61 protein-coding genes, 3 pseudogenes, 1 riboswitch and 1 other annotated feature (1 of these 66 only partly in view) are annotated in these 57,671 nt (G+C 34.8%); of the genes and pseudogenes, 9 read left to right on the forward strand and 55 right to left on the reverse strand.

Annotated features, from left to right (window positions below):
- A riboswitch (cobalamin riboswitch) is annotated at nucleotides 1-40 on the reverse strand (it extends 148 nt beyond the left edge of the window).
- Nucleotides 41-150: 110 nt separating this feature from the next.
- The 26 genes from ACIQ7T_RS16725 to ACIQ7T_RS16850 form a co-directional block, all read right to left on the reverse strand.
- A complete protein-coding gene (locus ACIQ7T_RS16725) occupies nucleotides 151-834 on the reverse strand; it encodes a hypothetical protein (protein WP_370078576.1) in 684 nt (227 codons plus the stop codon).
- Entirely contained in the window at nucleotides 831-1,325 is a 495-nt protein-coding gene (locus ACIQ7T_RS16730) for an ECF transporter S component (RefSeq protein ID WP_402871795.1), read from the reverse strand. Before ACIQ7T_RS16730 ends, ACIQ7T_RS16725 begins: the two co-directional genes overlap by 4 nt.
- A gap of 238 nt (nucleotides 1,326-1,563) precedes the next feature.
- A complete protein-coding gene (locus tag ACIQ7T_RS16735) occupies nucleotides 1,564-1,956 on the reverse strand; it encodes a bifunctional adenosylcobinamide kinase/adenosylcobinamide-phosphate guanylyltransferase (protein ID WP_402871798.1) in 393 nt (130 codons plus the stop codon).
- Entirely contained in the window at nucleotides 1,905-2,504 is a 600-nt protein-coding gene (locus ACIQ7T_RS16740) for a histidine phosphatase family protein (protein ID WP_402871801.1), read from the reverse strand. Before ACIQ7T_RS16740 ends, ACIQ7T_RS16735 begins: the two co-directional genes overlap by 52 nt.
- Nucleotides 2,477-3,286, reverse strand: a complete 810-nt coding sequence (gene cobS, locus ACIQ7T_RS16745) for an adenosylcobinamide-GDP ribazoletransferase (RefSeq protein WP_402871804.1) — start codon at nucleotides 3,284-3,286, stop codon at nucleotides 2,477-2,479. The genes ACIQ7T_RS16740 and cobS overlap by 28 nt, the downstream gene beginning before the upstream one ends.
- The gene (locus ACIQ7T_RS16750) at nucleotides 3,277-3,852 is read right to left on the reverse strand and encodes a bifunctional adenosylcobinamide kinase/adenosylcobinamide-phosphate guanylyltransferase (RefSeq protein ID WP_370078566.1); all 576 of its coding nucleotides are present in this window, start codon (nucleotides 3,850-3,852) and stop codon (nucleotides 3,277-3,279) included. Before ACIQ7T_RS16750 ends, cobS begins: the two co-directional genes overlap by 10 nt.
- Nucleotides 3,853-3,863: 11 nt before the next feature.
- Complete coding sequence (locus ACIQ7T_RS16755) at nucleotides 3,864-4,472, reverse strand: histidine phosphatase family protein (RefSeq protein WP_402871808.1); 609 nt, start codon at nucleotides 4,470-4,472, stop codon at nucleotides 3,864-3,866.
- Between the two features lie 11 nt (nucleotides 4,473-4,483).
- On the reverse strand, nucleotides 4,484-5,563 hold the full coding sequence (locus tag ACIQ7T_RS16760; protein WP_402871811.1) for a pyridoxal phosphate-dependent aminotransferase: 1,080 nt from the start codon (nucleotides 5,561-5,563) through the stop codon (nucleotides 4,484-4,486).
- Nucleotides 5,550-6,506, reverse strand: coding sequence for an adenosylcobinamide-phosphate synthase CbiB (gene cbiB / locus ACIQ7T_RS16765; protein ID WP_370078560.1), 957 nt, complete (start codon nucleotides 6,504-6,506; stop codon nucleotides 5,550-5,552). Before cbiB ends, ACIQ7T_RS16760 begins: the two co-directional genes overlap by 14 nt.
- Nucleotides 6,503-7,186 carry an adenosylcobinamide amidohydrolase gene (locus tag ACIQ7T_RS16770; protein WP_370078558.1) on the reverse strand — a complete coding sequence of 228 codons (684 nt, stop codon included), beginning with the start codon at nucleotides 7,184-7,186 and terminating at the stop codon, nucleotides 6,503-6,505. Before ACIQ7T_RS16770 ends, cbiB begins: the two co-directional genes overlap by 4 nt.
- Before the next feature lie 206 nt (nucleotides 7,187-7,392).
- A complete protein-coding gene (locus ACIQ7T_RS16775) occupies nucleotides 7,393-7,575 on the reverse strand; it encodes a hypothetical protein (RefSeq protein ID WP_132358490.1) in 183 nt (60 codons plus the stop codon).
- A gap of 282 nt (nucleotides 7,576-7,857) precedes the next feature.
- Nucleotides 7,858-9,216 carry an aspartate kinase gene (locus tag ACIQ7T_RS16780; RefSeq protein ID WP_370078556.1) on the reverse strand — a complete coding sequence of 453 codons (1,359 nt, stop codon included), beginning with the start codon at nucleotides 9,214-9,216 and terminating at the stop codon, nucleotides 7,858-7,860.
- An 893-nt stretch (nucleotides 9,217-10,109) separates the two neighbouring features.
- On the reverse strand, nucleotides 10,110-10,328 hold the full coding sequence (locus ACIQ7T_RS16785; protein WP_370078554.1) for a hypothetical protein: 219 nt from the start codon (nucleotides 10,326-10,328) through the stop codon (nucleotides 10,110-10,112).
- Between the two features lie 110 nt (nucleotides 10,329-10,438).
- The gene (locus ACIQ7T_RS16790) at nucleotides 10,439-11,776 is read right to left on the reverse strand and encodes a sodium-dependent transporter (protein WP_402871817.1); all 1,338 of its coding nucleotides are present in this window, start codon (nucleotides 11,774-11,776) and stop codon (nucleotides 10,439-10,441) included.
- Nucleotides 11,777-12,098: 322 nt separating this feature from the next.
- Nucleotides 12,099-12,322: a binding site (T-box leader), on the reverse strand.
- 208 nt (nucleotides 12,323-12,530) lie between these two features.
- On the reverse strand, nucleotides 12,531-13,067 hold the full coding sequence (locus ACIQ7T_RS16795; protein WP_402871820.1) for an SMI1/KNR4 family protein: 537 nt from the start codon (nucleotides 13,065-13,067) through the stop codon (nucleotides 12,531-12,533).
- Nucleotides 13,068-13,138: 71 nt separating this feature from the next.
- Complete coding sequence (locus ACIQ7T_RS16800; protein ID WP_402871823.1) at nucleotides 13,139-13,642, reverse strand: DUF6630 family protein; 504 nt, start codon at nucleotides 13,640-13,642, stop codon at nucleotides 13,139-13,141.
- 28 nt (nucleotides 13,643-13,670) lie between these two features.
- On the reverse strand, nucleotides 13,671-14,525 hold the full coding sequence (locus ACIQ7T_RS16805; protein WP_402871826.1) for a hypothetical protein: 855 nt from the start codon (nucleotides 14,523-14,525) through the stop codon (nucleotides 13,671-13,673).
- A 27-nt stretch (nucleotides 14,526-14,552) separates the two neighbouring features.
- Nucleotides 14,553-15,203: a hypothetical protein gene (locus tag ACIQ7T_RS16810; RefSeq protein WP_402871829.1), complete on the reverse strand. Its 651-nt coding sequence runs from the start codon at nucleotides 15,201-15,203 to the stop codon at nucleotides 14,553-14,555.
- 511 nt (nucleotides 15,204-15,714) lie between these two features.
- Nucleotides 15,715-16,101, reverse strand: coding sequence for a hypothetical protein (locus tag ACIQ7T_RS16815; RefSeq protein ID WP_402871832.1), 387 nt, complete (start codon nucleotides 16,099-16,101; stop codon nucleotides 15,715-15,717).
- 128 nt (nucleotides 16,102-16,229) lie between these two features.
- Nucleotides 16,230-17,039 (reverse strand): hypothetical protein, encoded by an 810-nt coding sequence (locus ACIQ7T_RS16820; protein WP_402871835.1) that lies wholly within the window; start codon nucleotides 17,037-17,039, stop codon nucleotides 16,230-16,232.
- A 158-nt stretch (nucleotides 17,040-17,197) separates the two neighbouring features.
- The gene (locus ACIQ7T_RS16825; RefSeq protein ID WP_370078536.1) at nucleotides 17,198-17,533 is read right to left on the reverse strand and encodes a DUF7716 domain-containing protein; all 336 of its coding nucleotides are present in this window, start codon (nucleotides 17,531-17,533) and stop codon (nucleotides 17,198-17,200) included.
- A gap of 276 nt (nucleotides 17,534-17,809) precedes the next feature.
- Nucleotides 17,810-18,043, reverse strand: a complete 234-nt coding sequence (locus tag ACIQ7T_RS16830; RefSeq protein WP_402871838.1) for a hypothetical protein — start codon at nucleotides 18,041-18,043, stop codon at nucleotides 17,810-17,812.
- A 156-nt stretch (nucleotides 18,044-18,199) separates the two neighbouring features.
- On the reverse strand, nucleotides 18,200-18,667 hold the full coding sequence (locus ACIQ7T_RS16835) for an SMI1/KNR4 family protein (protein ID WP_370078532.1): 468 nt from the start codon (nucleotides 18,665-18,667) through the stop codon (nucleotides 18,200-18,202).
- Between the two features lie 102 nt (nucleotides 18,668-18,769).
- Nucleotides 18,770-19,075 (reverse strand): hypothetical protein, encoded by a 306-nt coding sequence (locus ACIQ7T_RS16840; RefSeq protein WP_370078530.1) that lies wholly within the window; start codon nucleotides 19,073-19,075, stop codon nucleotides 18,770-18,772.
- Between the two features lie 66 nt (nucleotides 19,076-19,141).
- Complete coding sequence (locus ACIQ7T_RS16845; protein ID WP_402871842.1) at nucleotides 19,142-19,795, reverse strand: hypothetical protein; 654 nt, start codon at nucleotides 19,793-19,795, stop codon at nucleotides 19,142-19,144.
- 711 nt (nucleotides 19,796-20,506) lie between these two features.
- Nucleotides 20,507-21,331: a DNA alkylation repair protein gene (locus tag ACIQ7T_RS16850; RefSeq protein WP_370078526.1), complete on the reverse strand. Its 825-nt coding sequence runs from the start codon at nucleotides 21,329-21,331 to the stop codon at nucleotides 20,507-20,509.
- 239 nt (nucleotides 21,332-21,570) lie between these two features.
- Between ACIQ7T_RS16850 and ACIQ7T_RS16855 the strand changes: the two genes are divergently transcribed.
- Nucleotides 21,571-22,524, forward strand: a complete 954-nt coding sequence (locus ACIQ7T_RS16855; RefSeq protein WP_370078524.1) for a TRM11 family SAM-dependent methyltransferase — start codon at nucleotides 21,571-21,573, stop codon at nucleotides 22,522-22,524.
- Nucleotides 22,525-23,006: 482 nt separating this feature from the next.
- On the opposite strand, the gene ACIQ7T_RS16860 is transcribed toward ACIQ7T_RS16855, so the two are convergent.
- Nucleotides 23,007-23,366: a winged helix-turn-helix transcriptional regulator gene (locus tag ACIQ7T_RS16860; protein ID WP_402871845.1), complete on the reverse strand. Its 360-nt coding sequence runs from the start codon at nucleotides 23,364-23,366 to the stop codon at nucleotides 23,007-23,009.
- Nucleotides 23,367-23,504: 138 nt separating this feature from the next.
- Between ACIQ7T_RS16860 and ACIQ7T_RS16865 the strand changes: the two genes are divergently transcribed.
- Nucleotides 23,505-24,374 (forward strand): SDR family oxidoreductase, encoded by an 870-nt coding sequence (locus ACIQ7T_RS16865; RefSeq protein WP_402871848.1) that lies wholly within the window; start codon nucleotides 23,505-23,507, stop codon nucleotides 24,372-24,374.
- Between the two features lie 399 nt (nucleotides 24,375-24,773).
- On the opposite strand, the gene ACIQ7T_RS16870 is transcribed toward ACIQ7T_RS16865, so the two are convergent.
- The 15 genes and pseudogenes from ACIQ7T_RS16870 to ACIQ7T_RS16940 all read right to left on the reverse strand — a co-directional run bounded on the left by ACIQ7T_RS16870 (nucleotide 24,774) and on the right by ACIQ7T_RS16940 (nucleotide 37,981).
- Nucleotides 24,774-25,400, reverse strand: coding sequence for a DUF7010 family protein (locus tag ACIQ7T_RS16870; RefSeq protein WP_402871851.1), 627 nt, complete (start codon nucleotides 25,398-25,400; stop codon nucleotides 24,774-24,776).
- A 505-nt stretch (nucleotides 25,401-25,905) separates the two neighbouring features.
- Nucleotides 25,906-26,430: a GNAT family N-acetyltransferase gene (locus tag ACIQ7T_RS16875; protein ID WP_402871854.1), complete on the reverse strand. Its 525-nt coding sequence runs from the start codon at nucleotides 26,428-26,430 to the stop codon at nucleotides 25,906-25,908.
- Nucleotides 26,431-26,752: 322 nt separating this feature from the next.
- A complete protein-coding gene (locus ACIQ7T_RS16880) occupies nucleotides 26,753-27,769 on the reverse strand; it encodes an aminoglycoside phosphotransferase family protein (RefSeq protein ID WP_402871857.1) in 1,017 nt (338 codons plus the stop codon).
- Nucleotides 27,766-28,833, reverse strand: a complete 1,068-nt coding sequence (gene rsgA, locus ACIQ7T_RS16885) for a ribosome small subunit-dependent GTPase A (protein WP_402871860.1) — start codon at nucleotides 28,831-28,833, stop codon at nucleotides 27,766-27,768. Before rsgA ends, ACIQ7T_RS16880 begins: the two co-directional genes overlap by 4 nt.
- 926 nt (nucleotides 28,834-29,759) lie before the next feature.
- Nucleotides 29,760-30,464 (reverse strand): annotated as a pseudogene (locus tag ACIQ7T_RS16890) (SAM-dependent methyltransferase).
- Nucleotides 30,465-30,632: 168 nt separating this feature from the next.
- Nucleotides 30,633-31,064, reverse strand: coding sequence for an SMI1/KNR4 family protein (locus tag ACIQ7T_RS16895; RefSeq protein ID WP_370078512.1), 432 nt, complete (start codon nucleotides 31,062-31,064; stop codon nucleotides 30,633-30,635).
- 195 nt (nucleotides 31,065-31,259) lie between these two features.
- Nucleotides 31,260-31,697 carry a VOC family protein gene (locus tag ACIQ7T_RS16900; RefSeq protein WP_370078510.1) on the reverse strand — a complete coding sequence of 146 codons (438 nt, stop codon included), beginning with the start codon at nucleotides 31,695-31,697 and terminating at the stop codon, nucleotides 31,260-31,262.
- Between the two features lie 522 nt (nucleotides 31,698-32,219).
- The gene (locus ACIQ7T_RS16905) at nucleotides 32,220-32,393 is read right to left on the reverse strand and encodes a hypothetical protein (RefSeq protein WP_370078508.1); all 174 of its coding nucleotides are present in this window, start codon (nucleotides 32,391-32,393) and stop codon (nucleotides 32,220-32,222) included.
- Between the two features lie 451 nt (nucleotides 32,394-32,844).
- Nucleotides 32,845-33,501 carry a hypothetical protein gene (locus tag ACIQ7T_RS16910; protein WP_370078506.1) on the reverse strand — a complete coding sequence of 219 codons (657 nt, stop codon included), beginning with the start codon at nucleotides 33,499-33,501 and terminating at the stop codon, nucleotides 32,845-32,847.
- Nucleotides 33,502-33,514: 13 nt separating this feature from the next.
- The gene (locus tag ACIQ7T_RS16915) at nucleotides 33,515-33,979 is read right to left on the reverse strand and encodes a hypothetical protein (protein ID WP_370078504.1); all 465 of its coding nucleotides are present in this window, start codon (nucleotides 33,977-33,979) and stop codon (nucleotides 33,515-33,517) included.
- Nucleotides 33,980-34,851: 872 nt separating this feature from the next.
- Complete coding sequence (locus ACIQ7T_RS16920) at nucleotides 34,852-35,340, reverse strand: magnesium transporter (protein WP_370078502.1); 489 nt, start codon at nucleotides 35,338-35,340, stop codon at nucleotides 34,852-34,854.
- Between the two features lie 173 nt (nucleotides 35,341-35,513).
- Nucleotides 35,514-36,155, reverse strand: coding sequence for a DUF3885 domain-containing protein (locus tag ACIQ7T_RS16925; protein ID WP_370078500.1), 642 nt, complete (start codon nucleotides 36,153-36,155; stop codon nucleotides 35,514-35,516).
- A 746-nt stretch (nucleotides 36,156-36,901) separates the two neighbouring features.
- Entirely contained in the window at nucleotides 36,902-37,024 is a 123-nt protein-coding gene (locus ACIQ7T_RS16930) for a putative holin-like toxin (protein WP_370078498.1), read from the reverse strand.
- Nucleotides 37,025-37,302: 278 nt separating this feature from the next.
- Nucleotides 37,303-37,680 (reverse strand): SET domain-containing protein, encoded by a 378-nt coding sequence (locus ACIQ7T_RS16935; RefSeq protein ID WP_370083255.1) that lies wholly within the window; start codon nucleotides 37,678-37,680, stop codon nucleotides 37,303-37,305.
- A gap of 91 nt (nucleotides 37,681-37,771) precedes the next feature.
- Nucleotides 37,772-37,981 (reverse strand): hypothetical protein, encoded by a 210-nt coding sequence (locus ACIQ7T_RS16940; RefSeq protein ID WP_370083253.1) that lies wholly within the window; start codon nucleotides 37,979-37,981, stop codon nucleotides 37,772-37,774.
- 370 nt (nucleotides 37,982-38,351) lie between these two features.
- Here ACIQ7T_RS16940 and ACIQ7T_RS16945 point away from each other — a divergent pair, with 370 nt between their 5' ends.
- Nucleotides 38,352-38,696: a hypothetical protein gene (locus ACIQ7T_RS16945; RefSeq protein ID WP_370083251.1), complete on the forward strand. Its 345-nt coding sequence runs from the start codon at nucleotides 38,352-38,354 to the stop codon at nucleotides 38,694-38,696.
- A 153-nt stretch (nucleotides 38,697-38,849) separates the two neighbouring features.
- On the opposite strand, the gene ACIQ7T_RS16950 is transcribed toward ACIQ7T_RS16945, so the two are convergent.
- The 8 genes and pseudogenes from ACIQ7T_RS16950 to ACIQ7T_RS16985 all read right to left on the reverse strand — a co-directional run bounded on the left by ACIQ7T_RS16950 (nucleotide 38,850) and on the right by ACIQ7T_RS16985 (nucleotide 45,798).
- The gene (locus ACIQ7T_RS16950) at nucleotides 38,850-39,164 is read right to left on the reverse strand and encodes a thioredoxin family protein (RefSeq protein ID WP_370083249.1); all 315 of its coding nucleotides are present in this window, start codon (nucleotides 39,162-39,164) and stop codon (nucleotides 38,850-38,852) included.
- Between the two features lie 130 nt (nucleotides 39,165-39,294).
- Nucleotides 39,295-39,708: pseudogene (locus tag ACIQ7T_RS16955) on the reverse strand (FAD-dependent oxidoreductase); the annotation flags it as partial.
- Nucleotides 39,709-40,100: 392 nt separating this feature from the next.
- Nucleotides 40,101-40,457 carry a hypothetical protein gene (locus ACIQ7T_RS16960; protein WP_370083247.1) on the reverse strand — a complete coding sequence of 119 codons (357 nt, stop codon included), beginning with the start codon at nucleotides 40,455-40,457 and terminating at the stop codon, nucleotides 40,101-40,103.
- Between the two features lie 251 nt (nucleotides 40,458-40,708).
- Nucleotides 40,709-41,551, reverse strand: a complete 843-nt coding sequence (locus tag ACIQ7T_RS16965; protein ID WP_370083245.1) for a CPBP family intramembrane glutamic endopeptidase — start codon at nucleotides 41,549-41,551, stop codon at nucleotides 40,709-40,711.
- A gap of 175 nt (nucleotides 41,552-41,726) precedes the next feature.
- Entirely contained in the window at nucleotides 41,727-42,329 is a 603-nt protein-coding gene (locus ACIQ7T_RS16970; RefSeq protein WP_370083263.1) for an NDxxF motif lipoprotein, read from the reverse strand.
- A 311-nt stretch (nucleotides 42,330-42,640) separates the two neighbouring features.
- The gene (locus ACIQ7T_RS16975) at nucleotides 42,641-43,435 is read right to left on the reverse strand and encodes a MerR family transcriptional regulator (RefSeq protein WP_370083243.1); all 795 of its coding nucleotides are present in this window, start codon (nucleotides 43,433-43,435) and stop codon (nucleotides 42,641-42,643) included.
- A 222-nt stretch (nucleotides 43,436-43,657) separates the two neighbouring features.
- Complete coding sequence (locus tag ACIQ7T_RS16980) at nucleotides 43,658-44,395, reverse strand: GNAT family N-acetyltransferase (RefSeq protein ID WP_370083241.1); 738 nt, start codon at nucleotides 44,393-44,395, stop codon at nucleotides 43,658-43,660.
- A 527-nt stretch (nucleotides 44,396-44,922) separates the two neighbouring features.
- Nucleotides 44,923-45,798 (reverse strand): helix-turn-helix transcriptional regulator, encoded by an 876-nt coding sequence (locus ACIQ7T_RS16985; protein ID WP_370083239.1) that lies wholly within the window; start codon nucleotides 45,796-45,798, stop codon nucleotides 44,923-44,925.
- A 283-nt stretch (nucleotides 45,799-46,081) separates the two neighbouring features.
- Between ACIQ7T_RS16985 and ACIQ7T_RS16990 the strand changes: the two are divergent.
- A pseudogene (locus ACIQ7T_RS16990) lies at nucleotides 46,082-47,283 on the forward strand (macrolide family glycosyltransferase).
- Between the two features lie 172 nt (nucleotides 47,284-47,455).
- Here ACIQ7T_RS16990 and ACIQ7T_RS16995 read toward each other — a convergent pair.
- Nucleotides 47,456-47,905 (reverse strand): VOC family protein, encoded by a 450-nt coding sequence (locus tag ACIQ7T_RS16995; RefSeq protein ID WP_402871872.1) that lies wholly within the window; start codon nucleotides 47,903-47,905, stop codon nucleotides 47,456-47,458.
- Nucleotides 47,906-48,190: 285 nt separating this feature from the next.
- Between ACIQ7T_RS16995 and ACIQ7T_RS17000 the strand changes: the two genes are divergently transcribed.
- The gene (locus ACIQ7T_RS17000) at nucleotides 48,191-49,129 is read left to right on the forward strand and encodes a helix-turn-helix transcriptional regulator (protein ID WP_402871874.1); all 939 of its coding nucleotides are present in this window, start codon (nucleotides 48,191-48,193) and stop codon (nucleotides 49,127-49,129) included.
- A gap of 226 nt (nucleotides 49,130-49,355) precedes the next feature.
- Here ACIQ7T_RS17000 and ACIQ7T_RS17005 read toward each other — a convergent pair whose 3' ends face one another.
- Nucleotides 49,356-50,240 (reverse strand): GNAT family N-acetyltransferase, encoded by an 885-nt coding sequence (locus ACIQ7T_RS17005; protein ID WP_370083233.1) that lies wholly within the window; start codon nucleotides 50,238-50,240, stop codon nucleotides 49,356-49,358.
- Between the two features lie 818 nt (nucleotides 50,241-51,058).
- Between ACIQ7T_RS17005 and ACIQ7T_RS17010 the strand changes: the two genes are divergently transcribed.
- From ACIQ7T_RS17010 to catA, 3 genes are all read left to right on the forward strand, one after another.
- Complete coding sequence (locus ACIQ7T_RS17010) at nucleotides 51,059-51,778, forward strand: AraC family transcriptional regulator (RefSeq protein ID WP_402871877.1); 720 nt, start codon at nucleotides 51,059-51,061, stop codon at nucleotides 51,776-51,778.
- Nucleotides 51,779-51,988: 210 nt separating this feature from the next.
- A complete protein-coding gene (locus ACIQ7T_RS17015; protein WP_370083231.1) occupies nucleotides 51,989-52,510 on the forward strand; it encodes a GrpB family protein in 522 nt (173 codons plus the stop codon).
- 189 nt (nucleotides 52,511-52,699) lie between these two features.
- Complete coding sequence (catA, locus tag ACIQ7T_RS17020) at nucleotides 52,700-53,353, forward strand: type A chloramphenicol O-acetyltransferase (protein WP_402871880.1); 654 nt, start codon at nucleotides 52,700-52,702, stop codon at nucleotides 53,351-53,353.
- Between the two features lie 112 nt (nucleotides 53,354-53,465).
- Here catA and ACIQ7T_RS17025 read toward each other — a convergent pair whose 3' ends face one another.
- On the reverse strand, nucleotides 53,466-54,560 hold the full coding sequence (locus tag ACIQ7T_RS17025; RefSeq protein ID WP_402871882.1) for a DUF418 domain-containing protein: 1,095 nt from the start codon (nucleotides 54,558-54,560) through the stop codon (nucleotides 53,466-53,468).
- A 409-nt stretch (nucleotides 54,561-54,969) separates the two neighbouring features.
- Between ACIQ7T_RS17025 and ACIQ7T_RS17030 the strand changes: the two genes are divergently transcribed.
- Nucleotides 54,970-55,707 (forward strand): helix-turn-helix domain-containing protein, encoded by a 738-nt coding sequence (locus ACIQ7T_RS17030; protein ID WP_370083225.1) that lies wholly within the window; start codon nucleotides 54,970-54,972, stop codon nucleotides 55,705-55,707.
- A gap of 383 nt (nucleotides 55,708-56,090) precedes the next feature.
- On the opposite strand, the gene ACIQ7T_RS17035 is transcribed toward ACIQ7T_RS17030, so the two are convergent.
- Entirely contained in the window at nucleotides 56,091-56,813 is a 723-nt protein-coding gene (locus ACIQ7T_RS17035; protein WP_370083223.1) for an SDR family NAD(P)-dependent oxidoreductase, read from the reverse strand.
- A 121-nt stretch (nucleotides 56,814-56,934) separates the two neighbouring features.
- On the reverse strand, nucleotides 56,935-57,663 hold the full coding sequence (locus ACIQ7T_RS17040; RefSeq protein WP_402871887.1) for a DUF2087 domain-containing protein: 729 nt from the start codon (nucleotides 57,661-57,663) through the stop codon (nucleotides 56,935-56,937).
- Between the last annotated feature and the right edge of the window lie 8 nt (nucleotides 57,664-57,671).

Here is a 57,671-nt window from a genome sequence, read left to right on the forward strand (position 1 = left end):
CCTTTTAAACCATATTGGTACCGTTCGTCCAAAATACTATATATTGTGTTTTAACTCCTAAACAAATCTAACATATTGTGTTTATTGTTGCAATAGGCGATTTGCCCCTTGCAAGTTATAAAGTGCTACATTTTCTCGAAGCAAGCCCAATTACAATGCAGTTTTACGTAGTTTTTCAAAATTTCTAGGAAATTTTTTTTGTGCTAGCTGCTCTTTTTCAGGCTGTATTCCTAGCAAAACTACTGCACATGGACCAGCCGATTTCTCAACATCTAACGAACTTTTGACCTGTTGCTCGCTAAAAAGGCGGGTAAATTCTGCTTGTAGACCTTTTGATCCAACTGGCCATACTTGCTGCACAATCCCCTCTTTCCACGCCTGAAAAATAGGTTGGAGCTGTGCGACATCTTCAGGCTGAGCAAGGATTTCATTGCCTACAAGCGGTAATCCATAGGTGTACCAACTAAGCTGTTCATACTTAGTTGCTGTGTGTTTTTGCTGTTCACCTAGCATCGTTATAGATAATCCTGATTGTAGAGTCGGCATATTGGACTCTGTACTACCGTCTATCGGTGGACAATTAAGCCCCGCCTCATCAAAAACCTGCTGAATGCCTGCAACATAACGAGACCATGCAGCATCTCCTGAAAAATTAGCGAGTAAAATATGGTTTGGTAAAGCATTTGCAGCAAGCTGCTCTAAAAAAGTAACACGCGCCGTGAAGTATGCCGTTAGTTTGTCTGGAGCAGACACAACATCTTGTGGTTTTTCGCCAATGGCTGCGGCATTATCTGTTGTAGCAAACAGCTCACCTATTTTTATTGCATTTCTCAATGTACTCGACCTTCCTTACGCACAAACACCTTTGACAGAATTGGCATCACAATTGCAACGATCACCAGATTTACGAGTGTTGCCAATGGAAGACTAGTCAGTGACGCCCAGTAAAATGCCGGACTAATGATAAAGTAAAATGGTAAAGGTGCCACAACACCATTTAAAATAAGTGCCACGGGCCATTTCCAGAAATGCATTCCTTTTTTATGCATGACCCCAAAGACCCATACAACAATAAACATTTCTACTGCGATAATAATATGTAGTGGCCCTAGAGGGAAGCCAGTAGTTAAGGCTGAGATAAAATGCCCAATGACTCCCGAAACCCCAGCTAATACTGGAGATAAAAAGACAACGCTCAACAATGCAGGTGCAGAGTCAAGCGCTGCAGTTGAAATAAATGTTGGAATTTTAATGACTGCACCCACTGCACAAATTGCCGCAACCATGGCAGTGAGCGTCAATTTCATCAATCTTTGTCGATCCATCCCATTTCCTCTTTTCTTTAAATTTTTTATAATAGCGTGGGGTTGATTTCCGTTCCGGTTGGGCGCTTTCCTGGGGGCGTCCGATGAGCCGCTTCGCTGCGCTGCAGGGTCTCATCTGTGACGCTAATCCCCAAGGAGTCGCCCAACCTCCACTCCAATCAACTTATTTACAAAGCATACGTCCTTGGAAATCTTATCCCCAAAATGAAAAGCCTAATAAAATTTTTTTAAAACTATATCATTTGATTTGTTCGCCTATACCGTACCAAATGCGTACGACTTGTTCAGCTTCAGCGAATAATGCCTGGTACAAACGCCCACATGTATCACGCAACAATCGTGCCTGTTTTTCCATTGGCACAACCCCACGACCCATATCGGTCACTATTATATAGACCGCACAATTTTCTTCAAGAGTCTTTAGTCTTGTCAAAATGGTTTTGACAAGGGGTTCATCCTCCTCAAGATCTTGTGTCACGAGCCATTTCTCTATGTTTTTAATAACTAGTACATCACAGGCTGGGCTGTCATTAGGTAGATTGCCATCTACTAGCTCCACTTTTTGACCTTCGAACAAGTTCATGACATAGTCGGTTTTTCCACTATGGGCGCCTCCGATAAAGACATGCATCGCGCTCCCTCCTCCCAAGCCTTTCTTGTAAACGTTAAAGAAAATATTTTATCATGCGGTGATTGATACGACCAAAAAGTTTGCTCAGTCGGTGCAAATTCTACAAGAAGCGCTCGAATAACTCCACCATGGACAACGAGATGATAAACATCTTCGTCTTTTGGTAATGCCGTGAACCCTTCAATGACACGCGCACAAAAGGCATCAAAGCCTTCCCCCTTTGGAGGTGGTGACTGTACGGGATCATCTAACCATGCACAATAACGACTATCTGATTTTAAGTCATCATATGTGAGCCCTTCAAATTCACCGAAGTTCGACTCTCGAAATCTCCTATCAGACACATATGTTGCATTCGGAAAATAATGGGCTGCTGTTTCCCTACAGCGCAGCAAGTCACTACCATACACCTTAGTGGCATCTGAATCTACTATAGTCAGCAAAGATGCATCGGCTAATGAAGAATCTGTCCAACCGATATAACGCTTCTCCAAATTTTCCTTTGTTGGAGCATGTCTCATTAAGTGCACAATAACAACGTCACCCATAATACAACCTCCATTCCTTCAATTGATGCACCGAGTAAATCTCCAGAAACGCCACCAAAGTTGCGCACTGTAAATTGACGAAAGACTAAAAAGGCAATCGCTAATACAGCCATCAACACTAATGGAACAATGGAGAAACCTATGACAAACAACAAGCTACTATACGCCACAACTAATGTGATAAGCATAAAGCAGATAAGTGATCTCGGCTTAATATGTGTTTTAAAAAAGTAGGCAAGCCCCTTTTCCTTTGAGCATTTGAGCGACATAAAATAAAAGCTCATGCCTACTCGTGTTAATAACGGAATAAACACAGGCATCCATAGTGCAAACTTATGCTGCACGAATAACTCATGCAGTATCACAAATTTGCCAAGCACTAGAAATAACACGGACAGCACTCCAAATGCGCCAACACGTGGATCATCTAAAATTTCAAGCCGCTTCTCACGATCTCGATACGAAAAATAAGCATCTCCCATATCAATAAAACCATCTAAATGTAAACCACCTGTAAATAAGGCAAATAATCCGACAATCACAAAAGTAAGCAAAACCTCACTGCTTGCCGTCCATTCTGTTAAACTATAGATCACCGCCGCCACTGCGGTGCCCATAAGAGCCCCTATCCATGGTAAAAAGGCGAACATCCCGGTAATCGTTGCCTTCGTTAAAGGAATTTCTTTATGTACTGGCAAAACTGTAAAAAATTGAAACGCAAGTTGTATGCTATGCCAGAAATTTTTCATCGTCTTGCCACCTTCTTCATTTATTATTTCCACTTCTTTACGACACCATAATTTATTTCATATGCCTCATCCGCAATAGAAACGAACCATTGATGTAATTTTCCAAGCATTTGTCGATATAATTCTACTTCCTCGCTAGAATAAGGTGGCTCATCAAATAATTCGTTTGAGACGATAAAAAACGTCACCCTTTTCTCAAGTAACGTCTTTACCGCCTTTTTTAAAACATCAAGCTTTTGTTCTAAACAGCCAGGTTTTTCCACACAGGGAGTTCCCGTGTCAAAACCCTCGTAAAAAGCATTTGTCAGCCATGTCGTAACACAGTCCCATAACACAACATCTCCATCAGTCAGTTTACGTAATGTATTTGCAATGTCATAAGGTGCTTCTATCGTCAGCCATTCAATATTTTGTGCTCGTCTATCTGCCTGATGACGCACTATTCGCTTCTCCATCTCATGGTCCAACGCTACTCCAGAAGCAATATAAATAAGTCGTCGCGCTTGGTTAAACGCTGTTTGATAGTGAGAAACAGCCGCTTTTTCAGCAAAGTGGGATTTACCACTGCGTACTCCCCCTGTAATGAAAATCAGTGGCATAGTTACGCCTCCTATTGTAAATGTTGAATGTTCCCGATATCTTTCACGAGCCATTGTTGCTCGACTTTCTCAATAATCGTGATACTTGTACCATGAATAAATGGTTCTGCCCACAGCTGATTGATGCTTCGCCCTAAAATGGCATTAATGATACATTTAATCGTTACAGCATGGGACACAATTAAAACATTATTCTCGGGATATTTTTCTGCAATTTTCTTTAACGTAAACATCGCTCGCTCTGTTACCGTACCAAAGCTTTCCGTATGGGTTGCGACGAATTGTCCAGGATAATCGGTATATAATTCATAATCAAGGCAGTGCGTAGTCATAATGTCCTCGATTGTTTTTCCTTGCCAATCTCCTAAAAAAATCTCCCGTAAATTATCCTCATAATAGATTGGAAGCTGCCGATTACCTAGAAGAATATGCATCGTTTCCTTAGCACGGCCACTTGAACTGCTATATGCCGCTGTAAAGGAGATATTTTTCAAATGATCTCGAAGTTTTTCTGCATGTAAAATGCCCTTTTCCGATAACGGCGAATCTAACCATCCCTGGAGCCGCTGCTCTTTATTCCACATCGTTTCACCATGTCTTATTAAATAAAAAGTCGTCACCTTTGTCACCCCTAATTTGCGTTAAACCAAGCTTGCAAACAATTCTGTAAATACGTCATAGCCACAATATCTTTAATTCCTATACGGAACCATTCACCATTTAAGCCCATAAAGTTTTTTGTATGGCGTAGCACGACGCCCTTTGATAAACAGTATGTAAAAAATGTATCTGGTTGCTGATTTTTCGGTAATGCAAAACATACATAATTCGTTACACTATTCGTCACCTGACAACCATTTTCTTGTAAATAGCTCTGCAGCGCTTCCCGTTGATTTTTAGCATAGGCAATAGCTTGCTCACAATATACATGTTCATCTAAACAGCCTGTACCTATAACAAGGGCAAAGGCATTCAAGTTCCAATGCGGTAGGATATTCTTTAGCTCAGTAACAACTACCGGACTTGCTACTAAATAGCCTAGGCGTAATCCTGGGATCGCATACATTTTTGTCATCGAACGAACAACGATCAAATGAGGATTTTCTGCCACATATTGGATCAAAGAACAGGCTTCATCTACCCAGTCAATAAATGCCTCATCAATGACAAGCTCACAATTGACCTTTGCACCGTGGGAGATTAATTCGAGAAGCTCTTCTTTCTTTGGAAGCACCCCCGTCGGATTGTTCGGTGTACAAATATATAATGCATCTGCGTTCGCCATTTCGCTCTTCAGATGCTCCATCGTCAATGTGTAGTGGACAAAATCCTCGACAATTATCGGCACAATTTCAGCGCCTGCCGCTGTTAATGTTCGTTCATATTCTGAAAAAGTTGGATGTACGATAATAACACGCTTATTGGCGTAGCGTCTCACTAGAACACTAAAAAGCTCGGATGCACCATTGCCTAATAATATAGAATCTTTCTGAACTTCATGAAAAGCTGCCACCTTTGATAAAAACGGCTCACCGTCCGGATCTGGATAACGTTGAATAAGCGGATAAAATGTCCGCCAACGCGCTTCAACAAACGGGGGTGGCCCTGCCGAATTAACATTTTCACTAAAATCATACACCTTTTCGGGCATATTAAGTCCTAGCTGATGATAAACATTTTGCGGATTTGCTCCGTGATTAGGTAATTGCAAAAATTAACACCTCCACTGCTAACATAACAAGCGTAAAGAGCAAAGTCGCAATGCGCATATGAATTACAGACGTTGCAATATGCTCTTTTGTTAATGGAACTAATTTCTCGCCCATTATTGCTCGATAAGAAACGACACCCTGATATGTATTTTTTCCACCAAGCTGTACTCCTAATTGAACAGCTGTTGCTGCTTCTAAATAACCACTATTTGGACTTGGATGCTTTTTCGCATCCTGTGCCCAACGTTTTAAGCGGTTACCTAGAGATACGTTTGTTTCATTTTTCGTCCCAAGCACCATCAGTAGACCTGTTAATCGACTTGGAATAAAATTCAGTACATCATCTAGCTTTGCAGCAAACATACCAAAATCTTTATATTTTTCGTTTTTATAGCCAATCATAGAGTCTAACGTATTGACGGCCTTATAGCCCCACAACCCTATTGCGCCAAATAAAAAGGCATAAAATAATGGAGCGGTTACCCCATCACTCGTATTTTCAGAGACTGTTTCCACAACACCACGAACAATCTCATCCTCGTCAAGTTTCTCCGTATCACGGCCGACAATCCAAGAAAGCTTCACACGAGCTTCAGCAAAATCACCTTTAACAAGCGGTTCATAGACAGCCATCGCCGCTTCCTTCAAGCTACGTTGTGCTAGTCCAATCCCAATTAATAAGCCCTCAACCAAGATGCCAAATAGTGGGCTAACTTGATAGCTTAGTAGCATAATGGCTGTCACAACAAACATTGTTGTTCCTACTACAGCTAGTGCCATCACCATGCCACGGAATTTTCTCATTCTTCCTTTATTCCATAATTCAGTTTGAGATTGAATGAGCTTCCCAATCCAGCGTACTGGATGAGGCATTTTAGGAGGATCACCCACGATTAAATCAAAAACAAGCCCAATGATACAGGCAATTACCAGTGCCATCATAAAGGATTCTCCTCTTTGTCTTTTTTATATTTTTGAATGGCCTCACGCATCGTTTCATAAACTCCATGGCCAATGACTTTTCCTAGCATCGTAATCGGTCCAGCATATTGATGGTAGTCGCCTTCCTCTGTTGAAGCAATTAACAAACTATCCGTTGAAGTACCTGTAGCTAGTGTACCCGTTGTAGGATCTGTAATCCCCTCATCAATAAGTGCTTTGACCTTAGCCTCTGTCGTAGAAATCATTGCTTGAAATAAAGCTTCATCCGACAATCTTCCATTGATCAGTACCCACGTATTAATAGTCCCCGCATGATACTGCTCCTGACGATGAAAGGCACGCGTAATATCGACGGCATTACCAAGACCTGCCGTAATCATTATGACAAGATGAATTCCTTCATATGTAAACTCACGAATTGTTGCATATCGGGCATAGACGGCCGTCATCATCGCAACTGTATTGTCAATCGGAAAACCCTCAGACTGTAAAAACCGTTGTAATTCTAACTGTGGTTTGCGTTCATCATACGTATAAGGCACTGAACGATTCATCAAATGTGTATAAAAGCCAAAGCCTGGATTATGTACTGCCGACGATACGACCTTCATTGGTGAATCTGTTTGTATGGCAACATAATGGTCGGAAATATGAATATCTTCCTTACGTAGTACTGGCATTATCTCGCCTCCTATTCAAAGAAAAAAAAACAAATTCTTACAAAGAAGAATTTGTACTGTTTAGTCTTTAATTAATAACCTATCCCAAATATAAACCTTTTGAATTTGCGTACAGCATCACAACTTCATCATACTCAAATTATTTATTTTTTTGAAATTGTATCACAAATTCACGTTTTATCACAATTCAATTTTGAGACATTCCGTTATTGCCTTTGTTTTAAGGTTTTAAAACGAATAATAGATCCCGCAATGATAAACACCCAGCCAATACCGATATAAACAATTTTCATCGTTTTTGTCGAGGATGGTAAAATATCCATGATCGTTAAACAAACAAATAGTATGCCAATCATTGATAGCAACATACCAATCGATAATTTTTTCAACAGAAATACCTCCAATCAATGTACGCCCTTGATTTTACCGTATTCCCGCCAAAAAGAAAACACCAATCCAGTTTAAGGATTAGCGTTTACACCACATTAACGGGCAGCAATTGATCTGTACCGTAAGTGAAACGTCAGGTACACAAATCTGTACCGTAAGCGTAGCGGCAGGTACAAGACTCCCACCTAAAAATTTAGCGAAAGCAAAAAAGTTAGGGAGAACATTAGCTGCCCTTACAGTGGGGATGAAGACCCCCACTGATTAAGTTACACTTTATTCCTTTATACTCTCACATGTGCAAAAAATTCCCCATATAGTGCTTGTAAAATTTGATTTTCATATTCTTGTAGCACACCGAATACTAGACTAACTTCAGATGAGCCTTGATTAATCATCTCTATATTTGCACCTGTTTTTGAAATCGCAGTTGCAGCACGTGCCGCTAGACCCGTGTTATTACGCATGCCTTCGCCTACTATAACAATCATAGAGAAGCCATGACGCATTTGCACATCATCTGCATTCAACTCATTTTTCACACGAGCTAGAATTCTCTCTTCATTATCAAGTGTTATTTGATTTGAACGCATAATGACAGAAATATCGTCTAAACCAGAGGGTGTGTGTTCATATGAAATATTTTCATCTTCTAAAATTTGTAGAAGCTTACGGCCAAAGCCTACTTCCCTATTCATCAAATATTTTGACACATATAAAGTTGAAAAGCCACTATCTGCCGAGATACCTGTAACCGGACGTCCTGTTACAGAGCGTCTTGGTACAATACGAGTACCCGGGGCTGATGGATTATTTGTATTTTTTATGTTAACTGGCACCCCAATCTTGTAAACAGGCATTAACGCTTCATCATGGAAAACTGAAAAGCCTGCATAGGATAATTCGCGCATTTCGCGATACGTAATTTCTTTAATTTCTACTGGATCATTCACGACTTTCGGATTCGCGGAGAACACACAGTCCACATCCGTAAAGTTTTCATAAAGCTCTGCTTCAACAGCAGCTGCTAAAATCGAGCCTGTAATATCAGAGCCACCGCGGTCAAATGTACGCAGTATGCCCGCTTTAGTGTAACCGAAGAAACCCGGGAATACAATAATTTCCTTGGTATATTTTAGGGAGGCTAAATTTGCATAAGCCTCTGGTAAAGCATACGTGCGTTCAGGTAAATCATTGACGACCAAACCATCTTTAGGACTTACGTAACGTGCCGGCATACCGATTGAATTAAAATAAGCAGCGATTAGCTTCGCGTTATTGTCTTCCCCTGCCGCTTTGATGCTATCGATAAATAATTCCTCATTGGATTTATCACCTTGTACGCGTTCACGTAAATCTTCAGCGATCACGTCACAAATTGTATGATCTAATTCCAAACCATCCGCAATCGCCATAAAGCGATTGACAACGATTTGCAGTTCATCTTCAATCTCTTCATTTTTTAATGCTGCCATTGCTAAGTTAATTAATAAATCAGTTACCTTTATATCGTCACCAGAACGCTTCCCAGGTGCAGAAACGGCTACGATTTTACGTGCCGGATTAGATTTTACAATGTTTGCTACTTTTTGAATTTGCTCTGCGCTTGCTACAGATGTTCCACCAAATTTACATACGATCATAACCATCAAATCCTAACTTTTTAAATTAAATGTATTCCTCCAAAAAACAATTGAATGTACACAGTGTACAAATTATCGTTCCTCACGTCAATACAATTTAAAAAATTCACGCAATTAATCGATAGAAAATGGACAATTTTCACACTGTTTGATTTATTATACGGATTTCGTAGGAAATAGTTAAGGTTTTTGCAAATTTTTTTCGTAAAATTCCTATAATCGTACAAATATTCGTCTGAACTAGCTGAAATCATCAAATTTACAGAATTTTTCGATGCTCGATCTGACATGACAAGCCAAATCGTCTTTTCGAAAATAAATATGGATGTCAATATAAACAATTTTGCTTGTATAAAGATAAGATGTATCAATTCAACAGCAAAATGTGGGTCATTATTACAACATCTACAGCCGAAGCTCTTCGGACATGACTATCACAAGATAATTAGCCAACCAAAGTTTCATGCCCTTCTCACTTAGTGTCGTAATAAACCAAGTTACGAAATGTGCCTCATGTAAGTGTTTTTCAGCAAACTTGATTAAGTTGTAGTGCCTTTCTTCTATATTAATTGAAGAAAACGCTTTCCCCATTATGATATGCAGAAAAACTTGTGATGTTTGTGCTATTTCGAATGATGTCAAGCTATTCTTTTTTTTGATTTTTTATCTGTTTTAGGCGGGTATTGCTTTGATTTGCGTTGGTTTCCGCTTTTATTCTGTGGAGGGCTGAATTCGTAGGGACCTGAGCAGTTCTTTGAGGGACCCGATTACTTTCTTCTTGGACCGGAGCAGTTTTTTGAGGAACCCGATCGCTTTCCTCTTGGACCTGAGCAGTTCTTTGAGGGACCCGATCACTTTCTTCTTGGACCGGAGCAGTTTTTTGAGGAACCCGATCACTTTCCTTTTGAACCAGAGCAGTTTTTGAGGGACCCGATCACTTTCTTCTTGGACCGGAGCAGTTTTTTGAGGAACCCGATCACTTTCCTCTTGGACCTGAGCAGTTTTTTGGGGGACCCGATCACTTTCCTCTTGAACCTGAGCAGTTTTTTGGGGGACCCGATCACTTTCCTCTTGAACCTGAGCAGTTTTTTGGGGGAGAGTGAAGAATACAAAAAAATAACTCCAACATCAACTTTAATTTATATTTTGGAGTTGCTTTCAGATCATTTTATAACAAAAAAGACCTAACATAATGTTATGCTAGGGCCTTTTGCATTGTATTTTAAATCAATCCAATTACATTTAAAAATACGATAATAATTGCAATTGGTGCTATATAGCGAAGTAAGAATAACCATAAAACAAATAATTTATAGCCTTTATTTTTACTTACACCCAGTTCTTGCATTAATACTTCTTTCTTCATTTTAAACGGTACGAAGATCGCAACTAATAATACACCGAGTGGCATAAGAATATTACTTACTGTAAAGTCTGCTAAATCAAAGATTGTTTTTCCAAACAATTGCACATCGCTCAATACGCCATATGATAGCGCCGATGGAATCCCTACAACAAAGATTAGTAATCCGACCATCAATGCCATATTTTCGCGTTTCCCTTTACCTTTTTTCGTTAAAGAGGCCACGCTAATTTCCAACATGGAAATGGCTGATGTTATTGTTGCAAAGAAAAATAGTAACAAGAAAATAATGAAGAACAATTTCCCGAATGCCATTTTACTGAAAATTGCTGGCAAGACAATAAATAATAGACCAGGTCCTTGAGATGGTTCCATTCCAAATGCGAATACTACCGGGAAAATAGCAAGCCCTGCAAGTAATGTAATCACAAGCGTTAAACCGACGATAGAAAATGCGGAACGTGGTAAACTTTCTTCTTTCGGTAAGTATGAGCTATACGTAACCATTACGCCTACACCGACAGATAACGAGAAGAACGACTGCCCCATCGCATATAAAATAATTTCAGATGTAACATTTGAGAAATCAGGTTGCAAGAAGAAGCGAACCCCTTCTCCTGCCCCATCTAATGTAAGAGCACGAATAATTAATACAAAGAATAAAATAAATAATGCTGGCATGAAATACTTATTTACTTTTTCAACACCGTTTTGTACACCTTTACTTACGATAAAAATAGTCATAAGAATAAATAATAGCTGTGATCCAACCGCTAATAATGGATTAGAAATAATTTCACCCAAGGTTGCTTCGTAAGAGCCATTTCCTTCCCACAGTCTACCTGTAATTGCGTTCCATAAATATAATAAAATCCATCCTCCTACAACACTGTAGAATGAAAGCAAGATGAAACATGTGACGATCCCTAATTTACCGACCCACGGCCATAGCGTATTAGGAGCAATATTTCTATAGGCATCAACAGCCTCTTTTTGCGTACTTCTTCCAACTACAAATTCTGCCAATAATAACGGTAAACCAATTAATAAAGTAAAACCGATGAAAATAAGGAAGAACGCACCGCCACCTCCAATACCGGCCATATACGGGAACTTCCAAATCGCGCCAAGACCGATTGCCGAGCCTGCTGCTGCTAAAATGAAACCTAATTTCGATGTCCATTGCTGTGATTCCATCTCTTTATCTCCTCTCTTTTTCTGTTTATTACAATTCGGTCTTTATTCATATTGGTCTATCGTAAGTCCTTTCAAATAAAAATCGCCTCAACGAAACGTAGGGAAAATAAAAATATCACAATAAAAAACGTCCCTACGCAAATACGTAGGGACGATTATATATCGCGGTACCACCCTAGTTATGAAGATACAACAAGCGTAAAACTTTAATAAAAAACGCCCCTACGCAATTACGTAGGGACGATGTAATATCGCGGTACCACCCTAGTTATGAAAACACAACAAGAATAAGACCTAAATAAAAAACGTCCCTACGTAAATACGTAGGGACGATAGATATCGCGGTACCACCCTAGTTGTGAATAAAATTCTTCACCACTTTATTTGATAACGGTATTCACTACCGTCTTCCACTTCCTCACAACGTGTGATTTATGAAAGATGCTCCAGGTCGAAATTCATGATCATCTATATACTGATTCGCACCAACCATCAGCTCTCTGAAATAGGGAGATTTTCACTACTTAATCCTATCATTGCCCAAATATTAATTTTCCGAATTGATACTTTCATTTTTATCACACATTTAATACTAGCGTCAATTAATTTTTTGAATTTTTATGTATTATCCTCTTTTTTTCGCTATAAAAATTCGAAATATGACTTTTGAATGAATAATTTTGCAATACTTATGATTTATACTTTATTAAATACTGCGACAGGTTTATAGTTTTTTAGTTCAACTTTTCGATCATTAATCCTTTAAACCAATAAAGGTATTTTTACTATCTTTATTAGGAAAATCACTTGGGAATATAGGGCAAATAATACTACCACTTAATACATCATGGAGAAAACCAGTCATAGAGCCCTTATATTCAAAGTAATCACCTGATCCATCATCTACTAAAATAGCCCAATCACCTTGAGTATTCACAATCCAATTTAATGTATCCCCATTTTCAGTTCGTCCCCAGGTCAAGATTCCTCCATTTGTTGGGTATATCTCATATGGAAAGTTCTCAGGGAAACTCTCCTTTAAAGTTAAATATGCACCTTTATTCAAATTTTGTTGAATAAAGAAATTCATATTATCATTTTTTGCAAAAGGAGAATATATCATTATAAAGTTACCAATATTACCTGAACCATATAAAGCGATAAACTCTTTATAGTCTGAAGGTAATACTATACCTAATTTATTTTCAACTTCGCTCCATTTCGAAGAGTCATCTAAAGAAATTGCAAAATTGAGTGGTGAAAGAATGGATTTTAATTTTTCAAAAGACATTGTTGCCTCCTAATACTTCCTGTTTATATTAGATTATGTGCTGACTTCTAACGAGAATGAGGATAGCTACTTCAGATAGAATCTTGAATTCTATATCCTACTTCTTGCACCAACTTCTTTATTTCATCAATATCAGATGATGGAACAGTGATTAGAACGTAACAGTCACTATCAATATCCAAATATGCCAACGAAATTCCCTCTTCCTTTAATTTTTCGGAAATTTCATTTAAACATTGGGAGGTTGGTAGCTCATCAAATTCTCCATCTTCAAAATCTCCCCAACTTATGCACGCCATTTTTTTCCTATCTAGTAATTCATCAACAACATCACAAATGTATAACCCTGATTCTTTCCAATCGAGTTCAAATGCCAAATCATGATCGAGAAGTGCATCAACCAAAGAAATCCATGCCAATTGATCAATGGGGCTATCTATTCCTCTTTCATCCAGTCGATCTTGGAACTTCTCGAAATAGGTTTCTGGCTTTTCTATAGCTAATGAAACCTCTGAAAAAATTTGTTCTTCTACATCACACGAAAGCTTTTTCACAAGTAATAACAGTGCATTCATACACTCACTCCTTTTCCATCCAATGCTTTTAGCGTATAAGGCGTTGTAAATCAGGTACTTTTTCATTTTGTATTACGAATTGCAAAATCTCATCCTCATCAATTTTATATCCAGGCTTATCCTTAGGAATATCGGCAAGGGGTGTTTGAAGCAACGGATGCTCTATATTAGGTGTAGCTAATCCCTCTTTCTCTCTTATTAATTGAATACAATAATAATCGTAAGGAATACAATCAAACGATAAAATTTCACTTGATTTATGAGGTGTGTCGCTTAAACTATAGATGTGAAAATCACATATTTCATAAAGATTTTCTCCAAAATCATTTGTATCGTTCCAACTGCACATTAATCTTTGGTAGACATGATTTTCTGGTAAAATATTAAACAATTCAGGCATTTCCCCAGTTTTCCAATAATGATATAGGCATATCATAAAAACATGATGAGTCTTATTCTCAGAATAAAAATCTCGATCTTTTGTGAACATATTAGTTGCATATTTGTATGTTAGCTCTGCAATATCTTCATAACCCCACAATAAGGAAATTCCGATAAGCCCCCCTATTTGACTGTCTGATACACTTCCTCTATTAGGATTGCTTTTAATCATCTGAATCAACCAAAATAGTTGCTGCTCTAATAAAATCCATGCTGATGGTTCTCCATTTAGTATTCTATTTTTTGCATTCATTTCAAGGTGAACACCTATTCCCATTTTCAAGCGATCAGCTAAACGATTTCGTTCATTTTTTTGAATTAAGTCTTTCATTTCATTTAGCCGATTATCTAGTATTTCTTTTACTTCCTCATCTGAAATTACTCTTTTTTTATACTCTTTCATCGCTCGATCAAAATACTTCCAATATTTATTAGTACGCATCCTTCCGCTCCTTTTTGATTTTTACACTTACAGTCGATTTTCCCAATGCAAATGTTCACCAATCATTATTTTTGATAAAACGGAACTATTATCATAGTAAATACTGTAATCCATTTGTTTATACCAACTTGTAGCAAACATTGATATTTTTTTAATTCTATTATCTTGCAACTCATCAACTCTAACATACCAATTATTAGGTGGTGTAATTGAAACATAGTACACTAAACCATTTTCCTCATAAACATGGCAAAGAGAAGATAATCTAGAACTAGCAGGATTGGACTCATAAATATGCGCATTAACAATTACTTTTTCCTCATTTATATAATCTACATATCTTATGTTTTCTCCATATTTCGTAACATCTTTATCATATTTTCTAATCACCAAAAGAATATTTTCATTATTATCGATACCATAGGTAACTAAATTTTCCGACTCAAAGTTGGACTTACTGGGTTTAGCAAGAGGCTTCCCTTTCTTGATTGATATGACGGAAGGGATTAAATTCTCAAATGGAATTAACTCTTCAGTGACTCCTAAAGAATACGACCATTTAGTAACCTTGCTCTTCATATTAAAATAATGCTGATGAATGTCCTTTGAATAACTATTAAAGTAATTCGATAGCTCTTTTCTTTTCAATTCTATTTTTTCATCATTACATATTTCCATTATTCCCCTCCTGAACTTGTGTAATTATTTTTTCCTGTTCCGGATAAACATGTACCGATCAAGTAATCTTCTAGTTATAAACTTTGTCGAATACCATAATATCCTCTTCGAACTCCTATTTTGAACAGCAGAATTATTAAAGCTTTTTCATCACTCCCTTTGCTTAGAAAAATCTGCTTCTTTACCACGGGGAATCACACACCATATGGACATACCATGTTTACTAATAAATCTACAATAGCATATTTCAATCCATTTTTTGCCTTCTTAAAGTACCTTTATTTTGAATTTCACCCAAGATATTCGTACTATAGTTAGTACTTTTTGCTTTGCTTCAAACACGATTACTTTTTTCATTAAATGAGGGATATCACTCAAAAAATGCAATAATAATGATAAAAAAAAGAGTAGCAATAATCCCAAAGGATATTTATGCTACTCTCGTAAAAGAATTAATCTTATCTTAAGATAAACTACAAATTCTACTACAATTTCAATTTCTCATTGTATTTTAAAATTTTTTTGACTTCCATACACGTAATGCAGCTTTAAATGATAAATCCTTCAATTGGGAAATAATATTAATTGCTTCCTCCCAAGTATACATTTTATAAGAGCTAAACCTTTCAGTATCAGCAGTATTTGAAAGTAGTATTAAATACTTTCCTTTGTATCTGTCACCATTCAAATCATCTTTTTTATCCGACGACTTTGCAGGATAGAGCGAAATAACAGCATTATCTACTGGATAGTATGTATAACCGGTTTGAGCCTCTACTCCCATATCCCAAGGACTAGATGTATCTTTACTAAATTTTCCATCCAATTCATCTTTGATGACGAACCAACTCTTATAAGTAGTACTGTCCTCTGGAACATATTGTACGATTACCTTCAATTCAGTTCCTCCTCCTATAAATGTTGATATATCAACGGTTTAGGCCATTGATAGGGTGTTCAAATAAGCTTATAATTTATGAACCTGTCTAAAAAACACATGCAGTTTTCCGAATATTTATTACACTTTTACGTAAACAAACTTTGTAATTCCTCATATTCACCAAACCAAAATTTTAGTGCATCTTGATTTATCCCGTCTCTCCCCTTCCACCAATCCACGGGATATAACCAATCCGAGCTATGTCTAGATCTTGGAGCTAAACCAAGATTTATGAATTGATGTAAAAAACCTTTATGCTCTTCTGTTTCTAATATACTACAAAAACCAAGCGTCTCTAGTAATGCTTTTCTTTGTTCTTCATTTGATTTAAATCCTTCAATCTTTCTAATCTTATTTTGTACTTTAGATGGTGTAACATTACTTTCTGTATTTCTAACAATCTCAATAACAGATTGAAAAATATCAAAATCTTTTTTTGACGGTTTTATATGCGGAAGCTTATTATGCTGTTGAAGTATAAATGAAAAATCATATATGTTACCTGAAATAACCCCACCATGACCAAAACGAATTTTGTTTATGAATGTTAAATCTACTAAATCTTCGGCATTATTGGCACATATCTCACAAGAGATAAAATCACTTTTAAAATTATGAATAGGAAATTGTCTCATAATCACAAATACTGGTAAACCTGATCTCCAATCTAAACGCTGGGTACTTAAACTGGCCAGAAATAAATCGGCCGCGAAACCTTTACTACATTTCCTCATTTCAAACATTGCATTCTCAATAGCTTCATTATGCGTCTGTAAAATTTTATCAAACGTATAACCTGCTGTCTTAGCATATTGAAAATCTTCCTCTGATGTTTTCTCTGGATTCAACAAGCTATAATTTAATAGAATTTTTAAAGCCTTATCATCATACTTCATTCTTTAGAATGCTCCTCCATTTATTTTTTTAAGTCCTGATTTCTGAGGGTAGACACTAATATACGAAATGAAGCATTTCCATTTCTAATAGAAAAAGAGTGGAAAATATCCTATATTTAGGTTTTCTACTCTTTTATCTTTATTTTTAATTTAACTACTTAAAAAACCAAAAACGCATCATTTTCAAAATAATAAATGAACGCTTGGAGTAACTGATCTAGTGATGGATTTTCTAACTGATCCTTTACATTGTCAATTACATCCTCAATACTTGTACCATCCAATGTTTCTATCCAACCATTTTCTTTCACTTGTTCTGGTAAAAAATCATCTGAATCGGGTGGAAAATCAAAGCTATCTAGCGAAAATATCCCCTTTGTATGTAGATTCCATTCTTTTGAATTTGGAGGAAGATAAAACCAAGTCTCTGGATTTTTCTCTGGATGTGATAACACATCCCTAACACTGATTAAATTCATTTTTTCTTCCGTCATAATTTCACAGCCTTTCCTTAGTTTTTTAAATTCACCCTCTTGGCTTAGATAAAGACTGCTCTACCAATAGATGATCTTCCTCCAACTGTATACCTTCAATGCTATTTTTCACTTTTAACTCCTTCTTTTTCGAATCCTTTTCTAGTATTTATATATCCCATGCAGGCGTTCTTGATTTAGATAAAATCTTCTTGACTTCTATAATTAAGTTCACTAGTTGCTCAATCTTTTCGTCTAGGGAATAGGATTTTCCGTTAAGAAACTATAAATATTCTATTATAGTTGAATGGGTTTATAACTCAAAGCTTTATCAACTACTTCCTCTGGGAGTAAATTATCGTAAAAAATGTAATTAGCAGCTTCTGGATCAATTACGTTATGAAGAAACTCTTCTAATAACTGATCATCCCCCGCTTCTGTTTTTCCTTCAGCATTCATTATCCTAGTTACAAGCAATATAAGCTCGTCTCTTTTAATTTTCTCATAGATATTTTCTCCTCCATTGCCCACCTTCCCATTTTTGAATCAAAATTTTGTAGCTGTAGTGAGGTCTATGGTGACCCCTTCTTTTAAAAAGGGCTTGGACATCCCCTTTACTTTAGATTCTTACTTTCTATCTTTTAGATTTAGTTCATAGTATGGAACTGAATTTCACTCTTATTTATATCAGAATTCATATGAATCATCTTCTACTTCGTCATCCAAGCATTCTTCGAGATTATTAATAAATTCCATAAAACTACTTGCTAAAAAATAAATACATCTGTCTGTTACTTCTCCTAAATCTAAATAAATCAGAACCACTTGTTTTGAATCAAGGTCTATACAAAAGATATTCCCACCCGCGTCATTTGCAAAAGGTAGATACTTTTGAGGAATAATATTTCGGTTTTTAAAATCTAAATATCCTTCTTCCAATGTGTACCCGATATTGTTACGATATTTCATTGGAAGGAAAACATGTACCCGAGTTTCCAAATCTGACTGTTCTTCAAAAAAGCAAGGGTCTTTAGGTAAACCACCATTATATTGAAGGTAATGATTCTTCAATTCTTGAGGTAGTTGAAAACTTAATAACATTTCAACTTCTTCGATATCTTCTCGTGTTAGCTGAAATGAGCACTTATAAAACATTTATTCAACCTCCATGTAATATTTGTGTTTGTAATAACCCAAATATAAAACGAACTCTACTACCATTCATTGTCCCGAGTGTTTAACATCTCTTATTTAAATCTATCCAAATAATTCTTCTGCTAAATATGCTATTTCGTGAATTGCATCTTCAAATTTTTCTTCCTCTTCTGTAGAATACTTGCCGTCATGAAAATAAAAGTATTTGCTGATATCTACAAAACATAAAGCTAATTTTTTAGGAACTTCTGGTTTATTCGAATACTCCGTAATTAGTACCTTCATTGCTTCAATTAATGAATGATAGTTTTTTTCATTTAATCCCAATCCCACTCTTATAGAATGTAGAACAGAGTTATCACCAATGGTATATTCATAAACTATTTCTAAAGCCTCTTCTACTTTCATAAACCTCTCTCCAATCTTGGACATTTTCATTGCCAAAGCAGGCTCATCATAATAAAAAATTGAAAATCAAATTTTTTTCAATTGCATATACTGCACGTTATTAGTATTTTCGTAATCTATTCGCCCTAATCCTCCTCTCATCCCTATAATAAAATCCCCTTTATAGACAATAAGTGAGTTCGGTACAAAAGCACTGAATGGGAAATTATTGAATATAATATTCTTTTTAAATGTTCCATCTTCACTAGATAAACTAAATAAATTTTCGCTAGATAGTATATACAAGTGACTATTGAATATATAAAAAGCAATTGGACATTCATTTAAATCAAGACACTCTCTAATAGAAAAGTTTGTACCATCGTAAACTAGCTGATATAAACTTCCTGTATTTAAATACAGATGTTCTAAGCCTTCTAAAAAATATAGATCTCCTTTATATTCAAATATTGATTTGACATTACATTTTTTTAATAATATTTCTGATGAATCCGGATAAACAACCTTTAACTCTCCTCCCCATTCTCCATAATCTGTGCCAATTATTTTTAAATCTAAATAGTCATATTGTATACTGTGCTTTTCACGATACCTAGAAATCACGAGTTCATCGTTTTTTATTGCAACACAATACTGCTTTGAATTATTTATGATTTGAAACCATTTACCGCTTCCCGGACTGGGAATTTCAGCATTTATAAAGTCATTCCATAATGGCATAATGTTTTAATACCTCCAATCATACACAGGCGCTGTAAGCTCGTCTTCTATCAAATAACCCATACGGATTACAAACGTATCTATATAACTCAGGATATCCGCCAGCAGGATCAAACCCCAAGTACGTTCCATCATATGAATAATAGTATTTAAAACGATATTAATTCAATCCAGGCATCGTTTTCTGCGCCTGTAAATAATATGGAATAAAACCCCTTTTCGTCTTCATCTTACCATAAACATTATACTTCGCTACCCTAACTATAGTTCTATCCAAAAAGTTCTTTTGCTGAACTGAGCATTTCTATTGCTTACCTATTTCCCTGTTTCACACAGGTATTCATTCCCCTTTTTGTGGAGATTCTCTTCTTTTGCATCCATTCTTATACATAACAAAAAACTAGGCTCACATTCTGTATGAAGCCTAGCTTTTTCTCTTTTTATTAAATAGCTGTCCAACCGCCATCAATGACTAATTCTGCACCTGTCATAAAGCGTGATTCGTCTGATGCTAAAAATCACAACGCCATAGGCTACATCCTCTGGTTCACCAAAGTATGGAAGCTGCGTATACGTTTTATAGAAAGGAAGAGCTCCTCCTTCTTCCATCGTTGTTGCTGTCATTGGTGTTACGATGATACCTGGATGTACGGATTTACACGGATTTTATCTTTTCCGTATTCAATTGCGAATACATTTTTCAATAGCCAATTAACTTTTTACTATTGTTCTTTGAGCCTTTTTAATGATTCTTTCAGTTGCCTTAGTTGGAGATTCTTTTTGCCATTCATCACATAGGTTTATTACCCACTCTGATTGAGTTTTGCTAGCATCATTTAACCAGTTGCCGACAGAATCTTGAACGTACTTAGCCGGATCAGATTTAAGCAAATTTAGAATAGGAAGTGCCATTTGCGGTTCTTCCTTTAATATTTCTATATGCTTTGTCCATACTCCGCGAGGACGGATTGATTCTAAACTGAACCTACGAATGTTTTCATCTTCACTTTTCGCCCACTCCGTTAACAAATCTACACTATTCTTAATATTTGCCGAAAGGTCCTCCCTAATTGACATCCATGCAATTTCCCGAACACCAAAATGATGATCTGCTGCGAAAGGTTGAATATACAAAAGCTTTTCCTCTAAAGAATAATCATTGTTTTTATTCATAAATGCCGCCCAACATCGGACACTATCAGATACGTGATGAGCGCATATTGTAATTAGCTCCTCTTTTTTTGTTGCACGCTCATCCATTAAGACTGTATCTAACAAACTTCCAATTAAACGTATGGCCTTCATTCCCGTTTCAACTTTTTGCTTCTCTACCTCAGTCAGTATAAATTCTAACTTTTCTTCTAGCCCAATGGATGGTAGAACATTTTTTAATAAAGTAATATGGTGAACAGCTTGCCACTCCGTTAAATTAACACTCTCTATTTTCCCTTGATTCAACAACGTTAAAACGTCACCAGGGATATCGCTAGCCTTTCTAGCTCCCTTTCTATGTATAATATCTTCTTTTACTACCATTTTAACACCCTCCTATAATTGATCTGACCTGTTGAAATGAATAGATGTTTATTTTTATATTATTTCTTTTCACAGATTATTTCTACTATTCCCTCTAATCGATTGAATCTCGCCATAAATGTGTATCGAGTGGCTTGATAGAGACGCCTATGATACGATTACAAAATAAACAACCTCATTTGTTTTTTATTAACTATAGTGAAATCAAGTGAACAACAATATAAAAGGATGGTAATCAATTGAGCAACGAGCAAAATAATAATAAATTTATATACACATATGTACATCATGTTGACGAATACGATCTATGTAGAATGGAGATGCGTTCATTTTTTAGCCTTGATTCCCAATCAAACTATATCATAAGCAATAATAAAATTGATCCAAGCCGTAGCCCTTTTATACAAGAACGACTTGAAGTGCTATATGAAGATAATAGCGTAGAGAACATCAAGACATTGGTGAAGGGTATAAACATAAATGAAGCAACTTTTAAAGTGGTTTGTTTAAATAGTATGGATATAGGTGAAACGAAGAAAATTCGTCAGTCAGAGCGTCGATTGTTAGAACGTGAGATAGGGTTGTGCATTGAGGGAGAACCAGACCTAACTCATCCCGAAATTGTATTTGGTCTAATTTTAATAGATGGAATATGGTATTTTGGAAAGTATATGAAGAGTGAATCCATTTGGCTTAAACATTTACACAAACCAAACAGTTATTCAACGGCACTTAGTACAAGAGTAGCTCGTGCTGTTGCGAATATCGCAGTTCCCCAGCCTCAAAATATTCGAGCGATTGATCCTTGTTGTGGTATTGGGACAGTCGTTATTGAAGCCCTTTCCATGGGAATTAATATGGAAGGGCGAGATATATATTACAATGTTTGTAAAGGTGCCCGAGAAAACATCGCTTATTTTGGATTAACAGGCAAAATTACAGTAGGTCCAATCTCGGAAGTAACGGAACACTATGATGTCGCCATAATTGATTTACCTTATAACTTATTTACGCATTCATCACCAGAAGATCAATTTGATATTATAAAACACGCTCGCAGGATTGCCGATAAGGTTATTGTCGTTACAATTGAAACAATTGATGACATGATAAAGGATGCAGGTTTTGTGATATCAGATCGATGCGTTGCTAAAAAGCAATCGTTTTTACGTCAAATTCTATTATGTGAATAAAAACACGTATTCTCGAAACTATCATTATGTCCGATAGTTTTAGGAGTACGCAAACAGCGATTAGCTGAATAGCATTTCTAAAAAATTCAGTTACATAAAACAGAGACCTTGATAACTATCTGGGTCTCTTTCTGTTGGTTTGAATTAAAAAAGGTTTGATCATGTTTTACTTATATATTCGAAAATAGCGCCCTTTTGCTGAATAAGTAAAGCGCATTTCTTGTCTACCAATTTTTAGGCAGTGATAATTTCTTTTTCAAAAAGGCTGTATTCGTATAGTTTGTTGCCGTTAATACTTAAAGACCAAGTTGATTCTACACGTTTTGTAGATTAACTTGGTCTTTATGTTTTGATTTTAGTAAATCCTTCTTTAACTAAGCCACTGTTGGTTCAATAAGAAAAGAATTCTATATGAGAGTGTTCATTTTTTAATTCGATACCTGTATTTGTAATAATTATTAATCCTTAAGTTTTTCATACATCTATATTTTTTTATTTAGTAAATCTTTACCCCAAACTTGCATTGCTTCTAATACAGGTATAAACTTTTGCCCCTGCTCTGTTAATGAATATTCTACTTTCGGTGGAACAACTTTATATACTTCTCTGTGTACTAGACCGTCCTCTTCAAGCTCTCTTAATTGTCTAGTTAGAATTCCTTTCGAGATAACAGGTAGCAGCCTCAATAATTCATTAAACCTAATAATTTCATTTTTGCTTAAATGCCACAAAATTACGATTTTCCATCTGCCTGCAATTGCATTTTGAGCAACTGTTAATGGACAAATTTCTTGCAGCGTTTCTTCAGAGACCGTTTCATCTTGATAACTAAAACGTGCCAAAATAAAACCTCCTTTTCTTTAGGTACTATTTTTATGACTATGTTATTAAATTGTGCCTACTTACATAAATCTTTCTTTGGTAATAGTATATGCATTAGGAACAAAAATCAAAAATAACATTGTAGTGGAGGAGATTCTATGAAAGTCTTAATAACTGGTGCAACTGGAAATTTAGGTTATAAAATTGTTGAGTACTTACTTCCCAAAATATCAGTTGAAGAAATAATTGTTGGTGTGCGTGACGACAAGTCTGAAAAAGCCCTTAGCTATAAGGAGCACGGCCTAGAAGTTCGTGTAACAGATTTTGAAAATCCAGAAACATTACTTACAGCATTCAAAGGTGTAGATCGCTTATTCATTATGTCAACATTTGGTGACTTTGAAACAGTTATGCGTCAGCATACAAACGCAGTAGAAGCTGCCAAAGCAGCAGATGTAAAACAAATTATTTATCCAAGTGTTACGAGAGCAGAAGGAAATGACTTCTTCCTTGCTGGTCTTCATAGAGCACGTGAAGTAGCAATTATTGAATCAGGTATTCCGTATGTGATTCTACGTAACAACTGGTATGTAGAAAATGAACTTGGCACAATTCGAGGCTGTATGACTGGTGCCCCTTGGATAACTTCTGCTGGTGAAGGAAAAATCGGTTGGGTATATCGCCCAGATTTAGCTGAGGCAGCAGCGAATGTTTTAGTAGCAGATGGTCATGAAAATAAGATTTATGAACTTTCTGGTAAAAATTTAACACAACAGCAATTTGTTGATACTTTAAATGAAGTATTAGGCAAAGAAGTTCCTTTATTAGCAGTAGACGATGCTTCATATGAAGAAATGTTAAAAGGTGCTGGAGTACCTGAAGCCTACCTTCCAATGTTAGTAATGACTCAAAAAGGTATTCGTGAAGGAGGATTAGAATCAACACATACCGATTTAGATTTCTTATTGGATCGTCAGGCTACTTCACTAAAACAAGCACTAACACATTTATTATTAAATACAAAGTAGATAAAGCAAATTTCTCAGCTAGAATCACATAATGAATATTGTATCTTACAAAGTACCAGCTCACTTAAGGCTGGTACTTTGCTGTTTCTTCCCAAAACTGTTTTTCACTTCTGCAACCACCTATCACTTGATTACAAGCATCTTATTAAACTAAACTACACTGTTAGTTCAATAAGAAAAAAGTTCTGTCTAAGTAGATATTTTTGATAGCAGGGAGTTGGAGTAGAAAGAGAGATACACGGTGTACCGAAGGGCGAACCTCGGATGAGCCTTAGCATATTAAGCTAAGGCTCATTTTTTCAGCCTTCAAAAAAGATCATCTGCGCCCAATGGTGTCACTACATTTGAAAGAATCTTTGAGCAAACAGTCTTCAAAAAACATTAAAACCTGAAAAATACCTAAGCCTCTTTGGATCCATTCAGAGCCCTGTTTAGCAGTCTATGGCCTGTTATCCAAACTGCCACCCCGGTCCCCCACAATATCAGAGCTGAGCCAAAACCAACAGATGTCCACCATACCATAATTTGATAATTACTCCAGGTAACATTAATAGGGAAAGTAAACAGCGCGATTGCCGAAAGCAGACAAAGAAGTGAACCCGTAATATAATAGATCTTCACCTGGAAAAGTTGCGCTAGAGGAAAGAAATGAGCACCGACAATAAGAGCCATAACAGGGACAAACAAATCCAAATGATTGGTAGATCCACAAATTCCGGCAGCAATGGCTATCAATACGCCTTCTAAACCGAAAATAATACCGAACCACATATTCTTTCGTTTCCAACGCTGAGAATTCCCTTCCGCCCTCTCGTTTGATAAGCTTTTTGAATTCATTATCAATACGATTCCTCCAATAAGCAATATGACCCCAATCAATAGGGAAAAGATCAACAGCCAGAGAAATCCCCAACCTTGCAGTCCTCTAATTCCAATTCCCGCCCATAGAGTACCGAAAAATGCCATGAAGATAACTCCTGAAGCTGTCCCGCGCACAGCGGCTTTAGGAATGATGTTTTGCGACATATCATGAACCCTCCTCTTTCAATTTCATTCTAAAAGGCTAAAAGATTCTGTCTCACCATTACGGATAATTTCGCCAAAGTAAAGATAATAATAATATTCATTATTTTTGGAGTTCATACATTGTACATTCCATACGGTTGTAGTTTATATGAGATACCATTATTAGAGGAAATCCAAAACCATCTGTCAGGATGGTCTTACAGTTAACATATCGCGACCCTTTTAGTAATTCCTCATCAGAAAACCCCTTGGTGTTGCTTCGAAATAAAGTTTGATCAAAACACCCTCGCAAGCCAGCATTTTTGAATAAAATAAAAAGAATCCACTTTGAAAAAAGATTGATCAAAATGGATACTTCCTTAGCAAATATTTAAGTTTGATTTTTATAAAAAATGAATCGCTCAATAGATCATGAACAATCGCGCCTGTGGTATAAATATTATATTTTTGCTAAAACAGAGTTAATAAAATCGGTTTTTTCTTCGACATTGCTTCCCGAGAGATTCTATTCTACTACGGCTTCTGTTATTTTCTCATCTAGATTTTTAATCGCATGCACCGAATTATCCTGAATGATGCCTGTTTCTACAAAACCAAATGAGGCGTATAATTCTTTAGCTATGACATTACTTTTATCATAGAAGAGGTCTACATATTGTGCTTCCCCATATGGGAAATTTTCAATATCCGCCAACATTTTTTCAAAGGCAAGCTTGCCATATCCTTTCCCCTGATAACTCTTATCAATCATAAAATGCCAAATGAAATAGGCCTTCTCCCCGTAATAAACTTCATTTTGAAATGATTCATGATCCGTCGTATCATAAATATACATCAAAAATCCAATCATCGTATTATTCGCATAAATAGCTAATGGAGAAGCTGGTATACCATCTGTGTTCAACATATGAGCGTCTGCGAAGCATCTAAGGTTAGTAGTTTCTAATATAAATTCTTTTTGGTTTTCTTCAACATCAAGCGCTATTACTTCATCTATGTTATTCCCGTCTATTTTTCGTAATTCAATCATCTTTTTATCTCCTCTCTAAGTCAAGCCACTTCCACACATGGCCTAAAACATTCCAAATATCATTTCCATATTTCTCAAAATAGGGTACACAAAATATTCACCAATGCTAACTCTACTAAAGGGTTTTGTAACCTTTAGTTCTAAGAAATAGATAGGAGAAATAATAAACAAAACTCAAATTATTCATTAATGGATAATTAGTTATTTTCATTTATTTTCTCTACTTTCTTATTTTAAAATTGTTAAATTCCATATATTAAAACGATACATCAAACAGATACATTCAGTTTTTTATATATTATGACACAATAGTTATATTTATTTACACATTTCTCATCTCATGAATTTTTTGCAAGGTACTAAGGTGCAATGCTTTATCTTCGGGCGACTTAGCGAATTTATACCACTCCACAAGCCTGTATCCGAACATAGCAAGAATTAGTTCATAGATACAATGATCGGAGATATGGGAAACATCCGCATATTCCGAAAAACCCCTGTAATATGCCGGAATGCATTTTTGGTAGTAGTCAATCATATGACAGACGTCCGCTTCATCAGTTATTAAACTCGCGATATCCTCGCCCATGTACCCCCATCCGGCGGTATCCCAATCGATAAGTACGATTTTATTGTCCGAATAGAATATGTTTGCCACCCAAAAATCTCTGTGGCAAAGTACTATTGGTAGCTTTTCAATTCGACTGAATATTTCGTCCGCATTGCTATCTAAGTCTATGAGCATTTTACACAGGTGCTTCGGGATTTCACAGTCATCGGACCGTATATAATCATACAAAACATCCCATGACCGATAACGCAGATAGTAGTTTTTCATAAACTCCACCTTGCTTAAATTGGGCAAATTCTGCAATATGTTTAGTCGTTCAGTGTACAACTTGCCTTGAAATCGCCCCAATTCCTGGGCTATACGTTCATACATTTCCGAGGTTAGATTTAAGCCTGACACACCGTCAATATATTCCATCCACAGTTGAATCTCATCGCCATTTATTTCGGCGTGATAACACTCCGGCCAACGGAACGAGTCGGAGAAAACCTTTTTGAAATCCGATACATAGAAGTCGTATTCCCTACGCCATGAATCTGGATCACCATAACGCTCAAATTTTTTCTGTGTTTTCCAAACTATCTTATACGGCAGATTTTCACCATCAGAAGTTTCAACCATGCCTGTTACAAGCCGAACAATTCCTATTGTCCCGCCTTGCAACTCTTTAAGTTGATAATCTGCGCGGATTATCGTCTTGTCGAACATTTTACTCAAAACAAGCGTCAGTATTTCGGGCTTTACAAACTTTTCATCCTGGTTGTTCATTTCTTGTTTCCTCCCTTTTTACCCTTATGTCGCATGGCAATCGACTTTTGCCACGCTCGTTTATCTATGAGATACCCCGATTTATCATCCACAAATTTGTTTTCCCGCTTCTGTACAAGGTAACGCTCCCAATGCTCTGGTGCCAATGATCCATCGGCAAAGGCGGCAAGAACTGCGCAGCCCGGCTCCGTCTGATGGCGACAGTCATTGAAGCGACACTGTGTGAATAATTCCTCCACATCGTTAAATCCCGCGCTGATCCCGTCGTCCGCACCGAACAGCCCAAGTTCACGCATACCAGGCGTATCAATAACCATCGCACCGGAAGGGAGCATGAAAAGCTGGCGATGCGTTGTTGTGTGCCGGCCCCGGCTGTCGGCCTCGCGGATAGCCTTGACAGTCATCACTTCCTGATTCATCAAAGCGTTCAGCAGCGAAGATTTTCCCACACCAGACATACCGAGTAATACTACGGTTTTTCCTGGTTGGAGATATTCGCTCAACCCGTCTAAACCATTCCCGGTGTGGCTGGAAACTGCGTGTACTGGCACATCAGGAGCGGCTTTCTGAACTTCAGTTATCGGTGTGTTGAAATCCGTAGCCAAGTCAGCTTTTGTTAAGATTACGACAGGCTGGCTGTTGCTCTGCCGTGCCTGTGTCAGGTAGCGCATGATGCGGCTGACCTTGAAATCCCAGTTTAGGGACGACACGATAAATACGTAATCAAAATTCGTTGCTACGACTTGCTCCAGTATAGTTTTGACATACCCTACTGCGTGTCCCGAATAGTCTGCGCGGGAAAATTTCGAGCGGCGAGGCAACAATTTGGCAATGAGCGAAGCACCGTTTTCGTTGTATTGTAGAAATACAAAATCGCCAACGCACGGAAAATCTTCCCGAGTCACCGCGGTGTGGTAGAAAGCGCCCTTCAATACAGCGGTCACTTCTCCTTGTTCGGTGATGACGGTATATTGCTCTCGCTGTAGTTCCGTAACCCTTCCAGGTATTAAACCTATCGGCGGCGTTTCGGCATCGATATAACCGTATTGTTTCAAATCAATCATTGAACCGATCCTCTCCTAAAAGTTGTTTTTGGGCATAAAAATACCGCGAACAAGCAGCCTCCTAAGAAGCTACTGTTTCGCGGAGAAAAGTCAAAAGTCGACTATAATCAAAAGGAATACGACTTTCATCGTATCCCGCTAACAGCAGTATTCACGAAAGGTTACTGTTTACGGCATAGCAAAAAAACACGGGTGATATCTCCGGTTGCTCTCATTCCAAGCTATAATCAAAAATTGGAATTTACTATGCCCGATATTCGGTTAAGTTAAAACCACCAATACCATATAAGTTGTCATTAAAAAACATCTCCTTTCGCAGAAAAAAGTTGGAATATAATTCCACTACTATAGTGTGACATAACCCTTCGTGAAAAATCAACAGAAAATTTGTATAATTCGAATTTTATCGGTCAGCTACCTCTCCAACTCCATCCCCCAACTATCGCAAATAACATGAGAAAAGCCACCTTCATTCTCGATTTGAAGGTGGCCTCTCATGTCGCTTTGCTGCCTTTACATTTTTTGTGTAAAAGTAAACGACAATGCAATTACAGAAACAATAAGCGATAAAAAGCTTATTGCAAACACTTTATCAAGACATTTTTTAAATGGGACTATTATTGCTTTTTAACTTCACGAAATAATAAAACAGGTAGTAAATCACCATCGATTTACTCCCTTTTAGATTCTCAAAAGCGATGGTTATTGCAATGTAAGATTGATTAAAAATTACCTTCAACCTTTATTTATCAGCAAATGCAAAAACTCCATTTTGAAAAAAGTTTGATCAAAATGGAGCTAATCTTTCTAACTAAGTATGAGAATTTTATAAAAAAGTTTGATCAATTAAATGAGCCTTCTTCAACTAAAGCTCTGTTAGTTCAATAAAAATTATTTCAAAAAGATAACCGCCCAACGTTGTTCTTCTAACCTTTTTTTATTTTCAACATCGAATTAGCATTTTCTTGAAATTCATATGGAACTTTTACTTCTTCAACAGTACAGTTATTGTCAGCAAGATATCTTATTAGTTTGTCTAAATGCTTATATCTTTTTCCCTCTAAATCAACTAAAGGAAAAATACGAACTTCCTCTTTTGTAACCCTCAACAGCTCGTTTAGCGTTTCTAAGTGAAATTGATAATCTAACCTATCTGCATACATAAATAAAAAATGTGCTGAGAGAAGAATCTCAAATTCATCATTCTTAAATGGCAAAGAAGGCATTTTAACAGGTATTTATCTTTCACTCGATTTCTTCATATCATTATCAAAATCTTGTAAAGCCGTTAAACGAAATTTTCTAAGACCTTCTACATCCTTAAAATAGTCCCATTTATAGTTGTTTTTAGCTTCTTCCATATGCTTCATTGCGTGTTCAATATCTTGAAGACCTTTATTTTTTAGACCTTCACCAGAATGATAATAGGCAATGTCACAAGCGGTTACATCGAAACCTGATTTGTTGCCAATGGCTGTAAATGAACAAGCTCCTGCTGGACAATCAAGTATTTTCTTTCCTCGTAGTTCTTCTTCTGAAAGTAAGAACATATCCAAATACTCTTCAAAAGTTCTCCCAATGAAAACTATTCTCTCTAAATCTAACTTTGTACTCTGCTTCATTTTACTCAACTGAACTCGCCCCACCCTTCTAAAAGTACATTCATAATACCACAGAAATGGTAAATTCAACCTTTTTTATTGAGATAGCTTGCTCCAATAGTTAAGTAGAAAAAGGCTTTACTCCTTATTGAAGTAAAGCTCCGTTAGTTGAACAAGCGTTTATCTTATTATTGGACATTATTCATCTTCATCGAACTCACCGTTTTCAGAATCCAATTTAATAAAATCCTTTAAATTTGAGGTATATTCCTCTATTTCTGCGGTCTCGTGGTTCCAAATATAAATTTCATCATTCATTTTCCCGTTTATAACTTGAAGACATAATTTATCCCCTGTACCATCATCACCAATAGCTATTAGATCACTAGACATTTCTTCATCTTTTGCATCCTGGTTTTGCCTTACGACATCATCCCAAGTTTTTTTAGGATTCTTTTGGTCTTTGATCGGAAAAAGAGTCCATTCGCCGATTTCGGCATTATTAACTAATCGAAAAAGTTCCTTGTATTGTTCAGGAAAAACTGCACCTAATTTTTCTTCAGCTGATTTTATATCAAAATCTGTAACGCCAGCTTTTCTTGTTGAAATCAAGTCTCTTAATTCTTTCACTTAAAACTTACCGCCTTTTCTTGTGTCATCCTATGTAACAATCCTGTATTGTTAGTTCTAGAAATACTTAAAAGAGCTACGTATGTAACTCAATGATTTTTAATCAACGCACCCGTTAATTTAAGTACATTTCTTCACAAACTAAAAAAATAAGAAAGTAACGCAGAGTCGTACTTTCATTTTAATTAACATAACTTATTTGATTTCCTCAGCCAACTCCAAAATAATTCCTTCTGGACCGCGAACGTAGCATAATTTATAACTTTCTTCATATTGCTGTATCTCACTAAAGATTTTCGTACCCTTCTTTTTCAATTTGGCAACAACAGCTTCAATATCTTCAACAGTAAATGCAATATGTCGGATACCCAGTGTATTTGCAAAGGGTTGCTGAAAATCTTTTTCATCTGACGGTGAATAAAATTTGATTAGCTCTATCCATGTCTGACCGTCTGTCGTTCCCAATCCTACACACGCTACTTTAACGTCATTAAGCCCAACTGCATATCCCATTAAGTCTCCTTCCATTTCCCATTCACCTTTTACCTCAAGTCCAAAATCGAGAAAAAACTCTTTAGCGGCAGGGAGATCATTTACGATTACACCCACATGATCTATTCTTCGGATCTTCAAATTTCATACCTCCATTGTTTCTGTTATTTTGCAATATCCTGTATTCAAATTCTAATATTAATAAAGGGAAAAAAGATACCAGCATCGCAGCTTACAAAGCCAATTAGATGATGCACATCGCAAGAAGGATATTACCAGCAATCCAAACTATGTGCCATTTTATAAATGGCTTGATGAACATGAATGAATAACTAAAAAAGGTGGATTTACAACGCTAAGAAATATACATGATTTTATGCACACTAAACAGTAAGCCATAATCGTGTAAATATTGATGTTTCAAGTGTTTGTGCTGCTTGCATAAAAAGCTGTATAAATAATGTGCATACAAAAAGCCACGAAACTGTTGATTTCACAACATTCGTTGCCTTTAAGTCTGTTTCCAAACTTACATTTGGGAACGTTTATTATGATTGTTTTGTATAGCTTATAAGTCCTTGTTGCACTAAAGCGCCCGATTGCTTAGGAGAATATTGGTACAAATAGAACGTCAAGAAAAATGTCTGCCGATATTAATGTGTATTAATGACCCATATTATCGTTATTACCACTAAGTGGTTCTACTACTTCTCCATCTTTATCTATTACAATACTGTCGGTTTCCTTATTAGCCTCGGTCAAAGACCCATAATAAATAAAAACACCAAAAGTAATGATAGCTATCGTTGTTAATACTATAGAAATTCTCTTTTTCATAAAGTAGTCATCTCCCTACATATAAATTTATTTTGTTCGAATTTTAACATACACTTTTTTCAATATAATCCAATTATAGCACAGCGCTTATTCAACAACTGCACCCGTTAGTTAAAGTATAACCTTCCCAAAGCGTCCTTTGGTAACTTTTCATTGAGATTCTATTTATATGTTACCGCCATTCAGAACAAGTGGATCGAACAACCCTTATTGCACTGAAGCCCCCGTAATATAATATCAGGTGCTGTACAGGAAAATGATATGGTAAATATGGTGAATCCAGATTTATATATGGATGTTGTTTATGTAAATAATAAGAAACAGAATTTTGGATTGTGGATAGTGAAAAAGTGCATTAATGAAAACAGATGATACTCATACTATTTATACGATTTCCAAAGAGATGACAGATAAATTAATTGATTTAATTGAATAGCAGTATTATTTTTTTTTAATTTTGTGGATCTATACCGATTTCTTCCATTTCGTTTGCAAATCTTTTCACTACATCAGATTTCATTTCTTCGTGTTTCTCTTTGTCAATTTCATGTCCATGTTCAGAGATACTTTGAATCTTATCATTACTTTCTAAATTAAATCTACCGTTATTCATATTGATAATGCTATATTCACCAAAAGTATTTTTCTTTAAATATAGAATGTACATTTCCCCATCAGTTAATTCAGCATAATTTTCAATTGATAATTTCTTTTGTTCATCGTAACTAATTGGCTCTATAATTGTTAGATTATCATTTTCAGTTATTGAAGAAGATTCATCTTGCTTCAATACCTTAGAAATTGTGATTGGTGTTTTCGTATAGAAATCTTCAATTACTGGAGGTAAACCAGCGTCAGATTCATTGTTTGATGAAATGTACTTTACGACATGTTCTCTATCTTCGAATTTTTTGTCAGTTTTCGCCATTACAACAAGTTCAGCATCATTAAATAATTGGCTTTCAGCATCATACGCAATATAGCTTCCATGAGTTACTACGGTTTCTATTTCTTCGTTTTTCTTAGGTTTTTCAGCTACCTGATCATTACCACATGCACATAACAACAAAGAAAATGAAGTTATAGTTAAAAATTGTGACTTTTTCATAGAAATCCTCCTATTACCATTTTTTATTAATTTCACCTGAATCATAACTTGTTAAACCAGAAGGGATTTCCCACCAACCTTGAACCATTACTGAATCGTGAGGTATACCTACATGTGCCATTTTAATAGTATGACCTACTTCGTGAGCAGCATTAAAATTTATACGAGATGCTGTATAATTTGACTGTGCTCTCATCTGATTATCATAAATAATTGATGTAGCGTAATCCCAGTTACTATCTAATGATACTGCACTCCCTGAACTATTATATCCACCTGCTTGTCCTAAAAGTCCACTTACAGAAGTAGTTCCGACAGAATAAATATCAGGACGACCTGCAGATGAAGTAGTTTTAGTAATATTAACTTTACTGCTACCATTCCAATAACTTCTTGCTTTATCATAATTAGCTGCATATCCATAAGCAGCTACAGATGAATGATAAAAAGCATTTGGCATAGCGTTATTTTTTTCCACCAGAGAACATATACACCAATCAGTGTAAATTTATATTGGAATATTGTCTATTTTCTGAATTTCATAAGGGGTTTTAACTTATTATAAGAAACTGCCTAAATAAATGTGGCAACAAAGGACTAACTGTATATTAAAATAGCTGAAATCTATATTACTTAGCTTTCTATGCATAACATCCTACCTAACTTTTAATTATTAACCTGCTACATTAGCTAAAGAAAAGTTACCAAACCATCGTTTGGTAACTTTTCATAAAAGGTTGTTATTCAATAATATGGCCCGATTGTTGAACAACAAGTTAAACAACACTCTTCAACTAAACTGCCACGTTAGCATAAGAAGCGACTGTGTTTATGATACAATCGCTATAGAAAAATTTTTACTTTTCAATTCTTTGGAAAAATACCTGATGTAACTCTATTTAATATTTTTCTAAATGGCCATTGGCATAAAGATATTGTGATGACTATTATCAAAATGAAAACAACTAATTGCAGAAAACGATTTGAAAATTGTCCAGCAATCCAATTACCTCCATAATAAATACAAATAACCCCCAATAGCACCGTGGAAAGATAGGAAAAAGAAGCGAGAATTAATTGTTTAGCCGTTAATTGTCTTATTGATTCTCTATTTTTGTGTATAAGATTGATTACCACAAATATACAGTAAGCTATAATAATAAATGAAAACACACAAATACACCTTCCATTATCAAATCTACTTTTCAACCATATCCATATTATAACATTTATTCTTTAACCAATCCGCCCCATTAGCCATCCATGTAGCGCAAAAACCAGCGCTACACCACAGAAAATGAAAGATGATTAAGTTCTTTCATGGGAGTTCAATAAGGATTATTTATATTTTTATCTTTCTAATACTATACAATATTGTTCTTTATATTTTTCATGGTTCCAATTGTACATTTGTACTAAATGATTTAGAGATAATTCTTCATAATAACATCTAATATACGGTATATTTATTTCATTATCGTCATGACCAATCCACACTCTCCATAGTTCTAATATCTGTCCTTCTCTAATATTTTCTTTTAGGTACTCCAGTAATTGCCTTGCCCTCAATTCCGAATAGATAAAATTCACTTCATAAATGAATGGATAACTTGTATATCCACTTACATCATAGTAAGCGTCCTTTTTAATGTCCAATTCATTTAAGTCATCTTCATTTTCAACAAATAATATTTGGGCATTAGGGTCCATCTTCTCCCAAGGTACCAACTCATGTGGTTTTATTTCTAATTCAATAGCTTCCTTAACAGTAATATACTTCGCTTTTGTTTCTACTTCTGGCATTTCATAATTTGTTGCTATAAATGAACAGAAACTCATTTATCAACCTCCTAAATTTAATCCTTATTAAATTATCCTGCTTACGTTAGTCATATGGCTCTACCCCTTATTGAAGTAAAACACCCGTTAGCCATCCATGTAGCGCAAAAACCAGCGCTACACCACAGAAAATGAAAGATGATTAAGTTCTTTCATGGAAGTACAATAAGGATTTATTTAAACACTTTATCTATTTCGTCCTTATCGTAATCTAATATCCAATCATTGTATGTATTATAAATGTCTCGTATAGATTCAGGTGAGGTAGCAAGCAAATCACATCCTCTATCATCATAAACGTGAAAAATGGTTTTCCTTTTGATATTTAAAAAATATATCCTATGAAAAATACTTGGTTGAATCCCTAAATCCTGGTTGCATACTGCTTTTAACAATGGAATGTACTTCATATCAGATACTTTACATTCAAGGGTAAACCTATGTGTTTTATATTTTCCGTCCTCATCATCTTCAGGAAAAATATAAGGCATTTCTGTATGCTTCAATTTATATAAGACTGATTTATCATAGACATATGGAGAAAAAATCCTCGCTTTGTGCTTATAGGTTTTTCCATCTCCAAAATCATTCACATCTACTACAATAACAATTTCCTCGTCTTGTAAATGTAGCAATTCAAACAGCGTGACAGCCCTTTTATAAACCTCCTGTACATAAGGACTATTTTCATAATCGTATTCTCTATCCCACTCTATCCCTAACTCGAACCGTATGCTGATTTCCCAGTTATAAAACAAAGGTGGTCTAAGAATTAAGTTAGGAAAATTTTCATTCATATAGTCATTTATAAGCATATTTCCACCTCAATTTGTTTCTTTAATTTTACCATTTTTCTTCAACAAAACTGCCCCGTTAGCCATCCATGTAGGGCAAAAACCAGCGATACATCACAGAGAATGAAAGATTATTTCGTTCTTTCATGGGAGTTGAATAACAAACAAGAGCTGTCAAAGCAGCTGTCATAACACATTTGATCGTACCTGAAAAATCCCTTGAACACGCATTAATACGTTGGAAATTGAAATTGTTAAATACCGCATAGGAAAGTGTAAAAAACCATCAAGTGAATTTTATACAATAATACATAAAACAGACAACTATTGTGTATTGCAAAATAAAAGGACAGAGTATTGTAACCTGATTTGGCGTTGCAACTTTACTTGGAGAGGAGGACCAGATAGCCTCGTATAGGCAAAGCCAGCCCTTAATATAGCTGGCTTCTTGGTTCATTACTCATGCCCTCAGAGGCCTCCATGTCAAGTTGCAACATTGTGTAATTGCAAAACTATGTATTTTTTCTTTGCAAAATACAACTATCTAGTTCTCTTCTTTCTCATGTTGAATTAATTATTTTCTTGTAAAGCCTATCATTCTGTATTTATTGATTTTGGGTAAATATTTGTTCTAATTGAATAAATACTTATCTCCGTGTTATAGTTCATATTGAAGATGTATATAAAATATATAAGACCATTTAGTGTTACAGCACCAAATGGTCTTCGTAACAAGGCGATTTGCAATGAGAAGAAAGTAAACCGACTCACATGCTTGGCAGGCGGAGGCGGTTTACTTTTTTTTGTGTAAAAGTAAACGACAATGCAATTACTGAAACTATAAGCGTAGAGAAACTTATAGCTACCATTATTGCTTCAAAAATAGTCATTGGTATCAACTCCTTTCTCTTCAAGGACTCGAAGAAAATAGGTGAAAATTTGATTACCAATCGCCCATATAGCCTCTATCTCGTTACTCTCTCATTATACCAAATTTTTAAGAATAACTCCTTTTTCCTGTAGAAACTCCAATCACCTCATTGGACAATAATGCCCACACACCACTTGAATCACGTTGTACAGTAGAAGCAAACATACCTCATAAATAACGTCAAAAAAGAGCGTCAATCCTTGTTGGATCAACGCCCTGATTTATTTTAAATCCTTTTTATTCCTGATCAAACCATAGTGGATCTTTGTCATCAACGTCGCCATTATAATTGATTAGAATTTCATCTCCGGCTTTTATATCTGTGTAAGCAAAAAAGTCAAAAGTGCGATTTTTAAAATTTATCTCATAAGTTGCATTTGGTTCATAAGAATGGTTAAACAACATTCCATAACCAAGCAGGATAGCGGATTGACCGATCCCATACTCAAAAGCATAATCAGCGAGTAAGGTTTGCTCAATGTATTGATGCTGTTCGTTTGGATAAGAAATGACAGGTGCTTCGTGTAAAAGCTCTCCTTTTTGGATATCACATGTTGCAAATACCCCTCTATTGAATTCTCCATCACTTAATGGAGATGTTTTGATCTCTATCATGTTTGTTCTCCTACTCACTTTTAAAATATTCTTTGTAGCTGTAAACATTGAACTTTTTTAATTAGCTAGTTCATTTAAACACTTCGTTTGATTAGCGTGATTCTTTTGGTGGTTGGCAGACGTCACATTTACGTTGATGTTTATTTTTAAACTTTGTAAATGTTTTTTCAAATTCACTACCACACGCACATTTTAATAATAACTTTTGAGAAAAACCGTGATATTCCGTCGTTAGTAACTTACTTTCCGAATTATTCTCAATAAATTCTTTAATTTTTTCAATCGTCCATTTTTTATTCAATCTCTAACACCTCTATATTTTATCTCTACGCGGAGGCTTTCTTGGCATCCGTTCAGTTATAAGGAAAAGTCTAAATTACCTTAAGTTCCTCATTATAACACGAGCTGGTATATAATTAAACAGATTGAAAAAATCATATTTGACTAACATCCCACTACATACGTTTATGTATCAACGGTCTACCATTTTCATGATGGTACTTCTAATGTTACAAGTGTAATCTTCCCGAAATTCGAAAAGGCTTAATACACGCTAGTAAAAGCTATTTTGCATTTTTTAAAAGGCACAGAATCGCGCGGTCATCTGCTCCATCGAATTATTTATTTTTCACAATATATGTTATTCTAATTACAAAAAAAGGAGTGATATTTTGAGGAATTCCTTTAGCAAATATATAAAATATATACCACCACTCATTATTATTTTTGAATTAGTTTATTTCGGAATTCCAGATTTTGTGAAACCTATTTTTGTTTATGAATATTTTATATTTTTCGGAGTATCTTATTTATTTGCTATTCTTCAAGATTTTTTTAATCCAAGTAAAAAAACAGATATATTACTACGAGTTGTCATGATCATTTGTTCTCTTATCCTATTGATTACATCCGTCTACTATACAGACACGTTCTCGATCATATTTTCTACGATTATGTTCATTGCAATTAGTTTTTCATTATATTTAGCAATCAAGTCAAACAAGCAACAGGATTAATCTTATTTGCTTGTCTGGCTTGATGATTATGATAGTGAAACATTCACCACGTAATTTTGTATACAAACGGTAGACCATAGAGCTTTTTCGGAACTTGCTGTACATTCATTTTTTTGATGTTCATCCAAAATGGTCTATCAGCTGTTTATCGAATCATACTCCGATCATTTGCTTCAGTTTTTCAAAAGGCACATATCCAACAATTGGTTCACGTAATTTATTATGAACAATCAATCGAGAATGTGGAATTCCCATTACCTTATATTCCGCTGCAATATCTGGGCTTTTTTCAACATTCACCTTTATAATTTTCACCTTACCACTGAATTCCTCATTAAGTTCTTTAAGTACCCCTGCGAACATTTTACATGGGCCACACCATTCAGCCCAAAAGTTTATTAACACCATCTTTTTAGTTTTTAAGTGTTCACCTAATTCTTTCATTGTCGTTACATGAACAATTGACATCCTTCTTTTCCTCCCTTGTAAAAATAAAAATCTTGAAGTTATAATATGCTTATTATTATAATTAGACCCTACTCTTCCCCTTTATCACACATTAAGGACTTTTAATATCCGTAATTAAGTTAAAAAATTTTTAAATTGTACTATCGAAAACAACTGCCATCGCTGCTTTATATCCTTCAGCAGCAGCGACGATTAATGAAGACTAGCCTAATTTAGCTGTCTCCCCCGCTGCATAAACATTTTCCTGTGACGTACGGCCTGTCTCTCACCATCATGCTACCATTTCCATTTAAATGACAACCGAGCTGCTCTGCAAATTGATTGGGACGCACAAAGTTAGGGACTATAAAACCGCCAACTCTTTCTATTTCAAGCCCTGAACTAAACACGATTTTGTTTAAATAACCATCCTCACCACGAAGATTTTGAATAGGTTCAGTAATGATAGTAATGTCTTTTCTTTGTAGTTCATTCAATGTCGGAGTAGAAAGCTCATGACCATTTGTGGCGATACTAAATCCTCCGACCAATTATAAATAAGCTTTATTTATACAGCTTTTTTGAATCGAACTCCCGCACTTTTTCTCAGTTACACTGTACAACTGCTACCCATTTAGAAAGTAAAGAAACATCACTTGGATAGCATAAAAAAACCTCCCCCAACCTCCTCACTTTTGAGGGGATTCCCTCGCCGGTAGGCAGGAATCGAATGCATTCGATTTAGAGCCAAGAGGGTTCGGGTGCAGCGAAATTGTCAACTCCTTAAATTCCTTTCGCTATCGCTCCAGTCAGACATTTACCGTTGACAATTGCCACGTTTTTTCTTCTACAGCAAGTTCACTTTCAACCGAAAATAAAATAAAAATAGGGGTAGCATATGCTACCCCATTTAACTATCAATCTCTATTGATTGAATATTCCATACAAATCATAAACCTATTTTTTTCTCTCCCATATCGCCTGTATAATACCCCAAAATATAAACCGATATACAAACGCTATGAGAAAAAACATATAAACAAATTCAAAAAGGGAAAAAGGCTCATAATCGATTAAATAGGAATTAATGAAAATCAAAATTAAAGATAATAATTCCATTGTAGAATTTTTAAATCCTCTTTCTTCATACAAATACTTGGCCCTTTTTAGATTGAAAACATCCTTTAATTCATCAGTAAAGAATCCCTTAACCAATCCCAATCCTATCAAATAAATTCCCAAGGAAAGTTCAAAAGATATATTCAAAACCCTCGTTACTAAACAATAAACTACAGTTAACAAAAATAAGTACACTTTTACTATTCTCCTTGTTTATTGATAATTTAACTGTATCATATAAGGTACATGATGAATACTCACACTCAATCTAAAAAAATAATTAGGAGGATTCGCATATTTAAAAAGTTCTTTACTGTATTAAGTATTATTGTTCTTACCTTCAGTATTTCTTCTCCAATGATCGGTCACGCTAGTGAAATTGGTTATGAGGAAGACATGTAAATTCTAAACCAAAATATAAATCGACCCCATGTAGGTGATCATCCTTAATTTGAATACGATGATGATTTTAGGTACACTTTTTCTGTTATTTCTTCCTTTCCATACAATACGTTCTTTGGATTAATAATAATGATTAAAACGGCTGCAACGAAGTAAAAAATGGCGTTATACATGAGTAAATCAATTAATTTCCCGTTTATTAAGCCCAGAAAGAAATTAAATAATTGGTGGATAATGATTGGGACGATTAAATTTTGATTTAAATTATGAAATGCTGTCATGACGATCTTAGTAGACATGATTGCAATCATAAAGAGTAGAATATATTTGATTAAATCAATGCCCATATACCCTGTAGTAAACCATATAGGCAGATGCCACAGCCCCCACCAAAAACCTATGATGATTGAAGCTTTTAATGGCGAATGCTTCTTTTGAAGCTCCATTTGAGCGAAACCTCTCCACCCTAGTTCTTCTCCTAGTGGCCCAGAAAGAAGGTTTTTAAAAAAGAAATAAATCAGCATTCCCCATGAAGAAACAGTAAAAACAGAGTCTACTTCACTAGTATTAGATACTATAAACAAAATCATCAAAAATATGAATGCTTGAATCATACTTGCAATAAAAATCACAGAAAACTTAAGTTTATTCTTGAATTTATCTTTTACAAATTGCATAAAACTTTGCCCAGGATAGATTTTTTTAAATAATATTGCAAAAGCAAAGGTTGAGGACCAAGCTGATATACAGAGCATGACATCAAAAATCCATTTAGGAAATCCCAACATGCTGATGGCTCCTACAAGACAAAAAAGTGGCAAAAAAATGATATTGGTTAGTACAATAAAACTCGCTACTGGTTTTTTTAGTTTCTTTTCTCTATTCATGTATATTCCCTGCTTCGAACTAAATTTCCGTAAAAATATTAAGGCTTTTACGAATACCTTTAGCTTAAACCTAGGGGTTGCTCACAGGTCAATACTTTTACCACCATAAAATTCAGCGTAAGAAAAGATAAAAAATACCCTTCAAAGTTTTGAAGGGCAATTACATATATTCTTTCTATTCATCGAAATATGTAGTGTTAATATTTTTCTCGTCCAAAAATTTTTCGATTTTTTGTTGCTGCCTTCCGTTCGCTTTCGTAAAATGCTCTGAAGCAAAATCTGTTATATCTGTCAAGCTACCATTTTCAACCGCTCCAACAATTTCTTCTTCAAATTGTGTTAAAGTTTCCCTGATTGATGAAACAAATTCATAGATTGTCTTTGAAGGTTCTTTATAATCATCTGGGATACTATTATTACTTATAAAATCATTGAAATTCGCATCATTCTTTTTCCCTTCAGCTATTAATTTATGTAGTTTTTCCTGATCGGTTTCAGTAGCATCCTCATAAAGATAAACAATCTTTTCCATTTCTTTATCTATCACATGACTATAATCCATATACTTTTTTAAACTTGCTTTCATTTCGTCTTCACTAATAGTTTCATTCTTTTTATTAGAAACAAATATATCATCTGGAATTTTAACAGTAATATTGCTAATAGATTTTTCCTTACTTTCTTTATTGCTTTCTTCGTTAGGCATTGTTTCGTGTGAACAAGCATACATCAATACAATAGTGAACGCCATTAATAGATATAAAGTAAATTTTTTCATACTAATCTCCTTTTCAATCCATCTTGTCATTAATTTCACCCTTTCTTATAATACGCTTTCTTCTCGAAGCGTCTCTACTTCCTCATGTGCAGTGAACGAACCATTTTGCAATAAAATGATTCGATCTAAAATAGGCTCCACCTCATATACACTTCGTGTCATAGTGTACTAGTTAAATAGTACACTATGACTTTTAATTTCGCAAGCATTATATTCAAATAAAAGGAAGAACCCCTAAATAAAGGGCTCTCCCTTGATGAAATTAGTTGAATAAGGTATGCCTCTTCAGCAAAGAGAGGAAATAATAAGTTTCACTTGATAGGTGCATAAATCTCTAGAAATACACGTTCAAGTCCGTCTTCATAAGTGGTCAGTAATAGGTTTATATAAACTTGTCCCAAAAGTTCATACCCTTTTTCTAATGCTATGTTTCTTAAACTCGCTTCCACGTGTTGATCAATATTTTTTCCGCCAGTTGACCATCTTCCATCTTCAATAATTGTATAAATACATTTTGGATGAGATAAGGTTTCACCGTCTATTTCTCCATCAGGATCTTCCACTTTTCTTACAATAATAAACTTATCTTCTATAATACCTTCTTCATTGAAGTTGATGACTCTTCTTAAAGATGTGAGCGTAACTGCTTTTTTTAAGCTCTCTGCATTCTTTTTTAAAGTGTCATATTCTTCATACGCTGTAAAATGTTCTATTTCTCCCTTTATTGCTAAAGGTTTCATTTCCTTAACTATGTACTTTCCTAAGAATTGTTTGATTTTCTTACAATCTTCTTTTACTATTTGAATCTTTTTCAATAGAAGTTTTTTATATTCTATTTCCAGTAAAACCTCTTGTTCTTTTTCTTCTAATAATGATTGAATTCCATCAATACTCTTACTTTTTCTTAATTCCTGGATTTTTTTAATTTCAATATCAATTTCTCTGTAAAAATTTACTGTTGTAATATCATAAATATCAAAATGATTATATTTTCTATACCCATTCTCAATATTTTGCTTCGGCTTTACTAATTCCTTTTCCTCATAAAATTTCAAGGTATCTCTAGATACACCTAAAAAATTAGCTACTTGCCCAATTGTGTACATTTTATTCTCCTTATTATTGCAAATTCTTTATTTTATCTAGACCCATATAATACCATTATTTTTTATTAAATAGATGAATGCCATATGTTCGTAAATTAGTAGATGACGACTGTTTATATGGATCAGAATTTCGTTTAGGCGAAAGGATTTCTTAAATTAAAAACCGATTTTTTCTATGCTAGGAAAAATCGGTTTTTAATTTAATTGTAAGAACGAGCGTATCTACTCGGACTTTCCGACAGTGCAGTTTGGGGAAATTACATCCCACTTACCAAGCACCGTCAAGCCAGCTGCTTTAGCTAAGACTGTTGAAGCTTCGTTATCGAGCTGGCATCTATACTGCGGTTCGTATCCCTGCTCATATGCGTACTTGCAGATTGAACGTACCACTTTGCGAGCATGACCTTTTCCTCTAAAAGGTGATAGAGTCAGTACACCGAGATCCGCAATTTGCACATTTTCTTCCCAAGGATACATGCTGGAAGCACAGACCAAGCGATCTTGCTCAAAAGAGCCGAATACCGCCCAGTGATCCAACTCGACATAAGCATCATCTAAGTCTTGTTCAGTAGCGGAAGACTCGAACTCTGAGAAAATTGCATCATCTCGTTCTGTTAATTGGCGCAATGTACCTTCCAGGTCTTCTTGCAACAAGTTGTTCTTTTCTGCTTCTGAAAAATAAAAAAGATAATCTGCACCATGCATTGTGACTCCTGCTTCATTTAATTTCTGGCGGAAGATCAGCTCCGACATTTCTTGTCCTTTTGAAAGGTCTAACTTTTCGGCCATTTCAGGCGTCAAGACTGCCAAAAACCGTTCGTCAGTAGTTTCTAGCACCATGAGCCGACTGTCTTCGCTCAGGTCAGGGTTGATGGTGACCGTAAAGACTTTATCGTTGTAGATAACTTCCCCGTTTAAAAATTGCAATTTCCAATAGTCAGTTATCGTTTGTGAAAACATACTTATCCCCCCTTTAATTGAAACTATATTTAAAAATACCATATTTACCCTATTATTATCTAATCTTTTTGTTTTTCTTTCCATTGTTCCTTCATCTAATTCTAGTAAACTAATCGGGGACTGGTAATCTGGGCTAGTAGGGACTCATAATGATCTTGCAGCGCTCCTGCTATCAGTCCAGTTATTTTCTTACCATAATAAAGTAAAATTTTAATCAGTGGGGGTTTTCTTCATCTCCTACTGATTATTGTCACCACCAATTGAGCGGTAGTTAATCTCCCACCTGCTAGAGACTAAAGTGGACTGGCTATCCATTTTTACATCAATTTGTTTGTAAAGTAAATTCCGGATGATCACCAATGGTTTGGTCTATTAACTTAAATGGCTGATGTTTTAAGTTAGATCGATAATCTTAAGTTTTCTGTGGATTGTAACTATTAATTTGAGTCTAAAATAAACAAATATTATCTTCAACGAGAACATATAGAAGATATTTTAGATTTCAAAAAATAAATTCCAAAAATCCTTTATTCTTCAAATGATAGATTTGTCGGTTCCTCTAAAAGATGGTTTTCAAAACTAATGTGGGTTGTAGGGGTATCTTTATCAACCACCTCAAAACTAAGTCCATCCAGCCAAACTTCCCCTTTTCCTGTCAGTAAAATACCGAATGATATTATTGCACTATTTTCTGGTACATCCAGAACTATAGAATATCGATTCCAACTATTTGTACCAGTGATTGGTCTATCACTCATATTATCAAACTGCAGGATATCCTCCGATGCAGTATCTACTCTCATCCAAAGTCCTGAGAATTGTTTAACATTTTCAGTTTTAATAAACCCCGAAAGTTTAACTCTTTTATTTCTAAATTCATTTGCCTTAAATTGTTGCATCATTGTTGCAAATTCATCTGGTTCCTGAACAGTTTTTGATTTTAAATATCCCGATGCTTTTCCTTGATGTACAGTTTCCTGATCTATTCCTATTTCATAATTATATGGATGACTCCCACTAATAAACCAGCCTTTAATTTTCTCTTCCATTATTGATTCCTCCTTGTTTTTTCTCATAGCTCTCATTACTTTTCTGTATTGCCCTGGTGGCAAACCATATAGTTTTTTGAATGCTCGTGTAAAGGATTCTTGTGACTCAAATTGATAATAGAACGCGATATCTATAATTCTTTCATCCGTATGAAGAAGTATAACTGCAGCATTTGCAAGTCGCCTCATTCGAATATATTCCGTGACAGACATTCCAACAGAGGTTTGAAAAACCCTGTGAAAATGATATCTTGAAAATCCGCTCACTGCATCAATATCATTGGCGGAAATTCGCTCATGTAAATGTGATTCAATCCAATTTATTGTTTTTTGAATTAGCCAGTCATTTTTCAACGGTATTTCACCTCCTCTTCACTTATAATCATAACGAATAAGAATTAATAATTTTTGACTTTTTTTGCGATATTCTTCAAAACCAGAGATACTTTAACACAACATCTTCATATAAATTGATTTGCTACACTCTAATATGTAAAAGCCCAAGTAAGCTGTCCACCTAAAATAGATAAATGCTGATACTTGATAAAAGATCTCATGGTGCTTTACCATAGTTAAGCAATGATATGTGACAGTATCCATTAATCTTAAAAATATCTTTACCGAAGGAGTGGTAGACTTGGCACGTGTTTTATTTATTAATGGTGGATCAGAAGGACATATCAATCCAACTATTGGTGTTGTACAGGAGCTAATTACGCGCGGAGAAGAGGTTGTATTCTTACGATAGAAGCTTTTCGGGAGCGAATTGAGAAGACAGGAGCGACTGTGCGCACCTTTGACGGTCAAAAATTTATAAAAGCCTTTATTTCAGGTGGAAGAAATCATTTGCTCGAAAGGGTCAATGGACTTTTACTTACTGCAGATATCGTCATACCTAGTGTTCTTGAACAGATTAAAGGAGAACATTTTGATTACATCATCCACGATTCTATGTTTGGTTGTGGTCATCTAATTGCCAAAATCCTGAAGCTTCCGGCAATTAATTCATGTACATCTTTTGCTGAGACTCAACAATCATTTGATAAAACTTTAGAACATCTTTCAAAAAATGTCCCAACCGAAGTTTTAAAAAAGATCAATGATGATTTTCAACAACTGACAACAAAAATTAAAGAAAAATATGAAGTTGAAATCAATTCTCCATTTGAAGTTTTTTGTAATCCCGCACCACTGACAATCGTTTATACAACGAGGGAATTTCAACCTTTTGGAGAAGCATTTGACCAAACCTATAAATTTGTAGGTCCTTCCATCTCTTCACGATTAACGCAGGAAGACTTCGACCTTACTGCCATCAAAGGGAAAAAAACCATTTATATTTCACTCGGTACTGTCTTAAATCAAGCCATCAATTTCTATAAGCTGTGTTTTAAGGCATTTGGGAATACTGAGCATACTGTTGTCATGTCTATTGGTGGGCAAACCCAACTTGGTGATTTAGGAGAGATTCCTGAAAACTTCATTGTGAAAAATTATGTTCCACAATCCGAATTGCTAAAACACACTAAATTATTTATCACACATGGTGGAATGAACAGCACAAATGAAGCTCTCTATAACGGGGTTCCGCTAATCGTAATTCCACTAAGTGCGGATCAACCGATAATTGCAGAGCAAGTTACCAACATCGGAGCAGGTATTCAATTACAAATGCAAACCTTGATGGCAAGTCAATTAAATGAAGCTGCCGATCATGTGTTAAACAACCCTTCCATCCATAAAGCTGTTGCAAATATTAAAGAATCCTTCCAAAAATCAGGTGGGTATAACAAAGCTGTTGATGAGATTTTCAATTTTAAAAGTCAATTCGGTATTTAAAAGCTGCCATTGTTGGTGGCTTTTTTTGGTACTGTATCTTCGACTTTATTGAAATATGGAGTGGGACTTTATAAAAAAATATTTTTACGTAGATCAAAAAAGCTGGGTAAACATCCCCAGCTTTTCTGTACATATTTAGTTAAAAGAGCAGCGACAAACAATATATCCTTTGTTAATGTAATCTATCATCAAACATTAATTGTATTTGAATACCAAAAGGATCTTCAATAATACCGTATGCTTTGCTAAAAACATTATTTGATAACGGAACAATAATTCTAACTCTCTTATCTGTCGTTGAGCTTTTGTAAAAATGTTCGATTTCTTCTAAATCCGCACTTTGAATACACAATGAGGTGTTATTCCCTACTACATATTTTTCAGTGACATCCATTGTATCTTCTGCCAGCATTACCTTTGTTTTACCGATTGCTAAAACGGAGTGCGTAATAAAGTGTTTATTCTCTTCAGTAAGCTGCAGAGAGCTGTCACGTCTTGCCATATCTTCATAAGTAACGAGTAACAATTCCTCTGCGTTAAAATGTTTTTTGTAAAAATCAACCGCTTCTTTTGCTTTTCCTTTCATGGATAAGAAAATAGCTACTTCTAGTGTTGTACTCATGGTATCAATCTCCCTTAATAAAATGATTGTAGGTAGATATCTTATCAATTGATATTACCTTGACCTTATTTTAAGATGTAAAGGTATCAAAACATGACACCTTTATCTTCATTCAGAAGAACCTCCACATCTGAAGGTGGTGGGATGTGGTTCCTTTTCACCCACGCACTAAATGAAGATAAAGCCTCCGGCGGATGTCACGGATTTTGAAAGGAATGAATTGTGCAGGCACAATTCAAAATCCGGACGCACTTACGCCAAGGCGAAATTGATAAGGAGATTTCTATGAAAAAATCAGAAAGATTAAATGACATGATAAGATACTTAAACAGTCGAGAGTACTTTAATTTAAATGATTTAATGGCTAAATACAATATTTCTAAAAGTACGGCTCTACGTGATATTAGTTCATTAGAACAATTAGGTATGCCTATTTTTTCGGAGCACGGCAGATACGGACGTTATGGTATCTTAAAAAATAGATTATTATCCCCTATTATTTTTACGATTGATGAAGTGTATGCTCTGTACTTTGCCATGCTAACGTTAGAATCTTATCAATCAACACCATTTCATTTAAGTGTTCATAAACTAAATGAGAAGTTTGAAAACTGTCTGTCTAACAATCAAATACTGCAGATTCACAAAATGAAAAAAGTCTTGCAGTTTGAAGTAAATCAACATAAAAATGTTAGTCGTTTTTTAGATAAAATTTTAAGGAGTATTCTTAATGAAAGCACCTGTAAGATTCAATATTTAAAAAATGACGAGCAAAAAAGCTACCATGTTCAATTTTTCAAAATTTCTGCTAGGTTTGGTCAATGGTATGCCACTGGAATAGAGTTCAATACACATAAATATAGAGTTTTTAGATGTGATAGAATAATCTTTATTGAAGAACAGGATATCGCCTCTCACTTTTCTATAGATGAACTTAATAGTCGTTCATTAGAAATGTATCAATCCGAGAAAAGGATTGGCTTTGAAGTAGAGATTTTAGCACAAGCAAAGGATATTTTTTATAAAGAACATTATCCTTCTATGAAAATAGAAATTAGTACTAAAACTGTCGTGAAGGGATTTTTTAATCCTGGAGAAGAGGAATTTATCGCCAACTATTTTATGAGATATGGTCATTATGTTATAGCAGTGAAACCTGAATCATTGAAACAAATTATCCAAGAAAAAATAGAGAACCTCTTCAATCATTATCAAAAATTATAAATCACATAGTTAGGCGTTGACTCAATTTTACGGAATAAATGATTTTGCTCTTCCGCTTCTAAAAAAAAACTATAGACGTATTCCAGAAAAGATAAGGAGAAAACCGAAATCGGTTTTCTCCTATTTTTCATTTAAAAACCGGCTATCAATCATTTAACTCTGTAAATGGTGCCGATGGTTTAGCAATACTTTTAAATTCTTAAAAGTTACTGATTTTCCCTTGCAATTAACAATGTGATGTTAACGGGAACATAAAGTTATCCTCTAGTAATGACTTTTTCGTTAAGACGAATAAAGCATCATCATCATTTGGCATAATTGTCGCTGTCATGCCCTCGATTGTAAAATCAGGTGTGAAATAAAATACCACTTTTTTCGTTGTTTTCTTCACAATGCTTGCTAATACAGCTTCAACATTTGGTGCATTTAACGAAATGATATCGTAAATATGCAGCGTATCTTCTTCTTCATTCATTAGCACAATCGTTTCTAAATCTTCTACATAGAAAATGGCTTCATGAAATACTAATGTGAAATAAAACATTAATAAACTTTCATTATGCTCAACATCTAAAATAGTTGAGTTAACATGGCGATTTTTCGCAAACTTTTCAAGTAATGCAAGATCATTTTCAATAGTAAGCTGTTTTACTTTCGCATCCATCTTCATTTGAAGTGAGCTATTTGCAAGGTCTAAGCTAAACTCACTTTCATTTAGACGTGTAAAGCCAAACTTCGGGTAAAAATCCAATACAGTATCATTCGCAAAAAGATACATGAAATCATAAGTATTTTCGTATTCTTTCATAATGTACTGCATTAATTGCTTAGCTAAACCTTTATTGCGATAATTTTCATCAGTCATTACTGTACCAATTTGAATCCCTTTGTACATTTTACCATCTATAATTATTGACATTTTATTAACTGAAGCATTTGAAATAACCTTACCTTCATCAACAAATGAATACGGTATATATTTATCATTCCAATACCCTCGGTTGTACCAGCCTCGAAAATCTAATTCGAATGTTTTCATTGCTAAGGCATTAAAACTCTCCTTCAAGCTTTCATTATTACGATAATCACTTACTAATTCATATTTTCCCATTTAAATTCCCTCCAATTTTTGTTTCAATCACTTTGGTACATTACATGTATTATGGGAATTATCACCTCCTAAAAACAGAAAAAGACTTTATGAGAATAATAAACTCATAAAGTCTTTTTATACGCAAAAAAATAAAGTTAACCAAACTAAAGCTAGTGCTTGCCTTTAGTTGGATTACATAAATTTATTGATCTGCTTATATAGATTAGACATTATATTGCTTCTCTTAGTTATCGCACAAGGGCATCACAAATAGACCTATAATTAAATTATAGAACAGCCCTTCTATTAAATTCATTGGAATTTAAATTGCGATAATAAGTTTTAGCATAAAAGTCTAATCTCCCTTCTGTTTTTAAGAATAAAGATATACTATCACCATTTTGGATTTTTATCTACCTTTTATTTCATAAATTTTCCTATTTGTGTCCGTACTCTATGAAGAACGCCTTATACTGAAGTACTTTAATATAAATCATCCTTATCTCACCTGCATTAACTTACCCTCATCAATGGACTGAATAACAATAGGTTTGGAGGTACGTTAATGATAGATGGTAGGAAAAAAGGAAATAAAACAAAAGAGGTATTACTGAATGCTACAATATCTTTAATAGCAGAAAAAGGTTTTTCAATCAAGACCTAGAAAGAACACCGTTTGATTGATTTGAGCTATTAGTAAACGATTTTTACACAACGAATATCAAAACCCCTTTTAATTCTTCACTATTGGAGTTAGTCCTAATGCCTTCCGTTTGTGTCCTGAACCATTGCAAACATATGTAAAACTCACTATGAATGAAGCGAGGGGTTATTATATGGACATTTCAAAAAAATTAAGAATTGAAGATTTACAAAAGCATGTGGATGAACATTTTGATCACGAAGTATTGAACATTTTAAATGGACAACATATGTACGAAGAATTCAGTTCTCAACATTTGATCGGAAAAAGCGCTTACGCACCATTTAACGAAGCGATGTGTGTACATGACACCGTTAAAACCATTTTTAGTGACTCATTCAAACAGGTTCGAGCGACAGGACATGAAGTTTCATTAGCAGAATATGAAGCCATTACAGTTGCACCTCTTGAAAAGACCTTATTTTCAAAAGAATATCAATGTATCGTTCTTTGGTTTGGTGAAGATATGTTTTGTCAGATGAATTTAATAACCGTGTTAGCGTATTTAGAGCAAATATCATTTAAAGGAACGATTTACTATCATGCGGTAAGAGAGCAAACATATGATGTGAAAGAAACGGAAATAACACTAGGTAACTATAATGATATATACCAAGCAGTATTATTGGAACACCGGATGCCAGATGTAGATTTGATACCTGTTATGTATCAAGGAATCAAATTGTATTTAGAACTGTTGCAAATTGATAACGAAATCACAAAATATATTCAAACGAATCAACATCTATCTCACCATGAAATCGTACGAAACTTGCTGCATCTTTTCCCTCAATATGGTTTAGGGGATTCTCAATATTTAGAATTAATTAAAGCAACTCAAAATAAAGATTGAGCGTTGCTTACCTCCCTCCCCTTTAGAATGGATGAAGAGTTGCAACAAAACTCTTCATCGCCATGAAAAAACGAATCACCTGCTTTGTAGAGAAAATAAAAATATCCTTTATTTTCAAACAACATCTTTGACAACGCATTAGATTTTTTATAATCTGTAATAATACATAAAATTTGTAAAGTAACATAAAAACAAGAATGAGGTGTATTAATGAGGATTATAGAAGTTGTAGATTTTAACCACAATTGGAGCAGCGACTATCAGAAAGAGGAACGTTCTGTTAGGGCTATCCTTCAAGAAGAATTGGTGAATAGTTTTCATATTGGAAGCACATCAGTTCCAGGTCTAAAAGCAAAACCCATTATTGATATTTTACTAGTAGTCAATGATATTCATAAATTGGATTCATTTTCTGAACAATTTCAAGAGATTGGATACGAAGTTATGGGGGAATTCGGGATAACTGGAAGAAGATATTTCCGTAAAGGTGGCGATCATCGCACACATCAAATTCATGCTTTTCAATATAGCAACATTAAAGAAATAGAAAGACATTTAGCATTTAGAGATTACCTTCGAGTGCATCCCGAAGTTTGCAGGCAGTATGGAGAAATAAAGAGCCAACTTGCCATGCAGCATCCAAATGATATTGATTGCTATTGCGACGGGAAAGACGATTTTGTTAAAAACGTTGAAAAAGATGCTATTAAATGGCATTGGACTGTCCGTTAATATAAATTTTCAATTAGTGGCTGTCCTTGAAAGCCATCTTTACTATATTATAAGAATATAGTATGAGAGTAACAAAAAAGTGGATATAATTTTTTATCAGACAATATCATATACGAGGGTGAAATCTATGAAAAAAGCAGTGCAAATAGCCTCCTAAATAAAATTAATAAATTTAGGAGGCAAAAAAAAATGATTTTCAACAAAATTGATCGAAAGAGCTGGCATCGACAAGAGTATTTTGAGCATTATATTACCCAACAAACAACATTTAGTATGACTTCAGAAATAGATATTAGCATTCTGTATAAAAACATAAAAGATAATAATCTTAAGTTTTATCCAACATTCATATATATGGTAACAAAAGCTATCAATACCAATATTGCATTTAGAACGTGTTTTAATAGCCAAGGAGAATTAGGGTATTGGGAAAAATTAAATCCAAGTTACACGATTTTTAATGAGGAATCAGAGACATTTTCGAGCATTTGGACAGAAACATCGGATAATTTTAAACAGTTCCATCAGAATTACGAAAGTGATTTAAAGAAATATAACGGTAAGATCCGTTTATTTCCGAAATCCCCTATTCTAGAAAATATTTTTCACATATCAATGATTCCATGGTGTTCATTTACTGGTTTTAATCTCAACATTAATAATGGAGGTAATTACCTTTTACCGATTATCACTGCAGGTAAATTTTCGCAGAAGGAAAATGCTATTTATCTTCCTGTTTCTTTACAAATGCACCACGCTGTTTGTGATGGCTATCATGCAGGCTTATTCATGAATTACCTTCAGAGTTTTGCCGATGAATCGTACGATTGGTTATTAGATTGAATATTTCCCGCTAAACCCTTCTTCTTTTGTATAAAAGCGTTCCTGCTTGTTACAGGAACGCGCTTTTATACTATCCTCATATTTAACAAAAACTATTTCTTCTACCAAAATATTATTTTGTTATTTTTCTCATAACCCATTCAATGGGTCCCCTTTTAAATTTTCTGCTCCATAAAACAGAAAATAAAATACTCGCTACGAAAAACAATAATGTAAATACGAATGAAAATGCTAACGTTTGGTTTTCTAATCTATTTAATAAAGTTAATATGCCGACACCGATAAATACATGACTTACATAGTGAGTTAATGTTAACTGTCCTGTTTTAATAAGTGATTTGGTCAACCAATGACTAGAAAAATTTTCTACAATATAAATAGAGGCAACGATGACAATTATCGCTGAAGCGGAATTTGATAACATATATAATATGTTTGGTGGAATTGGTCCAGTTTGAAACAAGAATTCGGCACTTTTACCATCTAATACTGACAGAGATAGTTGCATCAATATTTTTGAAAGTACCTCTATTGTTATGAGTAGAATTATAGAAATAAACAACATTTTGTTTCTTACAGCTTTCTTCGATAAATCAAGTCTGCCAAGGATCATTCCAAGTAAAAAGAAACAAATCCAAGGGAATACTGGATGATACCCATTAAACAAAAGATTTCTTAGAAAACCTTCAATCGTCCAAAAATCAAGATATTCCATAAATGGTTGATCTGGATGCCATCCTTTCAAATAATTCATTGTTACTTGTAAGACTTGCGTGGTGATTAAAAAAAGACTAGATATGATGATCATGAACTTTGTAGAAGCTACGATAAGAAAGGATGCAATCAGCATATAAACGCCATAATAATGAAGGATATCCCCAGTCCAATCTGCAATATATAAAAGTAAACCTAGAATAAAAAGAAAAGCGGAACGTTTCCATAATTTCACCTTATTTTCTTTAATTGTAGAAAGGTCACCGCCATTTCTAGCTTTTCTTGTCATCAAAGCAACTCCGATACCTGCCAGCGTAACAAAAGTAGCAGACGCTCTTCCTTCGAAAAGTCCAGTAAACCAAATAAGCCAATCCGACCCTCTCCCTGCCGCTCCCATAATAATTTTAAAGTTAACTATCAGCATTCCAAACATAGCCAAGGCTCTAGCGAAATCTAACCCTTCAATACGTTTAGTTTGTAACTGTTTGATCATAAATGTTCCTCCTTAAGTACACGATTGGGATATCTTTTTATAGATATTGCAGACTTTTTATATCTACTAAAATATTGATGAAACCATTATTTATCAGAAACCTATGCATTTTTTTTGCGCTCTACTTAATACATCATCACTATAAACTATAGGGTTGACCTAATGTCAAACAAACTTTTTTGTGTACACCTCTCAATTCATTTGCCCAATTATCCATTGGTAGAATGATGCTAAAACCCACACCGAGCAAATCCTTTTGCTTTATCACATGGGATTTATACCTGCATATTCTTATATCCCATCCATTTCTTTGATTATCAGTGATAACTGTTTAAGGCTTTATCTTAGGTTTATCGTTTGACATTAGGCTAGCCCTAGAGTTTATATTTATCTAGAGAAGAGGGATATTATGGATGAAACAATTACAATAAATCAATTAGCTAAAATATTTGATATCAGTCATCATCAAATACGATATTACGAAGAAAAAGGGCTCTTATTTCCATCCTACACAGATAATAATAGATATCGAAAATATTCTCTTAAGGAAATTTATCAACTTGCTCAAATATTAATGTTGAGAAACTTAAATCTTTCAATCGCACAAATTAAAGAGGTTTTAACTTCGTATGAAAAAAATGATTATTTGAGTTTATTAAGAGAAAAATCAAAAGAACTTTCAGACGAAATAAACAAATTACAAAAGATTAAAAAGGCAATTGATCACCATTATGTAACTATTACAAACAAAAAAGTAAATTCCACAAAATACTTAAAAGAAAGTCATTTAGAAAAAATAATCACTTTAAAAACGAATGAAACTTTATCAGCCAAAGATTTTTTAACATTACAATTATCAACGCAATTTTTTTATAATGATGTTATTTATGTTTTTGAAGAAGATGAATATCATATGTGTATAAAAACAGAACATAAGGCTGATTTCCTCATGATTGAAGGTAAATATAATTCTATATTTATTTTAGGTGCAAATGATGATGAAATTGAGAAGCAAATATTATCCATTATCGACAAGAAAAATATCCCTATCTATGTAAGAGAGCTCTCAAGCGGCATTTTTACTAATAGTAATATTCTTGAATTAGAAATTCTAATTCAAGAGAAAAGCGATAAAAATGAAAGCTAATCGTGATCATTTATTGCTGAAAGAAGTAAAATTTATTAGAATATAAACCAATGCTAGAGAATGTTATATTTCATTCCGAATATAGAAGCAAATTATTGCAGTAGGCAAAGAATTTTGCTCGAACTCATTTACAATCAAATGAGTTGCGTTTGCACGTCGTAAGTAGTAATCCTCGTACTAAACAACATTACGAGCTCCTATCATTCAAGACTCAATCAGAACAGAAGAACTCCGTGCTGCAACTTTTATTCAATAAATCGAAATGGGATTATAAATTATATTGATATGTAAAACTCAAAGAAAATAATTGTGAAATAGATACCATTTTAAAAAGCTCACATGTTGAACAGAATCGTTCAACATGCGAGCCTTTTTTTACTGAATTATACATTTATATCTGTAATAGCAGGAATATTTATTTCCTTCACACATGAAACTGGTGATAAATTAATCACACATTGGACAATGGCTACAATATCTTGTACAGGAATACGTGTCCCTTCATACAACTTAATTGCCTTTTCAGCCCCTTCTTCAAAAGGTACTTCAGCAGCAAGTTCTCCTGGATTAATACACGTTACAGTGATCTTATCTTTTCTCACATGCTCGCGTAAAGCATTTGTAATGCCTCGTAAGCCAAACTTAGATGTCACAAACGAAACTTGCGCATTATTCGTATGATCTAAACCTGCTGTCGATCCTATCAAAATCACTTTTCCATTTTCCGCCTGTCTTAAATTAGGTAATAGCGCCTGAATATATGTAATTGTGGAAGTTAAATTAATATTAATTAAGTTTGCAATATCCCCAATTTCATCGTTATCAAACGTATAATCATATTCAAAACCGCGCTTTTCCCATACTCCAACATTGTAAATTAATACATCAATAGCAACGCCTTTTAAAGCTTCTTTTAAAGCAGGAATATGTTGTTGACTAGATAAATCAATAGTCAGCCATTTACGATTTACGCCATCATTTATATCTAAACTACTTGGTCGTGTGCGTGACACCACCCATACTGTATCCCCTTTTGTTGGTAAACCCTTTACAAATGCATCACCTAATCCTTGGCTTGCTCCAAATATAATAAAGTTCTTACTCATCCAATCACCCTTTCTATATGACTACAACGTAAGTATAGTTAATATAAAAATTAGTAACAACTAATGTTATTTATAGAAATATTTAGGTACTTAAAATTCCCTATGCTTATTCATTTTAAACTTATTTCACCCAATACGTAGTGCAATCATCACTTCGATCTAGGAAACCATATTCAATTAAGTATCTTCTTATTGATACATAATCACTATAAATAGGCTTTAATATCTCATTTACTTCCTTTTCATTATATTTACGCCCTACCTCAAACTTCGTTGTAATGTGTTGCAGTAAAATTATCTTTCGTTTTTCCTTACTTGGGAAACTTTCAATAGGACCTTCTAAGCCATTTTTAAAATACGTCGCTAGTACTTTTTCTTTCTCATCTACTGTAATCGCATAACGTTCATCCACCTGTGTCGCCCCCTTATGAATTGGTTCGTATACTTTTGTTGTTTCTAAAGCCTGCATGATTGCCAGAAAAACTTTTGCTTGTTTTTCTTTTTCTTTCAATTTAAATCGATGCTGTCGAATTGTTGAAATGCTATTTGCAGAAGTGCTATTAATAATGTCTTTATCTGGCGCCCCTGTTGCAAATAGCTTCAGCAATTCGGTTTGGATATCAGATAACCCTGTATACTTCTTATCTAATTGAAGTAGCGCTTCGAACACAGAGATATGTTCATTCTCAATATGGTGTTGTATAGCTTTTCTAGCCGTAAAAAATCGATTATCTATTTGGAATACTTCTTCGGCATCAAATATTTCATTACAAAATATACATTCATATGTATCACCTGTGTTTACATATCCCCTCGATAATTCCTCTATTGTCAAATCACTTTTACTCATAAACAAAA

The organism is Lysinibacillus sp. NPDC096212, from assembly GCF_044763105.1.
Lineage (GTDB): Bacteria > Bacillota > Bacilli > Bacillales_A > Planococcaceae > Lysinibacillus.

Bases quoted from the DNA above. Each gene is read 5' to 3' on its own strand.
- ACIQ7T_RS16730 (WP_402871795.1), bottom strand. From the start codon at position 1,325: ATGGATCGACAAAGATTGATGAAATTGACGCTCACTGCCATGGTTGCG.
- ACIQ7T_RS16735 (WP_402871798.1), bottom strand. From the start codon at position 1,956: ATGCATGTCTTTATCGGAGGCGCCCATAGTGGAAAAACCGACTATGTC.
- ACIQ7T_RS16740 (WP_402871801.1), bottom strand. From the start codon at position 2,504: ATGGGTGACGTTGTTATTGTGCACTTAATGAGACATGCTCCAACAAAG.
- ACIQ7T_RS16750 (WP_370078566.1), bottom strand. From the start codon at position 3,852: ATGCCACTGATTTTCATTACAGGGGGAGTACGCAGTGGTAAATCCCAC.
- cbiB (WP_370078560.1), bottom strand. From the start codon at position 6,506: ATGATGGCACTGGTAATTGCCTGTATCATTGGGCTTGTTTTTGATTTA.
- ACIQ7T_RS16770 (WP_370078558.1), bottom strand. From the start codon at position 7,186: ATGCCAGTACTACGTAAGGAAGATATTCATATTTCCGACCATTATGTT.
- ACIQ7T_RS16780 (WP_370078556.1), bottom strand. From the start codon at position 9,216: ATGATCGTATGTAAATTTGGTGGAACATCTGTAGCAAGCGCAGAGCAA.
- ACIQ7T_RS16790 (WP_402871817.1), bottom strand. From the start codon at position 11,776: ATGGAATCACAGCAATGGACATCGAAATTAGGTTTCATTTTAGCAGCA.
- ACIQ7T_RS16795 (WP_402871820.1), bottom strand. From the start codon at position 13,067: ATGTCTTTTGAAAAATTAAAATCCATTCTTTCACCACTCAATTTTGCA.
- ACIQ7T_RS16800 (WP_402871823.1), bottom strand. From the start codon at position 13,642: ATGAATGCACTGTTATTACTTGTGAAAAAGCTTTCGTGTGATGTAGAA.
- ACIQ7T_RS16805 (WP_402871826.1), bottom strand. From the start codon at position 14,525: ATGCGTACTAATAAATATTGGAAGTATTTTGATCGAGCGATGAAAGAG.
- ACIQ7T_RS16810 (WP_402871829.1), bottom strand. From the start codon at position 15,203: ATGGAAATATGTAATGATGAAAAAATAGAATTGAAAAGAAAAGAGCTA.
- ACIQ7T_RS16820 (WP_402871835.1), bottom strand. From the start codon at position 17,039: ATGAAGTATGATGATAAGGCTTTAAAAATTCTATTAAATTATAGCTTG.
- ACIQ7T_RS16825 (WP_370078536.1), bottom strand. From the start codon at position 17,533: ATGACGGAAGAAAAAATGAATTTAATCAGTGTTAGGGATGTGTTATCA.
- ACIQ7T_RS16835 (WP_370078532.1), bottom strand. From the start codon at position 18,667: ATGTTTTATAAGTGCTCATTTCAGCTAACACGAGAAGATATCGAAGAA.
- ACIQ7T_RS16840 (WP_370078530.1), bottom strand. From the start codon at position 19,075: ATGAAAGTAGAAGAGGCTTTAGAAATAGTTTATGAATATACCATTGGT.
- ACIQ7T_RS16845 (WP_402871842.1), bottom strand. From the start codon at position 19,795: ATGCCATTATGGAATGACTTTATAAATGCTGAAATTCCCAGTCCGGGA.
- ACIQ7T_RS16850 (WP_370078526.1), bottom strand. From the start codon at position 21,331: ATGGTAGTAAAAGAAGATATTATACATAGAAAGGGAGCTAGAAAGGCT.
- ACIQ7T_RS16865 (WP_402871848.1), top strand. From the start codon at position 23,505: ATGAAAGTCTTAATAACTGGTGCAACTGGAAATTTAGGTTATAAAATT.
- ACIQ7T_RS16870 (WP_402871851.1), bottom strand. From the start codon at position 25,400: ATGTCGCAAAACATCATTCCTAAAGCCGCTGTGCGCGGGACAGCTTCA.
- ACIQ7T_RS16875 (WP_402871854.1), bottom strand. From the start codon at position 26,430: ATGATTGAATTACGAAAAATAGACGGGAATAACATAGATGAAGTAATA.
- ACIQ7T_RS16880 (WP_402871857.1), bottom strand. From the start codon at position 27,769: ATGAACAACCAGGATGAAAAGTTTGTAAAGCCCGAAATACTGACGCTT.
- rsgA (WP_402871860.1), bottom strand. From the start codon at position 28,833: ATGATTGATTTGAAACAATACGGTTATATCGATGCCGAAACGCCGCCG.
- ACIQ7T_RS16905 (WP_370078508.1), bottom strand. From the start codon at position 32,393: ATGAAAAAGAGAATTTCTATAGTATTAACAACGATAGCTATCATTACT.
- ACIQ7T_RS16910 (WP_370078506.1), bottom strand. From the start codon at position 33,501: ATGAAAAAGTCACAATTTTTAACTATAACTTCATTTTCTTTGTTGTTA.
- ACIQ7T_RS16920 (WP_370078502.1), bottom strand. From the start codon at position 35,340: ATGAGTTTCTGTTCATTTATAGCAACAAATTATGAAATGCCAGAAGTA.
- ACIQ7T_RS16925 (WP_370078500.1), bottom strand. From the start codon at position 36,155: ATGCTTATAAATGACTATATGAATGAAAATTTTCCTAACTTAATTCTT.
- ACIQ7T_RS16930 (WP_370078498.1), bottom strand. From the start codon at position 37,024: ATGACTATTTTTGAAGCAATAATGGTAGCTATAAGTTTCTCTACGCTT.
- ACIQ7T_RS16935 (WP_370083255.1), bottom strand. From the start codon at position 37,680: ATGATAGAGATCAAAACATCTCCATTAAGTGATGGAGAATTCAATAGA.
- ACIQ7T_RS16950 (WP_370083249.1), bottom strand. From the start codon at position 39,164: ATGTCAATTGTTCATGTAACGACAATGAAAGAATTAGGTGAACACTTA.
- ACIQ7T_RS16965 (WP_370083245.1), bottom strand. From the start codon at position 41,551: ATGAATAGAGAAAAGAAACTAAAAAAACCAGTAGCGAGTTTTATTGTA.
- ACIQ7T_RS16970 (WP_370083263.1), bottom strand. From the start codon at position 42,329: ATGAAAAAATTTACTTTATATCTATTAATGGCGTTCACTATTGTATTG.
- ACIQ7T_RS16975 (WP_370083243.1), bottom strand. From the start codon at position 43,435: ATGTACACAATTGGGCAAGTAGCTAATTTTTTAGGTGTATCTAGAGAT.
- ACIQ7T_RS16980 (WP_370083241.1), bottom strand. From the start codon at position 44,395: ATGTTTTCACAAACGATAACTGACTATTGGAAATTGCAATTTTTAAAC.
- ACIQ7T_RS16995 (WP_402871872.1), bottom strand. From the start codon at position 47,905: ATGAGTACAACACTAGAAGTAGCTATTTTCTTATCCATGAAAGGAAAA.
- ACIQ7T_RS17000 (WP_402871874.1), top strand. From the start codon at position 48,191: ATGAAAAAATCAGAAAGATTAAATGACATGATAAGATACTTAAACAGT.
- ACIQ7T_RS17005 (WP_370083233.1), bottom strand. From the start codon at position 50,240: ATGGGAAAATATGAATTAGTAAGTGATTATCGTAATAATGAAAGCTTG.
- ACIQ7T_RS17010 (WP_402871877.1), top strand. From the start codon at position 51,059: ATGGACATTTCAAAAAAATTAAGAATTGAAGATTTACAAAAGCATGTG.
- ACIQ7T_RS17015 (WP_370083231.1), top strand. From the start codon at position 51,989: ATGAGGATTATAGAAGTTGTAGATTTTAACCACAATTGGAGCAGCGAC.
- catA (WP_402871880.1), top strand. From the start codon at position 52,700: ATGATTTTCAACAAAATTGATCGAAAGAGCTGGCATCGACAAGAGTAT.
- ACIQ7T_RS17025 (WP_402871882.1), bottom strand. From the start codon at position 54,560: ATGATCAAACAGTTACAAACTAAACGTATTGAAGGGTTAGATTTCGCT.
- ACIQ7T_RS17030 (WP_370083225.1), top strand. From the start codon at position 54,970: ATGGATGAAACAATTACAATAAATCAATTAGCTAAAATATTTGATATC.
- ACIQ7T_RS17035 (WP_370083223.1), bottom strand. From the start codon at position 56,813: ATGAGTAAGAACTTTATTATATTTGGAGCAAGCCAAGGATTAGGTGAT.
- ACIQ7T_RS17040 (WP_402871887.1), bottom strand. From the start codon at position 57,663: ATGAGTAAAAGTGATTTGACAATAGAGGAATTATCGAGGGGATATGTA.